Source organism: Tersicoccus sp. Bi-70, from assembly GCF_001968825.1.
Lineage (GTDB): Bacteria > Actinomycetota > Actinomycetes > Actinomycetales > Micrococcaceae > Tersicoccus.
This window is the reverse complement of sequence record NZ_MIEU01000002.1, coordinates 171803-229098: the sequence shown is the minus strand read 5'-3', so window position 1 is coordinate 229098 and position 57296 is coordinate 171803. Positions and strand designations below refer to the sequence as shown.

51 protein-coding genes, 2 tRNA genes and 1 pseudogene (2 of these 54 running past the window's edge) are annotated in these 57296 nt (G+C 72.3%); 16 read left to right on the top strand and 38 right to left on the bottom strand.

Annotated elements, in window-relative coordinates:
• Both BGP79_RS01210 and BGP79_RS01205 read left to right on the top strand, forming a co-directional pair.
• On the top strand, positions 1-1322 hold the 3' portion of the coding sequence (locus BGP79_RS01210; RefSeq protein WP_076693261.1) for an alpha/beta fold hydrolase. The gene continues 1378 nt to the left of window position 1, outside the view; the window shows 1322 of its 2700 coding nt (coding positions 1379-2700); its start codon lies beyond the left edge, outside the window; it ends in the stop codon at positions 1320-1322.
• A gap of 41 nt (positions 1323-1363) precedes the next feature.
• Positions 1364-2338, top strand: a complete 975-nt coding sequence (locus BGP79_RS01205) for an NAD(P)-dependent oxidoreductase (RefSeq protein ID WP_233121002.1) — start codon at positions 1364-1366, stop codon at positions 2336-2338.
• Positions 2339-2373: 35 nt separating this feature from the next.
• On the opposite strand, the gene BGP79_RS01200 is transcribed toward BGP79_RS01205, so the two are convergent.
• Complete coding sequence (locus tag BGP79_RS01200; RefSeq protein WP_076692852.1) at positions 2374-2667, bottom strand: hypothetical protein; 294 nt, start codon at positions 2665-2667, stop codon at positions 2374-2376.
• A 46-nt stretch (positions 2668-2713) separates the two neighbouring features.
• On the opposite strand from BGP79_RS01200, the gene BGP79_RS01195 reads away from it, so the two are divergent.
• The gene (locus BGP79_RS01195; RefSeq protein WP_158067101.1) at positions 2714-2926 is read left to right on the top strand and encodes a hypothetical protein; all 213 of its coding nucleotides are present in this window, start codon (positions 2714-2716) and stop codon (positions 2924-2926) included.
• A 94-nt stretch (positions 2927-3020) separates the two neighbouring features.
• Here BGP79_RS01195 and BGP79_RS01190 read toward each other — a convergent pair whose 3' ends face one another.
• The 6 genes from BGP79_RS01190 to coaD all read right to left on the bottom strand — a co-directional run bounded on the left by BGP79_RS01190 (position 3021) and on the right by coaD (position 8154).
• The gene (locus tag BGP79_RS01190; RefSeq protein ID WP_076692850.1) at positions 3021-4649 is read right to left on the bottom strand and encodes an alpha/beta hydrolase domain-containing protein; all 1629 of its coding nucleotides are present in this window, start codon (positions 4647-4649) and stop codon (positions 3021-3023) included.
• A 206-nt stretch (positions 4650-4855) separates the two neighbouring features.
• Entirely contained in the window at positions 4856-5872 is a 1017-nt protein-coding gene (mutM, locus tag BGP79_RS01185; RefSeq protein ID WP_076692849.1) for a bifunctional DNA-formamidopyrimidine glycosylase/DNA-(apurinic or apyrimidinic site) lyase, read from the bottom strand.
• 16 nt (positions 5873-5888) lie between these two features.
• Positions 5889-6743 (bottom strand): ribonuclease III, encoded by an 855-nt coding sequence (gene rnc / locus BGP79_RS01180; RefSeq protein WP_083701445.1) that lies wholly within the window; start codon positions 6741-6743, stop codon positions 5889-5891.
• A 55-nt stretch (positions 6744-6798) separates the two neighbouring features.
• On the bottom strand, positions 6799-7002 hold the full coding sequence (rpmF, locus tag BGP79_RS01175; RefSeq protein WP_076692848.1) for a 50S ribosomal protein L32: 204 nt from the start codon (positions 7000-7002) through the stop codon (positions 6799-6801).
• A 15-nt stretch (positions 7003-7017) separates the two neighbouring features.
• Complete coding sequence (locus tag BGP79_RS01170) at positions 7018-7557, bottom strand: DUF177 domain-containing protein (RefSeq protein ID WP_076693260.1); 540 nt, start codon at positions 7555-7557, stop codon at positions 7018-7020.
• Between the two features lie 111 nt (positions 7558-7668).
• On the bottom strand, positions 7669-8154 hold the full coding sequence (gene coaD / locus BGP79_RS01165) for a pantetheine-phosphate adenylyltransferase (protein WP_076693259.1): 486 nt from the start codon (positions 8152-8154) through the stop codon (positions 7669-7671).
• A 163-nt stretch (positions 8155-8317) separates the two neighbouring features.
• On the opposite strand from coaD, the gene BGP79_RS01160 reads away from it, so the two are divergent.
• Complete coding sequence (locus tag BGP79_RS01160; protein WP_076692847.1) at positions 8318-9559, top strand: aminotransferase class I/II-fold pyridoxal phosphate-dependent enzyme; 1242 nt, start codon at positions 8318-8320, stop codon at positions 9557-9559.
• A 58-nt stretch (positions 9560-9617) separates the two neighbouring features.
• On the opposite strand, the gene rsmD is transcribed toward BGP79_RS01160, so the two are convergent.
• From rsmD to BGP79_RS01135, 5 genes are all read right to left on the bottom strand, one after another.
• Positions 9618-10181, bottom strand: coding sequence for a 16S rRNA (guanine(966)-N(2))-methyltransferase RsmD (rsmD, locus tag BGP79_RS01155; RefSeq protein WP_076692846.1), 564 nt, complete (start codon positions 10179-10181; stop codon positions 9618-9620).
• A gap of 108 nt (positions 10182-10289) precedes the next feature.
• Positions 10290-12536, bottom strand: a complete 2247-nt coding sequence (locus tag BGP79_RS01150) for an ATP-dependent DNA helicase RecG (protein WP_076693258.1) — start codon at positions 12534-12536, stop codon at positions 10290-10292.
• Between the two features lie 44 nt (positions 12537-12580).
• A complete protein-coding gene (locus tag BGP79_RS01145; RefSeq protein ID WP_233121000.1) occupies positions 12581-13648 on the bottom strand; it encodes a DAK2 domain-containing protein in 1068 nt (355 codons plus the stop codon).
• Entirely contained in the window at positions 13638-14735 is a 1098-nt protein-coding gene (thiL, locus tag BGP79_RS01140; RefSeq protein WP_083701443.1) for a thiamine-phosphate kinase, read from the bottom strand. The genes BGP79_RS01145 and thiL overlap by 11 nt, the downstream gene beginning before the upstream one ends.
• A gap of 112 nt (positions 14736-14847) precedes the next feature.
• Positions 14848-15918: an LCP family protein gene (locus BGP79_RS01135; protein WP_083701442.1), complete on the bottom strand. Its 1071-nt coding sequence runs from the start codon at positions 15916-15918 to the stop codon at positions 14848-14850.
• A 228-nt stretch (positions 15919-16146) separates the two neighbouring features.
• Here BGP79_RS01135 and BGP79_RS01130 point away from each other — a divergent pair, with 228 nt between their 5' ends.
• Positions 16147-16647, top strand: coding sequence for a DUF3515 domain-containing protein (locus tag BGP79_RS01130; RefSeq protein WP_076692845.1), 501 nt, complete (start codon positions 16147-16149; stop codon positions 16645-16647).
• A gap of 33 nt (positions 16648-16680) precedes the next feature.
• Here the strand turns inward: BGP79_RS01130 and BGP79_RS01125 are convergent, their stop codons facing one another.
• The 6 genes from BGP79_RS01125 to leuC form a co-directional block, all read right to left on the bottom strand.
• Positions 16681-17835, bottom strand: coding sequence for a D-alanine--D-alanine ligase family protein (locus BGP79_RS01125; RefSeq protein WP_076692844.1), 1155 nt, complete (start codon positions 17833-17835; stop codon positions 16681-16683).
• Positions 17832-18884 (bottom strand): NAD(P)H-dependent glycerol-3-phosphate dehydrogenase, encoded by a 1053-nt coding sequence (locus BGP79_RS01120; protein WP_076692843.1) that lies wholly within the window; start codon positions 18882-18884, stop codon positions 17832-17834. Before BGP79_RS01120 ends, BGP79_RS01125 begins: the two co-directional genes overlap by 4 nt.
• The gene (locus BGP79_RS01115; protein WP_233120999.1) at positions 18881-19708 is read right to left on the bottom strand and encodes a 1-acyl-sn-glycerol-3-phosphate acyltransferase; all 828 of its coding nucleotides are present in this window, start codon (positions 19706-19708) and stop codon (positions 18881-18883) included. The genes BGP79_RS01120 and BGP79_RS01115 overlap by 4 nt, the downstream gene beginning before the upstream one ends.
• A 39-nt stretch (positions 19709-19747) precedes the next feature.
• Entirely contained in the window at positions 19748-21076 is a 1329-nt protein-coding gene (murA, locus tag BGP79_RS01110) for a UDP-N-acetylglucosamine 1-carboxyvinyltransferase (RefSeq protein WP_076692842.1), read from the bottom strand.
• Positions 21077-21326: 250 nt separating this feature from the next.
• A complete protein-coding gene (gene leuD, locus BGP79_RS01105) occupies positions 21327-21926 on the bottom strand; it encodes a 3-isopropylmalate dehydratase small subunit (RefSeq protein WP_076692841.1) in 600 nt (199 codons plus the stop codon).
• A 12-nt stretch (positions 21927-21938) separates the two neighbouring features.
• Positions 21939-23387, bottom strand: coding sequence for a 3-isopropylmalate dehydratase large subunit (leuC, locus tag BGP79_RS01100; RefSeq protein ID WP_076692840.1), 1449 nt, complete (start codon positions 23385-23387; stop codon positions 21939-21941).
• An 81-nt stretch (positions 23388-23468) separates the two neighbouring features.
• On the opposite strand from leuC, the pseudogene BGP79_RS01095 reads away from it, so the two are divergent.
• A pseudogene (locus tag BGP79_RS01095) lies at positions 23469-24173 on the top strand (IclR family transcriptional regulator); the annotation flags it as partial.
• A 128-nt stretch (positions 24174-24301) separates the two neighbouring features.
• Positions 24302-24829: a DUF1697 domain-containing protein gene (locus BGP79_RS01090; protein WP_076692839.1), complete on the top strand. Its 528-nt coding sequence runs from the start codon at positions 24302-24304 to the stop codon at positions 24827-24829.
• 48 nt (positions 24830-24877) lie between these two features.
• Here the strand turns inward: BGP79_RS01090 and BGP79_RS01085 are convergent, their stop codons facing one another.
• The gene (locus tag BGP79_RS01085; RefSeq protein ID WP_076692838.1) at positions 24878-25867 is read right to left on the bottom strand and encodes a LacI family DNA-binding transcriptional regulator; all 990 of its coding nucleotides are present in this window, start codon (positions 25865-25867) and stop codon (positions 24878-24880) included.
• A gap of 132 nt (positions 25868-25999) precedes the next feature.
• Between BGP79_RS01085 and BGP79_RS01080 the strand changes: the two genes are divergently transcribed.
• From BGP79_RS01080 to BGP79_RS01045, 8 genes are all read left to right on the top strand, one after another.
• Complete coding sequence (locus tag BGP79_RS01080; RefSeq protein WP_076692837.1) at positions 26000-27511, top strand: sugar ABC transporter ATP-binding protein; 1512 nt, start codon at positions 26000-26002, stop codon at positions 27509-27511.
• Positions 27508-28539, top strand: coding sequence for an ABC transporter permease (locus tag BGP79_RS01075; RefSeq protein WP_076692836.1), 1032 nt, complete (start codon positions 27508-27510; stop codon positions 28537-28539). Before BGP79_RS01080 ends, BGP79_RS01075 begins: the two co-directional genes overlap by 4 nt.
• Positions 28536-29579: an ABC transporter permease gene (locus BGP79_RS01070; RefSeq protein ID WP_076692835.1), complete on the top strand. Its 1044-nt coding sequence runs from the start codon at positions 28536-28538 to the stop codon at positions 29577-29579. The genes BGP79_RS01075 and BGP79_RS01070 overlap by 4 nt, the downstream gene beginning before the upstream one ends.
• Before the next feature lie 55 nt (positions 29580-29634).
• The gene (rhaS, locus tag BGP79_RS01065; protein WP_076692834.1) at positions 29635-30690 is read left to right on the top strand and encodes a rhamnose ABC transporter substrate-binding protein; all 1056 of its coding nucleotides are present in this window, start codon (positions 29635-29637) and stop codon (positions 30688-30690) included.
• 99 nt (positions 30691-30789) lie between these two features.
• A complete protein-coding gene (locus tag BGP79_RS01060) occupies positions 30790-31164 on the top strand; it encodes an L-rhamnose mutarotase (RefSeq protein ID WP_076692833.1) in 375 nt (124 codons plus the stop codon).
• A complete protein-coding gene (rhaI, locus tag BGP79_RS01055) occupies positions 31161-32327 on the top strand; it encodes an L-rhamnose isomerase (RefSeq protein ID WP_076692832.1) in 1167 nt (388 codons plus the stop codon). Before BGP79_RS01060 ends, rhaI begins: the two co-directional genes overlap by 4 nt.
• A 57-nt stretch (positions 32328-32384) precedes the next feature.
• Positions 32385-34421, top strand: coding sequence for a bifunctional rhamnulose-1-phosphate aldolase/short-chain dehydrogenase (locus tag BGP79_RS01050; protein WP_076692831.1), 2037 nt, complete (start codon positions 32385-32387; stop codon positions 34419-34421).
• Between the two features lie 31 nt (positions 34422-34452).
• On the top strand, positions 34453-35868 hold the full coding sequence (locus BGP79_RS01045; RefSeq protein WP_076692830.1) for a rhamnulokinase family protein: 1416 nt from the start codon (positions 34453-34455) through the stop codon (positions 35866-35868).
• Positions 35869-35945: 77 nt separating this feature from the next.
• Here BGP79_RS01045 and BGP79_RS01040 read toward each other — a convergent pair whose 3' ends face one another.
• The 7 genes from BGP79_RS01040 to BGP79_RS01010 all read right to left on the bottom strand — a co-directional run bounded on the left by BGP79_RS01040 (position 35946) and on the right by BGP79_RS01010 (position 43396).
• A complete protein-coding gene (locus BGP79_RS01040; RefSeq protein WP_076692829.1) occupies positions 35946-37562 on the bottom strand; it encodes a GTPase in 1617 nt (538 codons plus the stop codon).
• Positions 37559-39295, bottom strand: a complete 1737-nt coding sequence (locus BGP79_RS01035) for a dynamin family protein (protein WP_076693253.1) — start codon at positions 39293-39295, stop codon at positions 37559-37561. The genes BGP79_RS01040 and BGP79_RS01035 overlap by 4 nt, the downstream gene beginning before the upstream one ends.
• A gap of 193 nt (positions 39296-39488) precedes the next feature.
• A tRNA-Glu gene (locus BGP79_RS01030) sits at positions 39489-39561 on the bottom strand.
• 41 nt (positions 39562-39602) lie between these two features.
• Positions 39603-39674: transfer RNA gene (locus BGP79_RS01025), tRNA-Gln, on the bottom strand.
• A gap of 108 nt (positions 39675-39782) precedes the next feature.
• On the bottom strand, positions 39783-40565 hold the full coding sequence (locus BGP79_RS01020; RefSeq protein WP_076692828.1) for an HAD family hydrolase: 783 nt from the start codon (positions 40563-40565) through the stop codon (positions 39783-39785).
• On the bottom strand, positions 40562-42211 hold the full coding sequence (gene gltX / locus BGP79_RS01015) for a glutamate--tRNA ligase (protein WP_083701441.1): 1650 nt from the start codon (positions 42209-42211) through the stop codon (positions 40562-40564). The genes BGP79_RS01020 and gltX overlap by 4 nt, the downstream gene beginning before the upstream one ends.
• An 87-nt stretch (positions 42212-42298) precedes the next feature.
• Entirely contained in the window at positions 42299-43396 is a 1098-nt protein-coding gene (locus BGP79_RS01010) for an ArgP/LysG family DNA-binding transcriptional regulator (protein ID WP_076692827.1), read from the bottom strand.
• A 69-nt stretch (positions 43397-43465) separates the two neighbouring features.
• Here BGP79_RS01010 and BGP79_RS01005 point away from each other — a divergent pair, with 69 nt between their 5' ends.
• Positions 43466-44083: a LysE/ArgO family amino acid transporter gene (locus BGP79_RS01005; RefSeq protein ID WP_076692826.1), complete on the top strand. Its 618-nt coding sequence runs from the start codon at positions 43466-43468 to the stop codon at positions 44081-44083.
• A gap of 28 nt (positions 44084-44111) precedes the next feature.
• Here the strand turns inward: BGP79_RS01005 and BGP79_RS01000 are convergent, their stop codons facing one another.
• The 12 genes from BGP79_RS01000 to ilvD all read right to left on the bottom strand — a co-directional run.
• Positions 44112-44891, bottom strand: a complete 780-nt coding sequence (locus tag BGP79_RS01000; RefSeq protein ID WP_076692825.1) for a fumarylacetoacetate hydrolase family protein — start codon at positions 44889-44891, stop codon at positions 44112-44114.
• A gap of 81 nt (positions 44892-44972) precedes the next feature.
• Positions 44973-45410, bottom strand: coding sequence for a phospholipase A2 (locus BGP79_RS00995; RefSeq protein WP_076692824.1), 438 nt, complete (start codon positions 45408-45410; stop codon positions 44973-44975).
• 256 nt (positions 45411-45666) lie between these two features.
• A complete protein-coding gene (locus BGP79_RS00990) occupies positions 45667-46755 on the bottom strand; it encodes a branched-chain amino acid aminotransferase (RefSeq protein WP_076692823.1) in 1089 nt (362 codons plus the stop codon).
• Positions 46756-46804: 49 nt separating this feature from the next.
• On the bottom strand, positions 46805-47869 hold the full coding sequence (locus tag BGP79_RS00985; protein WP_076692822.1) for a 3-isopropylmalate dehydrogenase: 1065 nt from the start codon (positions 47867-47869) through the stop codon (positions 46805-46807).
• A 43-nt stretch (positions 47870-47912) separates the two neighbouring features.
• Positions 47913-48539 (bottom strand): signal peptidase I, encoded by a 627-nt coding sequence (locus BGP79_RS00980; protein WP_158067099.1) that lies wholly within the window; start codon positions 48537-48539, stop codon positions 47913-47915.
• A gap of 11 nt (positions 48540-48550) precedes the next feature.
• Positions 48551-49210 carry an alternate-type signal peptide domain-containing protein gene (locus BGP79_RS00975; RefSeq protein ID WP_076692820.1) on the bottom strand — a complete coding sequence of 220 codons (660 nt, stop codon included), beginning with the start codon at positions 49208-49210 and terminating at the stop codon, positions 48551-48553.
• Positions 49211-49522: 312 nt separating this feature from the next.
• Positions 49523-51070: a methionine--tRNA ligase gene (gene metG / locus BGP79_RS00970; protein ID WP_076692819.1), complete on the bottom strand. Its 1548-nt coding sequence runs from the start codon at positions 51068-51070 to the stop codon at positions 49523-49525.
• Between the two features lie 86 nt (positions 51071-51156).
• Positions 51157-52767: a phosphoglycerate dehydrogenase gene (gene serA / locus BGP79_RS00965; RefSeq protein WP_076692818.1), complete on the bottom strand. Its 1611-nt coding sequence runs from the start codon at positions 52765-52767 to the stop codon at positions 51157-51159.
• Positions 52768-52926: 159 nt separating this feature from the next.
• Positions 52927-53952 carry a ketol-acid reductoisomerase gene (gene ilvC, locus BGP79_RS00960; protein ID WP_076692817.1) on the bottom strand — a complete coding sequence of 342 codons (1026 nt, stop codon included), beginning with the start codon at positions 53950-53952 and terminating at the stop codon, positions 52927-52929.
• A 155-nt stretch (positions 53953-54107) separates the two neighbouring features.
• Positions 54108-54620: an acetolactate synthase small subunit gene (gene ilvN, locus BGP79_RS00955; RefSeq protein WP_076692816.1), complete on the bottom strand. Its 513-nt coding sequence runs from the start codon at positions 54618-54620 to the stop codon at positions 54108-54110.
• On the bottom strand, positions 54620-56569 hold the full coding sequence (locus BGP79_RS00950) for an acetolactate synthase large subunit (RefSeq protein ID WP_076692815.1): 1950 nt from the start codon (positions 56567-56569) through the stop codon (positions 54620-54622). Before BGP79_RS00950 ends, ilvN begins: the two co-directional genes overlap by 1 nt.
• A gap of 277 nt (positions 56570-56846) precedes the next feature.
• Positions 56847-57296: the 3' end of a dihydroxy-acid dehydratase gene (ilvD, locus tag BGP79_RS00945; RefSeq protein ID WP_076692814.1), read on the bottom strand. It continues 1254 nt past the right edge of the window; the window shows 450 of its 1704 coding nt (coding positions 1255-1704); the start codon falls outside the window, past its right edge; it ends in the stop codon at positions 56847-56849.

The following is a 57296-nucleotide window of genomic DNA, read 5'->3' as shown; positions in this document are numbered from 1 at the left end:
TGCGCACCCCCGACCCCGTCACCCGCCGGGTGCTCGGCGTCGACCACAGCCTCGCCGAGGTGCTCGCCGCCGGGGACACGGCCGGCTCGCTCCTGCAGCACGAGCCGCAGGCGGACGATCTCGCCGCGATCCTCTTCACCTCCGGTTCCACCGGCCCGGCCAAGGGTGTCGCCTACACGCACCGGCAGCTCTCCGCGATGTGCCGGGCCGTCTCGACCACGTACGGGCTCGCGCCGGGCACCGCCCTGGTCGCCGCGTTCGCCCCGTTCGCCCTGCTCGGGCCGGCGCTGGGTGCGACGTCGGTGAGCCCGGCCATGGACGTCACCGCTCCCGCGACGCTGACCGCGACCGCCCTCGCCGATGCCGCCGCAGCGATCGAGGCGACCACGGTGTTCGCCTCCCCCGCCGCCCTGGTCAACGTGCTCGCCACGGCCGGCGGGCTGGACGCCCGCCATCGCGACGCCCTGGACCGGATCGACCTCCTGCTCTCCGCCGGGGCCCCCATCGGCGAACCGCTGTTGGCCGCCGTCTCCACGCTCGTCCCGCAGGCCCGGCTGCACACCCCCTACGGGATGACCGAGGCACTGCCCATCACCGACATCGACCTGCCCGGCATCCGGGCGGCGGCGGCCGACGCCCAGCCCGTCCACCGGGCCGGTTCCGGGCATGGTCCCGGGGCTGCTCCGGCCGTGGCCGGGGCGGGCAACGGCGTCTGTGTGGGCGCCCCGGTGCCCGGGGCGCACGTGGCGATCAGCGCCTTCGACGAGGCCGGCTCCGCCGTGGGCGACCCGTCCGGGGTGCCCGGCGTCTCCGGCGAGATCCTCGTCGCCGCCCCGCACGTGAAGGACCACTACGACCGGCTCCACCGGACCGAGACCGCGGCCTTCGACCGCGGCTGGCACCGCACGGGCGACGTCGGCCACCTCGACGCCGCCGGCCGGTTGTGGGTCGAAGGCCGGCTGCAGCACGTGCTGCGCACCAGCAGCGGCCCGGTCACCCCGGTCGAGGCCGAGCAGCGGATGGCCGCCGTCGACGGCGTCGCTCGCACGGCCCTGGTCGGCGTCGGCCCGGTCGGGGCGCAGGTTGCCGTCGCCGTCGTCGAGACCGTGCCGGGTGCCCGCAGCGACGGGCCCGCTCCCCGGCACACCGCGGATGCGCTGCGCTCGGTGCTGCGCTCCGTCATGCCCGAGCTCGATCTCGCGGCGGTGCTGCAGGTGCGCCGGCTGCCCACCGACATCCGCCACAACTCCAAGGTCGACCGGTCGGCGCTCGCCCGCTGGGCGTCCGGCGTCCTGGCCGGCGAGCGGGTGTCCGCGCCGTGACGCCGGGGCCCCAGGGATCGGATACCGCCAGGTCCCGCCGGGTGCTCGTCACGGGGGCGAGCGGCCTGCTCGGCTCCGCCGTGGCCCAGCTGCTCGTCACCCAGGGCCACACGGTGCGCACCTTCCAGCGCCGGCCCGCACCCGTCGCCGGTGCGACGGACGTCCTCGGTTCCCTGACGGATCCGGACGCTCTCGCCCGTGCCGTCAACGGTGTCGACGCGGTGATCCACCTCGCGGCGAAGGTGTCCTTCACCGGTGACCCGAGCGAGTTCGTCGCGGTCAACGTCGACGGGACGGCGGCGCTGCTGGCGGCGGCCCGGGCGGCGAACGTGGGCGACGTCGTCTTCGTCTCCTCCCCCTCGGTCGCCCACCATGGGTCCTCCATCGTCGGGGCCGGTGCCGAGCCGGCCGACCCGGCGCGGGCCCGCGGCGACTACGCCCGGACCAAGGCGGCCGCCGAACTGCTCGCTCTGGCCGCGGACACACCGGAATTCCGGGTCACCGCCATCCGCCCGCACATCGTGTGGGGTCCGGGCGACACCCAACTGGTCGAACGCGTGATCGACCGCGCCCGGCGCGGCCGGTTACCGCTGCTCGACGCCGGTGCCGCCCTGATCGACACCACCTACCTCGACAACGCGGCCGCCGCGATCGTGGCGGGACTGCACCGGATGGAGCACGTCCACGGCCAGGCGCTCGTCGTCACCAACGGGCAACCGCGCACGGTCGGGGAACTGATCGGCGGCATCTGCCGGGCCGCCGGTGTCCCCGAACCCTCATGGCACGTGCCCGGCCGTCTGGCTCGGGTAGCCGGCGGCGTCGTCGAGGCCGCGTGGCGGTTCCGGCGCTTCCCGGAAGACAGCCGGGACGAGCCGCCGATGACTCGATTCCTCGCGGAGCAGCTCTCCACCGCGCACTGGTTCGACCAGCGGCACACCCGTGAGGTGCTCGACTGGACGCCGGCGGTCACGATCGACGACGGTCTCGCCCGCCTCGCGGCGCACTACGGCGGCTAGGGAACCGCCTCCCTCCGGTTCCTCGGCCAGCGCGCCTACTCCGTCGGCGGCGCGAGTCGATACCGGCCCACGAGCACGAATCTCCCTTCGTCGGCGCGGCTGGATCCGTCCACCGGCCGGTACACCTCGCTGACGGTCGCCGTCGTCCGGCCGTGCCGGACCACCCACGCGTGGACCTCGGCCAGGTCGTCCGTCTCGACGTCATGGCTGTCGGTCCGCAGGAGCTGGCCGTCCGTCGGGTCGAGCCACGAATCGAGCACCCGCAGCGGCCGCACGCGCTCGTCGACCTGCAGCATGTCCCGCTCGTCGACCCGGACGGCTCTGAGCATGGCGGTCATCCTTCCGTCGCGGGCCACCGCAGCCTATGGTGTGCTCATGCTGGAACTGTCCCACCCTCGTCTGCGTCGGGCCGGCCGGCGAGCGGTCGCGTTCGTCGTGCCGTACGCCGTGACGATGTCGCTGATCCCGCGCCTGGGACTGGAGTGGGCCGTGCTGGTCGGCCTTCTCGTCTTCGGCGTCGTGACGAGCGTCCTGCACGTCACCGCTCGACCGGAAGCACCCTCGGGCGCATTCTCCCGACTCGGCTGATTGACTCAGGCCGTGGCAACGGCAACGGGCCCCGGTTCCGTGGGAATCGGGGCCCGTACCCTGTCGGTCGACCCAGTCGCTCACCAGCGGTCGGTCACGGCACTTCAGCCGTCGAGGCCTCCCGCACGAGCCGGTCACCGTCGTAGCGGGTGATGAACCGCTGCTTGACCAGCGCCCGCGTGTCCTTCGCGACCGCCCTGACGTACACCGTGTGCGTCGGGTAGATCTGCTGCAGCAGCGCCTGGCTGAACGGAACCTCGTGGCCGGCGATCGCACAGAAGGACGGCCCGGTCGAACTGCCGTACCAGGTGGACGTCGGCACATCGAGGTAGGGCGAACGCAGACCACCGACCACGTTGCCGAACCGGTCCAGCACCGGAGCCCCGTTCTGCACCACGATCGGCGAGCCGTGCGGCGGAGCGATCCCCCGCCGGACCCAGTCGTCGAGGTTCCGCAGGAAGGCGTCGAAGAAAATCGAGCTCGGGAACCGGCTGCGCGGGCCCTCGTTGCAGTTCGACGGCGGCACCGCGCGTCCGCCCTTCTCGATGTCCGCAGGAGCGGCGGCGAAGTCCAGTTCGGTCTGCGTCGCGTGCCCGGCCCCAGCCATCTCGTACTGCCGGTAGGCGTCACTGGGAACGTCGCTGTCCGGCCGTCGCGCCGTGATGCCCCGCAGGTAGTCCGACTGCGACATCACGTGAATGATCGGCACCCCGACGTTGGAGAACTGGCGGCGCGGGTCGCCCAGCGCCGGGAGCGCCTCGCACTGGTTGATCGGGTAGATGCCGGCGAAGGCGCCGCCCGCGACGGCGACGATGTACGCGTCGTAGATCGACCGCCCGGTCTCTGCCTTGACCCGGGGGGCCACCGCGTTGATGTAGTCGTACATGTACCCGCCGGTCTGCGAGTACCCGAAGCCGTAGAGCTTGAGCGCGTGGTGCGCCTTCGCGCCGCCGTAGTGCACCGGGCTGGCCGACGTCCGCAGCAACTGGCCGACCTGGCTGTAGATGTCCCAGGCCAGGCCGTTCTCGGTGGTCCGCGAGCTGTCCGCGGGCACCGTGGCGCAGTTGCGCGGGTCGTCCAGCGGCAGCGGGTTGTTCATGCTCAGCGGTGCGTAGCGCACCGGGTTGAACGTCTTGAGGGTCTGCATCGAGACGGGCTTGACCGTCACCCCCACCCACACGTCGCCGTTGCGGATCAGCTGCTCGTGCATCAGCCCCCAGCCGAGGTTGAGGTCGAACAGGTTCGACGGGTTGAGCGGTTCGACGACGACGTTGCCGCTGAACGCGCTGGCCCGGGCGGGACGGCGGACGAGGATGCGCGTCGTGTACGGGGCGTTGGCGGTCCGCACCACGGCCGGGCCCGGCGCAGGCCACGTGTAGACGTTGGCCAGCCCGCTGACGAAGTACTCCTCCTCGACGTAGCCGATGGCGGCCAGATTCTCGGGAACCCTCGTGTGGTTCGCCGCCCCGAACGGGTACGACGTCGAGGTGACCCGGATCGGGCCCGTGATCCGCGTGGACGTCAGAGGCGCGCCGCTCGGTCCGGTCAGCCTCGGCGTCACCGTCGCGGGCACGCCCGCTCCGGGGATCGCCGCCGGACCGGAGTCCGCGGTGGCCGAGTCATCGGCCGCGACGGTGGCGGACCCGAACGCCGAGGGGTCGAGAGACTGCCCGACGGCCGGCGTCATGACCAGGGAGAACGCGGCGATCACCGCGGTCACCACGGCCCACGTCCGCCAGACGGCCCTCCGACGTGGGTGTCCCGCTCGGAACTGCTCGTCGCGAACCTTCATGATTCCTCCGCACCTCGGCCCTGCAGGAGATCACCGGCGCTCGGACGGAGCGGGGGTACGCCAAGGCTAGGAGCCGCTCACAGGAACGGTCAAGGAATTGGTCAGGCGCTCGGCTGGGGCGTCGACCGGATCGTCGACTACCAGCGGGCGTTGCGGGGCCGCGGCTGGCACACCGGGCACGTGAACGATCCGCGGTTCATTAACGAGTCGCGCCGGATCACGCTGTGCCGGCCGTTCGCGGAGCAGCGCGGGCACAGCCGCCCGGTCTGCCCGTAGACGGCCAGCGACCGGTCGAAGTACCCGGACTGGCCGTTGACGTTGACGTAGAGCGCGTCGAAGCTCGTGCCGCCCGCCTCCAGCGCGGTGCCCATCACCTCGCGACAGGCGGCAAGCACCCGCTCGACCTCGCTCCGTCGCAGGGTCTCGGTGGGACGCGCGTAGTGCAGCCGGGCGCGCCACAGCGACTCGTCGGCGTAGATGTTGCCGATGCCGGAGATCAGGGACTGGTCCAGGAGGGCGCGTTTGATGCCGGTGCGCCGGCGCCGGAGCCGCGCGGTGAAGGCGGCGGCGTCGAAGGCGGGGTCCAGCGGGTCGCGCGCGATGTGCGCGGCACTGGACGGGATCAGCGGTGCGTCGCTGCCGGCGCCGCCGGGTGCGCCGTCCTCCGTGCCGACGAGCCGGTCCACGTGCATGCCGCCGAAGATCCGCTGGTCGACGAAGCGGAGCTGCTGCTCGGGCTCGTCTGGCGCGGGTGCGTCGACGACGGAGCTCGCATCCACGGCCTCGACGTCAGCGGGAGTGGAAAGCTCCGGCGCCAGATGCAGCCGGATGCGCAGGTGGTTCTCGTCCGGCTTCCCGGCGGGCTGGATGAGCACCTGCCCGCTCATGCCCAGGTGCACGACCAGGGCGGACGGCGCTGCCCCGTCGTCGGGAGCGAGGGGGCCGGCGTCGGTGAGCGGGAGCCAGAGGAACTTGCCGCGACGGACGGCGGCGGCGAGCCGGCGGCCGGTGAGGGCGGTGGTGAAGGCGTCGGGCCCGCCGAGCTGGCGGCGGACCGAGCGGGGGTCGACGACGTCGACCGCGGTGACGGTCCGGCCTACCGCCCACGGGGCGAGGCCGCGCCGGACGACCTCGACCTCGGGCAGTTCTGGCACGGTCGGTATCCGGGTGTCAGCGGGTCGGGTCGGCGGGAGTGTCGGCCGGGACGTCGACGGGCGGATCCGCGGACTCGACGGCGACCGCAGCCGTCGTCGCCGGCGTCGAGCCGTTCGGAGATGTGGACCCGTTCGAGCCGACGGCGGGATCGGTGACCTGCCCGTTGCCGGTCTCGGTGCCGAGGACGGCGGTCCGCTCGGCGGCGATCCGCCAACCGGCGGCAGCGGCCTCCTGCTCCGCTTCCTTCTTGGAGTGCCCGCGGCCGACACCGTAGACCTCACCGGCGATCGTCAGGGTCGCGGTGAACCGGCGGGCGTGGTCCGGGCCCTCTCCGACGACGCCGTAGTCCACCGGGCTGAGCTGGCGCAGTGCCGCGTACTCCTGGATGCTCGTCTTCCAGTCGGTGCTGGCCATCAACGCCTCGGCGTCGGTCAGCAGGGGCCCGACCAGCCGCATCACCAGGTCACGTGCCGCCTCGATGCCGAGATCCACGTAGGTGGCCCCGAAGATCGCCTCCATGGTGTCGGCGAGGATCGAGGCCTTGTCCCGGCCGTTCGTCATCTTCTCGCCCTGGCCCAGGTGGATGTGGTCGCCCACGTCCAGGCCGCGGGCGACGTTCGCGAGGGCCCGGGTGCTGACCACGGCGGAGCGGAGCTTCGCGAGCTCGCCCTCGGAGAGGTCCGGGTTCTCACGGAACAGGAAATCGGTGACGGCGAAGCCGAGGATGGAGTCGCCGAGGAACTCGAGGCGCTCGTTCGTCGGGATGCCGCCGTGCTCGTACGCGTACGAGCGGTGCGTCAGGGCAAGCGAAAGCAGTTCGGCGTCGATCGTGACGCCGAACTGCTCCTGAAGCCAGTCGAGATCGCTCATCGGACGGGCCCCGCCGGCTCCGCCCGAGGCGGAGCCGGTCGTGACCGTGGAGGTCTCAGACGTCAGCGACCTTGCGGCCCTTGTACTCCCGGAAGAGCGGGGTGCCGGCGGAGTCCGTCACGACCTTGGCGGTGTGCGGCAGGCTCCAGGACACTCGACCGTTCTCGACGGTCTTGACCAGGGTGGGAACCTCGGCCTTCCACTGGGCACGGCGGGAACGCGTATTCGAGCGGGAGGTCTTCCGCTTGGGAACAGCCACGATTGACTCTTTTCTTCAGTTGCTCTTGCGTTGGTCTGTCTGACCCGGGTCGGTCGCGAGGGACTGCAGGGCGTCCCAACGCGGATCGCGCGTCTCGTGCCGGTGGCCCGGGTGGTCCTCCAGCCGCACGCCGCACTGCGGGCACAGGCCCTGACAGTCGGGCCTGCACACCGGCTGGAACGGCAGCTCGGTCACGAAGGCATCGCGCAGCAGCGGCATCAGATCGACACTCTCGTGCTCGATCCGCGGCAGGGGATCGCCGTCCTCGTCCGTTGCCGGATCGGGGTCGGCGAAGAACAGCTCCTGCGCGTCCACCGTGAGGTCGTACGCGATGGGGTCCAGACACCGGACGCACTCACCGACCGCGCGGGCCGTGGCCGTACCGGACACCAGGACTCCCTCGTGCACCGCCTCCAACCGCAGGTCCAGCTCGATGTCCGAGCCTGCGGGGATGCCGATCGCCGGGGTTCCGAAGTCCTCCGGAGCCTCGACCCGTTCCTCGAGAGCGCGCATCGCCCCGGGACTGCGCTGCAGTTCCCGGACACTGACGACCAGGGCATCGAGTGCCTGGTGCTGATGTGGGCGGCTGATGGTGAACTCCTGAAGAACAGATGACCGACTGACCATTCTAGCCCGCCGGGACCCGATACCTCAAAAGCTGCCCGGTCAGGCGCGTCCGGGCGGCGGCGCCGTCATCCGGCGGTACACCGAACGCGGCACGAATCCGGAGATGTCGCCGCCCAGGGAACCCACTTCCTTGAGCAGGGAGGACGAGAGGTGCGCGTATCCGGGATCCGCGGCGAGGAAGACCGTCTCGACGCCGGTCAGATGCCGATTCATCGTGGCCATCGGCACCTCGAACGCCAGGTCGGCCGACGTGCGCACACCTTTGACGATGGCGTCCGCGCCGTGCCGCCGGCAGAAGTCGGCGAGCAGGCCCTCCCCCATCGCCTCGATGGTGATGCCCCGCAGCGCGGAGAGCGTCTCGCGTGCCATCTGCAGCCGCTCGTCGATGCTGAACCGGTAGGTCTTCGCCGGATTGGTGGAGACCGCCACGATGATCTCGTCGAACAGATTGCTCGCCCGGGCAATGATCTCCAGGTGCCCGTTGTGCAGAGGGTCGAAGGATCCAGGACAGACGGCGCGGCGCATACCCCGCATCGTACCGACGGGTCGCCGGTGCGGCGTGCCGGGCTCGTCACGGTGCCGCAGGTTCGCCGAGGCCAGGGCCCGGATCGCGGCCGTGGTCGCCGGGTGACGGGTCCGCGTGCCGGACCGGATGGATCGGCGGCAGTCGAGGTAACAGACTGGACCCATGACGACGACGAACACCGGCACGCCGGCCGCCCCCTGGCAGCGCGCGGCCCACGGGGCGAACCTGCTGGACGCCGGCGGCACCCTGGCCGGCACCATCTTCGAGGAGATGACCGTGCTGGCGGGGGTGCACGACGCGGTCAACCTCGGCCAGGGCTTCCCCGACGAGGACGGCCCGGCCGAGATCCTCGAGGCCGCCCGCAGCGCCATCGCCGGCGGCGCCAACCAGTACGCCCCCGGCCGGGGGGTGCCGGTGCTGCGGGAGGCGATCGCCGCCCACCAGGCGCGGTTCTACGGGCTGACCGTGGATCCGGCCGAGGAGGTCCTCGTGACGACCGGTGCCACCGAGGCGATCGCCGCGACCCTGCTCGCCCTCACCGGCCCGGGCGACGAGGTGCTCACGTTCGAGCCGTTCTACGACTCCTACGGCGCCATGATCGAGCTGACGGGCGCGCGGCACGTCACGGTGCCGCTGCGCGAACCGGACTTCCTGCCGGACGAGGACGAGCTCGCCGCCGCGGTGACGGATCGGACGCGGGTCATCCTGCTGAACAACCCGCACAACCCGACCGGCACCGTGTTCGGGGCGGCGCTGCTGGCCCGCATCGTCGAGGAGGCGGCCCGGCACGACGCGATCATCGTCACCGACGAGGTGTACGAGCACCTGATCTTCGACCGGGTGACGCACGTGCCGGTCGCGACGCTGCCGGGCGCGGCCGAGCGGACGCTGACCATCTCCTCGGCCGGCAAGACCTTCTCCGTGACCGGGTGGAAGGTGGGCTGGCTGACCGGCCCGGCGGACCTGGTCGCGGCGGTCCGCACCGTCAAGCAGTTCCTGACCTACTCCTCCGGCAGTCCGCTGCAGGGTGCGGTGGCGCTCGGGCTGGGACTGGGCGACGACGTCTACGCCGGGCTGGCCGCCTCCCTGCAGCGCAAGCGGGACCTGCTGGTCGACGGCCTGCGCGGCGCCGGCTTCGAGGTCACCGTGCCCGCCGGCACCTACTTCGTGGTCGCGGACGCCACGCCGCTGCTCGGGGGTGACGTCACGGACGGCGCGCAGCTGTGCCGCCGGTTGCCCGCCACGGCCGGCGTCGCCGCCATCCCGCTGACGGCGTTCTGCCATCCCGGCAGCAGCGCGGCCGCGACGGCGTCCCGGCTGATCCGGTTCGCGTTCTGCAAGCGGGAGGACGTCCTCGCCGAGGCGGTGCGACGGCTGACGGCCTTCGGGTCGGCCGGCGCCTGACCCTGCCCGCACCGGGGCGTGGCATCGGTGTCACACGGGCACCGGACGGCCGCGCGGCTCAGACGGGTTCGGCGTACCAGAGTCGGGTCTCGCCGTACTTCCGGTCGCGCACCCGGACGAGTCCCTCGGGCCAGGTGGGCTCCGGGGAACGGGTGGAGCGTTCGACGACGACCAGCGCCTCGGCCGCCAGCGCGGGGCGCAGCAGCGCCAGCACCCCCGCCAGCTCCGGCTCGGGCATCGGGTAGGGCGGGTCCAGGAAGACCAGGTCCCAGCCGTGCGGATCCGGCTCGGCGAGGAAGGACGCGACCTTCTCCTGGCGCACCCGCACGGCGGCAGGACCGAGCTCGGCCTGCAGGAGCCGGCCGTTGCGGCGGCACACGTCGGCGGCCCGGCGGGCGGACTCGACCAGGGTCGCGCGGCGGGCGCCCCGGCTGAGCGCCTCCAGGCCCAGGGCGCCCGAGCCCGCGAAGAGGTCCAGGACCAGGGCGCCGCGGATCGCGTCGGCGGACTCGAGTCCGGAGAACAGCGACTCCTTGACCCGATCGGTCGTCGGACGGGTGTGGTCCCCGGGCACCGAGGTCAGGCTGCGCCCCCCGGCGATCCCGGCGATGATGCGGCTCATGCGGCGACCGGCCCGGTGGTGCCGGCGGTCGGGGCAGGGGCGGCCGGCACAGGCACGGAGGCCTCAGCCGCGTCGGTCTCAGCCACGTCGTTCTCAGCCACGTCGTTCTCAGCCACGGTCCAGCCACTCCTCGGCCTCGGGATCGAGGTAGTCGTCGATCGCACCGGCGAGCACGGGGTGGCCCGCGAGCTGGGGATCCTCCTCGATGATCTCCTGCGCGTCCTGCCGGGCGGCCACGATGATCTTCTCGTCCTCGATCACGCGCAGCAGCTTGAGCGTGGACCGGCCGCCGGACTGCCGGGCGCCCAGGATGTCGCCCTCGCGCCGCAGTTTGAGATCCTCGGCGGCGAGGGCGAAGCCGTCCGTCGTGCTCGCCACGGCGTCGAGCCGCACCCGCGAGGGGTGGCCGGCCTCGAGGGCGGTGACCAGCAGGCAGGTGCCGGGCAACCCGCCACGGCCGACACGGCCGCGCAGCTGGTGCAGCTGGGAGATGCCGAAGCGGTCGGCGTCGAGGATCACCATCAGCGTCGCCCGCGGCACGTCGACGCCGACCTCGATCACGGTCGTCGAGACGAGCACGTCCAGCTCGCCGCGGTGAAAAGCGTTCATGGTCGCGGACTTCTCCGCCGGGTCGAGCCGGCCGTGCAGGGCGCCGATCCGCACCCCGTCCAGGGTGGCCGTCTGCGCGAGGGCCGCCATCGTCTCCTCGACCGAGGCCAGGGGCGGCGCCTTCTGCGGCGTGTTCCCGATGCCGTCGGCGGCCTCGTCGAACTCGACGCCGTCGCTGTCGTCGAACGTGCTGGACGCGGCCTCGCCCCCGTCGATCTTGGGGCAGACGACGTAGACCTGCCGGCCCGCGTCGACCTCCTCGCGGGCGCGCTGCCAGACCCGCTCGCGCCACACGGGATGCTCGACGAGCGGCACGATGTGCGTGTCGATCGGGGCGCGCCCGGCCGGCAGCCCGTCGAGGGTGAGGACGCCCAGGTCCCCGAACACGGTCATCGCGACGGTGCGCGGGATCGGGGTGGCGGTCATGACCAGCAGGTGGGGCGGCACCCCGGCGCGGGTGCGCAGGGTGTCGCGCTGCTCGACCCCGAAGCGGTGCTGCTCGTCGACGACGACGAGCCCGAGCTCGGCGAACTGGACGGTCTCCGAGAGCAGGGCGTGCGTGCCGATGACGATGCCGGCCTCTCCGGACGCGGCCGCGAGCAGCGCCGTGCGCCGGGCGGCGGTGGACATGCTGCCGGTCAGCAGGACGACCCGGGTGGCGTGCTCGGCGCCGCCGAGCATCCCGGCCGCCGCGAGCGGGCCGAGCGTCGCAGTGATCGACTGGTGATGCTGCGCGGCGAGCACCTCGGTGGGGGCGAGCAGGGCGGCCTGTCCGCCCGCGTCGACGACCTGGAGCATGGCGCGCAGGGCGACCAGCGTCTTGCCGGATCCGACCTCGCCCTGCAGCAGCACGTTCATCGGCCGGTCCGCCGACAGCGCCTCGTCCAGGGTCTCCCCCACGGTGCGCTGACCCTCGGTCAGGGTGAACGGCAGGGCCGCGTCGAAGTCGGCGAGCAGACCGGCCGACCGGCGGGGCCGGCCGACGGCGACCTGCGCGTGCTGTTCGGCGCGGCGCCGGGCCAGCGCGGTCTGCAGGATCAGCGCCTCCTGGTAGCGGAAGCGGTGCCGGGCGCGATACGCGTCGGCGAGCTCGGCCGGCGCGTGGATGTCCCGGTAGGCGGTGACCAGGTCGCCGAGCCGCTCGCGGGCGGCGAACGCGGCCGGGACGACGTCGGGCAGCCGGACGGCGTCCTCGGGATCGCCCGTGATGCCCAGCTCGGCGAGCACGGTGGCCACGCGCTGGGCGATCCACCAGCTGGTCAACGTGGACGTCGCCGGATACACCGGCACCGGTCGGCTCGCGATGTCCTCACCGGTCGTGTCGTCGTCGAGGAGCAGGTAGTTCGGGTTGGTCAGGGTGGGCTTGCCCCGGTAGAGGCTCACCTTGCCGCTGAACAGGGCGGTCACGCCGGCCTGGAGGTCGCGGTAGGCCTGGTAGCCGTGGAAGAACGAGAGGGTGAGGGTCCCCGGCCGGTGGACGTCCCGGTCGGTGATGACGACCTCGACGATGGAGCCGCGGCGGTTGCGCATCGATCGCTGGGAGCTCGAGAGCACCTCGGCGATCAACGTCACGTCCTCGTCGATCGGCAGACCCGCGATGCTCTGCAGCTCGCCGCGCTCGAGGTAGCGACGCGGGAAGTGGTGCAGCAGCGAGCCGACCGTGCGCAGCCCGAGGCCCTTCTCGAGTTTGGCGGCGTTGGCCTTGCCGAGGACCTTCTCGAGCCGGTGCGCCCGGGGGTCGAGGATCCTCGGCGACGAGGCGGAGCGCCGGCGCTGCGGCGCCGGCCCGCTCACTGGTGTCGCTCCGGCGTCTCCTCCGCGCGCAGCGAGGTGATGACCAGGTTCTCCGGCGCCCCGCTGCCGCTGATCACCGCGAGGGCCCGGTCGTGGGCGTCGTGGGGCACGTGCGCATGCAACCGCCACCGATAGGCCCCGCCAGACCCAGCCCCATCGGACCCAGCCCCGCCGGACCCAGCCCCGCCGGACCCAGCCCCGCCGCCGTCACCGATCGGGGCGATGGCCGTGAGGATCACCGAGTCGCCGAGTTCGTCCAGCGCGATGCGCAGGCTCGCGGCGTCGAGCGGGCTGAGGGCGAGCGTGCACATGATCTCGACGCCGTCCATCGCCTCGGGGTGCTCGCCGTGGTCGAGCCCGTCCAGGTGCTCGAGGGGAGCGATGGCCACCGGGTCCCCGGTCACCGCCCATCGCAGGCACTGCAGGATCAGCAGCAGCCCGACGGCGCCGGCGTCGACGACGCGGGCGCGGGCGAGCACGTCGTTCTGCTCCTCGGTGGCCTCGACCGCAGCGGCCGCAGCGGCGAGCACGCCGTCGAGGACCGTGACGAGACCGTGGTGGCTCTCGTCGCCGTCGCGCTCGGCGGCCTGCACGGCGCACGCCTGCGACGCGGCCTCGATGACCGAGAGCATCGTGCCGGACACAGGGTCGCTGAGGGCGGACCAGCAGCGCACGCTCGCCCGGTCCAGGGCGGCGGCGAGGGCGGGCGGCGTCAGACGGGCGTGGCCGCCGAGCGGCTCCGCCATCGCGCTGAGCATGACCGCCAGGATGGTGCCGGAGTTGCCGCGCGCGTGTTCCAGGGCGTGCGCACCGGCCGCACCGAGGAAGGCCCCGAGGTCCACGGACCCCTTGGGCTCCTCGCCGTGGTGCACGGGCTGCGGGGGTGCGGGCAGCCCGGCGACGGCGGCGGCGACCGTCTGGACCAGGTTCGATCCCGTGTCCGAGTCCGGCACCGGGAAGACGTTGATGGCGTTCAGGTCACCGCAGTGGTCCTTCAGCACGGCCTCGGCGTGGGTCAGCCAGCGGTGGATGACCCCCGCGGAGGACCCGGACCTAGGCTGCAAAGTGATCCCATCCTGTTCTCGGCGACGGACGGCCGTCGACCAGCAGTTCCGCGGGGCCGTCCGCGACCGAGCCTATCGCAGTGAAACCGGCGGGAACGGTCCCCGGAGGGAAGGCGGCGAGCAGGCCGAAGTCCTCTCCTCCGGCCAGGCACCAGGCCAGCGGATCGACGTCGAGCAGGGCCGCGACCGGGGCCAGCCGGTCCGCGAACGGGGCCAGCCGGTCCGTGTCCAGATCGATCCTCACGCCGCTCGCCCGGGCGAGACGTGCGGCGTCCCGCACGAGGCCGTCCGAGAGGTCCATCGCCGCGTGCGCCCCCGCACGCGCGGCGACCGCCCCGGCTCCCAGCGGCGGCCGGGGCCGCAGCTGGGCCAGGATCAGCTCCTCGGACAGCCCGACGACGTCCGGAGCGGTGCCGGCCGAACGGCCGGGATGCTCCAGCAGGGCCAGACCCGCCGCTGCCTCCCCGACCCGGCCGATCACGGCAAGCTCGTCGCCGGGGCGCGCACCGGAGCGCAGCAGCGGACCGGCGTCGTCGAGCCGGCCGAGCGCGGTGATGGTGAGCACCACCTCCCGGGCACCGGAGAGGTCCCCGCCGGCCACGGAGCACCCGTCCGCGCCCAGCGTGCGGATCGCGTCCGCGATGCCGTCGGCGAGCGAGAGCACCCAGTCCACCGAGGTCTCGGGCGGCATCGCCAGACTGACCAGCAGGCCGACCGGGTGGGCGGCCATGGCGTTGAGGTCGGAGAGGTTCTGGGCGACGCCCTTGAAGCCGACGTCGTGGCCGGCGGTGACGCGGCCGTTCGGCCAGACCGCCCGGTAGTCGCGGTCCTGCACGAGGGTGTCGACGGTGGCGACCACGCGGGGGTCGCCGATCCGCAGCACCGCGGCGTCGTCGCCGTTGCCGACCTCGCCGTCGGAACCGTCCTCGGTGGTGGGCCGCGGCAGCCGGGGCAGGAACGCCGCCAGCAGCGCGGACTCACCCAGGCCACCCACCAGGGCGGCCCCATCGCGAGAGGGATCCACGGTGCGCGTCGCCGCGGCTTCCGTGGGCCGGTCGAGCGGTCCGTCCGCGTCCGGGGAGGTCATGATCCGACCCTAGCGGGGCCCACCGACGGTTCCGCGCCGGGACGGCAGGGGACGACCAGTGCGCGGCCGGGGCCGGCCGGACGGGCCGGGAGCCGCGGCGACGCAGGGCCGGTCAGCGCTGCTGGCCGTCCGGGTGGTCGGCGATGTACTGGGCCATCGTGTCGTTGCGGAGCGCCTTGCCGACGTCCGCCACGGCCTTCTCGTCGACCACGATGATCGACTGCCCGTCGCTGGAGAACGAGGTGCCGGAGTTCGGGAGGGTGAACATGTGCACGTCGTTCCCGCGGACGCTGCGCAGCTTCCAGCCCAGCCCCATGACGTCGCCGGAGGTGAAGGACCGGTCGACCCCGAGATAGGGGGCGAACTCGGAGACGGCGTGCGAGACCATGCCCGGATTGGCCAGGACGGACGGCGAGAGCATCTTGTTCATCAGGGACTTCAAGTAGGTCTGCTGGTCCTTGACGCGCTGGTAGTCGCCGTCGGCGAAGGCGTGCCGTTCCCGCACGAACGCGAGGGCGTGGGCGCCGTCGAGCACCTGCTGCCCGGCCTTGAAGGTCAGCCCGTCGATCGCCTTGAAGTCCTGCGGCACGTTGACGCTGACGCCGCCGATCGCGTCGGTCAGCTTCTCGAAGCCGGCGAAGTCGAGGGCGGCGACGTTGTCGATCCGGGTGCCGAGCATGCCCTCGAGCGTCTTGACGAGCAGCGGGATGCCGCCGATCGCCATGGCGGAGTTGATCTTGCCCTGCCCGGAACCGGGGATGTCCACCCAGGAGTCCCGCATGATCGACATCCCGTACATGCCCTTGCCGTCCGAGGGGACGTGGATCAGCATGATGGTGTCGGCGCGCTGGTCGCTGCCGGCCGCGTTGTTCAGGTCGGCGAGGCTCCCGCGGGTGTCGCTGCCGAGCAGGAGGATGTTCTTCACTCCCCCGCCGGCCGCCTCGGGCCGGTCGCCGTCGGGGAACACCTTCTCCAGCTTGACGGTCTTGTCGTCGAACGTGTGGGCGATGCCGCCGACGTAGGTGCCGACGACGATCGCCACGATGGCGATGACGGCGACCACCGCGATCAGGATCGTGCGGATCAGGCGCCGGCGGCGGAGCTTGCTCCGGGCGGCGACCCGCTGCTCCGAGGCCGCGAGCGGCCCCAGGGGGCGGGTGTCCTCGGTGCCCGGCTCGTCCATCTGTCCTCCTGCATCCGGGCACAGCCCGTTCACGCGTCGTCAAAGGTCCTGACGATCCTAAGGGCCGCGGCTGACCGGATGCTGCAGGACGGCGGTGATGTTGCCCGCGTGCCGGTGCCCTCCGTCACCGGTCCGAGCGGTGAGCCTCATTCCCGGCCGTCGGAGATGCGCGTGCACCGTCCGGGTGCCCGGTCACGGCCGCGCGGCGTTCCTCGATAGGCTCGGACGGTGCCGATCCGCCCTGTTCTCTCCCGCACCACCACGGCGGCGGCCCTCGCGGCCATCGGCCTGGGCCTGACGCTGTCCGGCTGCGCTCCCGCGGTCGACGTCGCCCCCGCCGCGCAGTCCAACGACCCGAGGTGCGCCCCGGTGATGATCGCCCTGCCCCACGACCTCGCGGGCCTGACGAAGCGCACCACGACGAGTCAGTCGACCGCCGCCTGGGGCGAGCCGTCCGCGGCCGTCCTGCGCTGCGGGGTGAAGCCGCCGGGGCCGACCACCGAACGCTGCGTGAGCGTCAACGGGGTCGACTGGATAGCCGTCCAGGAGAAGTCGACGTGGCGGCTGACCACCTACGGGCGCACGCCGGCGGTCGAGCTGCTGCTGGACACCAGCCGGGCGGCGTCCAGCACGGTCCTCGTCGAACTGGCGAGCCCGGTGGCGAGCCTGCCGCGCTCCCACCAGTGCCTCGACGTGCGGGACGCGCAGCTGCCGAGCCAGCAGGGCTGACGCCGGACCGGAGGGCCTACGCCCCCGGACCGCTCAGCGCAGCCCGGTGCTCCGGGACAGCGCGAGCTCGAGGAGCCGGTCGATCAGCTCCGGATAGTCGATGCCGGTGGCGGCCCACATCTGCGGGTACATCGAGATCGGGGTGAACCCGGGCATCGTGTTGATCTCGTTGATGATCAGGTCTCCCTCGGGCGTGTAGAAGAAGTCGACGCGGGACAGGCCCTCGCCGGCCACCGCCTCGAAGGTCTCGACCGCGAGCTGACGGATCCGGGCCGTGGCCTCGGCGGGCAGGTCCGCGGGGCAGCTCAGCGCGGCGGCCGCGACGTCGACGTACTTGGCCTCGAAGTCGTAGAAGGTGTGCTGGCCGTCGGCGACGACGATCTCCCCCGGCAGGCTGGCCATCGGCCGCTCGGGCGAGGGCCGGTCCAGCACCGCGCACTCGATCTCGCGGCCGACGATCCCGGCCTCGACGACGACCTTCGGATCGTGCTCCCGCGCGGTCTCGATGGCGGCCTCGAGGGCCGCGGGGTCGGTGACCCGGGTGATGCCCATGCTCGAACCGGCGCGGGCGGGCTTGACGAACACGGGCAGCCCGAGGCGGCCCACCCGGTCCAGGCAGGCGGCGCGGTCCGCGGTCCACTGCCGGGCGGTGATCGACTCGTACGGGCCCACCGGCAGGCCGGCGTGCTCGAAGACGACCTTCATGAAGTCCTTGTCCATGCCGACCGCGCTGGCGAGCACGCCAGCACCGACGTACGGCACGCCGAGCAGCTCGAGCATGCCCTGGATGGTGCCGTCCTCGCCGAAGGGCCCGTGCAGGAGCGGGAAGACGACGTCGACCGCACCGAGGCTGCGCGGCGGCTCCCCGGGCGCGGTCACGAGCAGCTCGTGCGACCCGGCGCCGGGCGCGGTCACCACCGTCGCGTGCGCATCCTCGATGGCCGGCAGCGCCCCGCCGTCGAGGCTGAAGGCCTGCACCCGCGCGTCGTCCATCTGGACCCACTGACCGGATCGGCTGATCCCGATCGGCACGACGTCGTACCGGTCGCGGTCGATGGCCCGCAAGACGCCCGCCGCGGTGACGCAGCTGACGGCGTGCTCGCTGGATCGGCCGCCGAACAGGACGGCGACGCGGATCCGTCCGTCCTGTCCGCGCGTGGCGGTCCCGGGCTGGGCGGAATCGGTCACTGTTCTCCTTCGGATCTGAGGTCGCGGCCGAGCAGGCGCGGAGCGAGGTCGTCCACCGCGATCTCCCCGTCCAGGACGGCGACGACGTTCTCGGTGATGGGCATGCGCACGCCGAGGCTGCGCCCGAGGTCGAGCACGGGACGCGCCGACTTCACGCCCTCGGCGGTCTGCCGCATCGTCGCGGTGACCTGGTCGGCGCTCAGCCCGGTGGCCAGCAGCCGCCCGGCGGTGTGGTTGCGGCTCAGCGACGAGGAGCAGGTGGCCACCAGGTCGCCGAGGCCGGCGAGCCCGGCCATCGTCTCGACCCGGCCGCCGAGGGCGAGCGCGAGCCGGGTGGTCTCCGCGAGGCCGCGGGTGATGACGGACGCCTTGGCGTTGTCCCCCATCTGCCGGCCCTCGCAGATGCCGACGGCGAGCGCGATGACGTTCTTGACGATGCCGCCGAACTCGACGCCGACGACGTCGGTGTTGGTGTAGGGCCGGAAGTAGGGCGGGGAGGCGGCGGCGGCCACGCGGGCCGCGACGGCCTCGTCGGCGCAGGCCACCACGGACGCGGTGGGCGACTCGCGGGCGATCTCCATCGCCAGGTTCGGCCCGGAGAGCACGGCGACCCGCTCCGGGGGCAGCCCGAGCCCGTCGGCGATCACCTCGCTCATCCGCGCGTTGGTGTGCAGCTCGAGCCCCTTCATCAGGGACACGACGACGGCGTGGGGGGCGAGCAGCTCCCGGATGCGCGGCAGCTGGGCGCGCAGCGACTGCGCGGGCACCGCGAGCACGACCAGGTCGGCGCCGTGCAGGACGCCGGGCAGGTCGGTGGAGGCCGTCAGCGTGGTGGGCAGCGCGATGCCGGGCAGGTAGGCGTCGTTGCGGTGGCGGACGGCGATGTCCTCGACGACGGCGGCCCGGCGCCCCCAGACCCGCACCTCCGTCGCCGGACGACCGGCCTCACCCGGGGTGGTGGCCGCCGAGTCGGCGAGGATCTTGGCGAAGGTGGTGCCCCAGCTGCCGGCCCCGACGACGGCGATCCGCGTGAACGGATCCGGGCTCACCGGTCGTCCCCGTGGCCGCCGGCGGCGTCCCCGTCCGTGGCGGTTCCCGGGCTCGCGTCGGTCCCGGTCGCGCCGTCGAAGTGGCGCCCCGTGGCCTGCTGCCCGTGGTGGTCCGGGTTCCACCGGGTGGCCGGCGCCTGCTCGCCGCGCAGCTTCTCGAGTTCGGCGGTGATGGCGGCCATGATGGCCTCGGTGGCCCCGGCCAGCGCGGCGCGGTCGAGCGGGCGTCCCCGGAAGGCGGAGAGGTCGACCGGCTCGCCGACGACCACCGTCACCCGCTTGCGCGGGAACGGGTACAGGCGCTTGGCGTAGCGCGGGAAGAGCTCCTGGGCGCCCCAGTGCACGATCGGCACGACGGGCGCGCCGGTCTGCAGCGCGAGCCGCGCCGCCCCCGTGCGGCCGCGCATGGGCCACAGGTCGGGGTCGCGGGTGAGCGTGCCCTCGGGGTAGACGATGATCGCCCCGCCCTCGTCGATCACCTTCCGGCTGGCCGCGAGCGAGCCGCTCGCCGTCGTCGCGCCCCGCGAGACCGGCACCTGACCGCTCCACCGCAGCACGGGCGCCAGACCGGGCACGCGGAACAGCGAGTCCTTGGCCAGGAAGTGCGGCAGCACCCGGTTGCTGTAGAGGAAGTGCCCGACGATGAGCGGGTCGATCTCCGTGACGTGGTTGGGGACGGCGATGAACCCCGTGTCCCGGGGCAGCCGCTCGGTCCCCCGCCAGGTGTGGGTGATCAAGGCGTTCAGCGCCGGGATCGCCGCCGCGGCCAGGCCGCGGAACGTCCAGATCTGCCGGGTGTCCACCGGAGTGGTCTGGGGCGTCACGTCATCCTCCCGTGCCGCGTCTGCGCTGCAGCGGGCGGGTCAGTGATCGGTCGTGGACAGGGCGAAGTCGGCGCCGAGCGCCTCCAGCTTGTGCGTGAACCGCTCGTACCCGCGGTTGATCAGCTCGATGCCGGTCACCTTGGAGGTCCCGGTCGCCGCCAGGGCGGCGATCAGGTGGCTGAACCCGCCGCGCAGGTCCGGCACGTCGATGTCGGCGCCCTTGAGCTGCGTCGGCCCGGAGATGACGGCGGAGTGGAGGAAGTTGCGCTGGCCGAAGCGGCACGGGACGCTGCCGAGGCACTCGCGGTGCAGCTGGACGTTCGCGCCCATCCGCACCAGCGCGTCGGTGAACCCGAACCGGTTCTCGTACACCGTCTCGTGCACGATGGACACGCCGTCGGCCTGCGTGAGGGCGACGACGAGGGGCTGCTGCCAGTCGGTCATGAAGCCCGGGTGCACGTCCGTCTCGAGCACGAGCGGGCTGAGCTTGCCGCCCGGGTGGTAGAACCGGATGCCGGCGTCGTCGATGTCGAACGCTCCGCCGATCTTCCGGAACACGTTCAGGTAGGTCATCATGTCCTGCTGGTTCGCACCCTCGACGTAGATGTCGCCGCGGGTGACGAGCGCCGCCGACGCCCAGGACGCGGACTCGATCCGGTCCGGCAGGGCGCGGTGCTGGTAGCCGCTCAGGCTCTTGACGCCCTCGATGCGGATGGTGCGGTCCGTCAGGACGCTGATGATGGCGCCCATCTTCTGCAGCACGGCGATCAGGTCGAGGATCTCCGGCTCGGTCGCGGCGTTGCGCAGCTCGGTGATGCCCTCCGCGCGGGTCGCCGAGAGCAGCACCTGCTCGGTGGCGCCGACCGACGGGAACGGCAACTCGATCTTGGCGCCCTGGAGGCCGCGCGGGGCGGTGATGTGGATGCCCGCGTCGCCCTTCTCCACGATCGCCCCGAACTTGCGCAGCACGCTCAGGTGGAAGTCGATGGGCCGGTCCCCGATGCGGCAGCCGCCGAGGTCCGGGATGAACGCCTCGCCGATGCTGTGGATCAGCGGCCCGACGAGAAGGATCGGGATGCGGGAGTCGCCGGCATGGGCGTCGATGTCGGCCCGGTTCGCCTGCGTGGCGTGCGTCGGGTCGAGGGTGAGGTCACCGTTGACCGGGTCCTTCGTCACCGCCACCCCGTGCAGCTTCAGAAGGTTCGTCACGACGGTGACGTCCTTGATCTCCGGGACGTTGCGGAGGACCGACGGCTCGTTGCCGAGCAGGGCCGCCACCATGGCCTTGGGAACCAGGTTCTTCGCGCCGCGGACGGTCACCCGACCGGCCAGGGGCACACCACCCTGGATCGTCAACACACTTGCCATGGATTCAAGACCTCGTTCATCGATCTGCGTACGTGCCGTTGGAGGGAGTACCCCCGTCTGCCTGACGTCAAGCATAAGAGCATGACGGGCGCACCCCGGTGCAACACGGACGAGGGCGCGGATCATCCCGCCCTGCTCCGTGGCGCTCACCACGGGACCGGGCGGGCCGGGAACGGGATCCGTGCTGGTCAGCGCCGGACGACGTTCGTGGCCCCGGGTGGGGTCACGGTACGGGCCACGCTCGCGTGGGTCAGGTGCGCACCGGCAGCGTCGTCGGCTTGTACGCCGGGCGCTGCGCCTCGAAGGCGGCGATGTCGTCCTCGTGGGTGAGGGTCAGCCCGATGTCGTCGAATCCCTCCATCAGGCGCCAGCGCGTGTAGGCGTCGATCTCGAACGGTGCGGAGATCGCGCCGCAGGTGACGACCTGGTTGACCAGATCGACCTCGACCTCGGTGCCGGGCGCGTTCTCGAGCTCCTTGAGGATCAGCTCGATGTCGTCCTGGGCGAGTTGCGCGGTGACCAGGCCCTGCTTGCCGGCGTTACCGCGGAAGATGTCGGCGAACCGGGAGGAGAGCACGGCCGCGAAGCCGTAGTCCTTCAGCGCCCACACGGCGTGCTCCCGGCTGGAGCCGGTGCCGAAGTCGGGGCCCGCCACCAGCACGCTGCCGTGGGTGAAGGGCTCGCGGTTGAGGATGAAGTCCTCGTTCTTGCGCCAGCTGGCGAAGAGGCCGTCCTCGAATCCGGTGCGCGTGATCCGCTTGAGGAAGACGGCGGGGATGATCTGGTCGGTGTCGACGTTGGACCGGCGCAGGGGCACGCCGATGCCGCGGTGGCTGCTGAACTTCTCCATGGGTGTCTCCTCTCAGACCGAGACGGGCCGGGGCGTGGGCGAGGACGGCGTGCCGACCGGATCGAGATCCAGCGGCGAGGACAGGGTGCCGCGCACGGCGGTCGCGGCGGCGACCACCGGGGACACCAGGTGGGTGCGGCCGCCCTTGCCCTGCCGGCCCTCGAAGTTGCGGTTGGACGTGGACGCGCAGCGCTCCCCCGGGGCCAGCTGGTCCGGGTTCATGCCCAGGCACATCGAGCAGCCGGCGAACCGCCAGTCGGCGCCGAAGTCCGTGAACACCTGATCCAGGCCCTCGGCCTCGGCCTCGAGGCGGACCCGGGCGGAGCCGGGGACCACCATCATCCGCACGTCCGGGTCCTTGATGCGGCCCCGGATGACGTCGGCGGCGGCCCGCAGGTCCTCGATCCGGCTGTTGGTGCACGAGCCGAGGAAGACGGTGTCGACGCGGATGTCCTTCATCGGGGTGCCCGCGGCCAGATCCATGTACTCGAGGGCGCGGCGGGCACCGGCCTTCGTGTCCTCGTCGGCGAAGCTGTCCGGGTCCGGCACCGACTCCGAGAGGGAGACGCCCTGCCCGGGGTTGGTGCCCCAGGTGACGAACGGCTCGAGGGTGTTCGCGTCGAGGAAGACCTCGACGTCGAAGACGGCGTCGTCGTCGGTGCGCAGCTGCGACCAGGCGGCGACGGCGTCGTCCCAGTCCGCGCCCGTGGGGGCGTGGGGGCGTCCGGCGACGTAGTCGAACGTCGTCTGATCCGGTGCCACCATGCCGGCGCGGGCGCCGGCCTCGATCGACATGTTGCAGATCGTCATCCGGGCCTCCATGGAGAGCGCGCGGATGGCCGACCCGCGGTACTCCAGGACGTAGCCCTGGCCCCCGCCGGTGCCGATCTTCGCGATCACGGCCAGGATGATGTCCTTGGCGCTGACGCCCTCGCCGAGTTCGCCCTCGACGGTGATCGCCATGGTCTTGAACGGCTTGAGCGGCAGGGTCTGGGTGGCCATGACGTGTTCCACCTCGGACGTGCCGATGCCGAAGGCGAGCGCCCCGAAGGCGCCGTGCGTGGAGGTGTGCGAGTCGCCGCAGACCACCGTCTGGCCCGGCTGGGTGAGGCCGAGCTGGGGGCCGACGACGTGCACGATGCCCTGCTCGGCGTCGCCGAGCGAGTGCAGCCGCACGCCGAACTCCGCGCAGTTGGTGCGCAGGGTCTCGATCTGGGTGCGGCTGGTGGGGTCGGCGATCGGCTTGTCGATCGCGAGCGTCGGCGTGTTGTGGTCCTCGGTGGCGATGGTCAGGTCCGGCCGCCGCAGCGGGCGCCCGGCCAGCCGGAGGCCCTCGAACGCCTGCGGGGACGTCACCTCGTGGAGCATGTGGAGGTCGATGTAGAGCAGGTCCGGCTGCCCGTCCTCGCCTCGCCGGACGACGTGGTCGTCCCACACCTTCTCCGCCAGTGTCCTGCCCACGACCCTCACTCCTTCGTCGTCGTGTCCGGTCGTCTCCCGACCGGGCTTGCGTCTCGAATAATGAGACGGCAATATCAGTACATGGACAACTCTAGTGGAGTCGGCGTCATCGACAAAGCGGTTTTCGTGCTCGATGCGCTCGAGGCGGGCCCGACGACGCTCGCGCAGCTGGTCACGGCGACCGGACTCGCGCGACCCACGGTGCACCGCCTCGCCCTCGCCCTCGTGCACCATCGGCTGGTCGGCCGGGACGTGCAGGGGCGGTTCGTGCTCGGCTCCCGGCTCGTCGAGCTGGCCGCGGCCGCCGGGGAGGACCGGCTCACCGCCGCGGCCGGTCCGGTGCTGATCGGCCTGCGCGACGCGACCGGTGAGAGCGCGCAGCTCTACCGCCGGCAGGGCGACTGGCGCGTGTGCGTCGCGTCCGCGGAGCGACCGATCGGCCTGCGCGACACCATCCCCGTCGGCACCCAGCTCTCGATGCGGGCCGGCTCGGCCGCGCAGGTGCTGCTCGCGTGGGAGGACCACGACCGGCTGCTCGAGGGCCTGCAGGGCGCCCGCTTCACCCCCACGGTGCTCGCCGGCGTCCGACGCCGCGGCTGGGCGCAGAGCCTGGCCGAGCGCGAGCCCGGCGTCGGCTCCGTGTCCGCACCCGTGCGGGCCCCCTCGGGCCGCGTGATCGCCGCGGTGTCCATCTCCGGCCCGATCGAGCGCCTCACCCGGCAGCCCGGCCGCCTGCACGCCGACGTCGTGATGCGTTCGGCCCGGCAGCTGACCGATGCGCTGCGCTCGGCCACGGAGAACGGTGGGGTCGAGGGCAGCGGGGTCGAGGGCAGCGGGGTCGAGGGTGACGCCGTGTCCGCGGACCGGCTCTCGGCCGACGGGCTCTCGGCGGCGACCCCCCGGCGGGGCCGGGCGTGAACCGTCTCGCCGTCTTCCTGCGCGGCGTCAACGTCGGCGGCGTCTCGATCACGTCGGCGAAGCTCAAGGCCGTGCTGGACGAGGAGCCGCTGACCGGCGTGCGAACGCTGCTGGCCTCGGGCAACGTCCTGCTGACGACGAGGCTGAGTGCGGCGGAGGCCAAGGTCCTCGTCGAGCAGCGGCTGCGGGAGGCCTTCGGCTACGACGCGTGGGTGGTCGTCCTGACCCGGGACGCGGTCGAGAAGATCGCGGCGGACTGCCCCTTCCCGGCCGACTCGAAGGATCAGCACGCCTACCTGACCCTGGCCTCGGATCCGACGGCCCTCGACGAGCTCGTCGCCGCTGGGATCGCCGCGGGCGCGGACGCGCCGGTGCGCCTCGACCGGCACGCGATCGCCTGGACGGCCCCGGTGGGCGGCACGCTGGCATCCCCGCTGACGAAGGTCTCGGCGACGAAGCGGTTCAAAGAGACGACCACGACGCGGAACCTGCGCACGCTGCTCAAGGTCGTCGCCGCGGACTGAGGCGCGGCGGGCTCGCGTGCCGCGACCCGCCGGCGGCGAGAGCACGACTCAGCCCGACGACGCCCGCACCACGAGCTCGGGCTGCAGCACGATCTGCCGCGGCTCCTTGCCGTCGAGCTGTTCGAGCAGCAGTTCGAGGGCCAGCGCGCCCATCCGCTCCCGCGGCTGCCGTATCGAGGTGATGGGCACCGCCGCGGCGGCCGCGAAGTCGATGTCGTCGTAGCCGACGATGGCCAGGTCCTCCGGCACCCGGATGCCGCCGTTCAGGGCCACGCCCTGCAGCACGCCGAGCGCGATCAGGTCGTTGCCCGCCACCACCGCGTCCGGCCGGGATTCGAGCGCCAGGATCTGCCGGCCGGCGGCCACGCCCTGCGCCATGGTCAGTCCCGTCACGGGCAGCACGTCCACGCGCGCGTCGTCCACGCCCGCGACCGCCGCACGGGCGCCCTCGAGGCGGTCCCGCACCTGCGGGAGATCGAGGGGGCCGCCGACGAAGAGGATGCGCCGCCGCCCGCGGGCGAGCAGGTGCTCGACGGCGTCCCTCCCCCCGCGCACGTCGTCGACGGACACGCTCGACCAGCCCGGCGTCGAGGCGAGCCGGTCCACGAACACCGACGGGATGCCCCGGTTGCGCAGCCCCTGCAGCAGCGGGAGCACCTCCTCGACCGGGGAGATGAGGATGCCGCGCACGCGCTGTTCCTCGAAGAGCTCCAGGTGGGCGGCCTCCCGGTCCGCCCGCTCGTCGCTGTTGGCGAGCAGCACCGAGAGTCCCTCGGCGGCGGCACGCTCCTCGACGCCGCGCGCGACATCGGTGAAGAACGGGTTGCGCACGTCCAGGACGACGAGGCCGATGCTGTGGGACCGTCCCACGCGCAGCTGGCGGGCGGCGTCGTTGCGCACGAAGCCGAGGTCGTCGATGGCCGCCTGGACGCGCTCGGCGGTGGCCGGAGCCACCTTGCCCGGGCTGTTCAGCACGTTCGAGACGGTACCGACGGAGACGCCGGCGCGCTCGGCCACGTCCCGCACGCTCGCCGCCATCGCCTCGCCCTCCCGCCTCCCCGACGCCGGATCGGCTATGAATTCACGCCCGGTGCTTGACGTGGGCGTGTGACCTTTCTTACAGTACCGGACAACGACTGAAACGATTCAATCCCGTCGAGAGGCCGATCAATGTCGACCGGTACGTCAGGCACCGCCCCCGCCCTCGAGCTGTCCCACGTGGCCAAGGCCTTCGGTCCCGTGGTCGCGCTCTCCGACGGCACCCTCGCCGTCCACCCCGGCAGCATCCACGCCCTGATCGGCGAGAACGGTGCCGGCAAGTCCACGCTGGTCAAGATCGTCGCCGGCGTCTACCAGCGCGACGCCGGGGACCTGCGGGTGGGCGGGCAGACCGTCGACTTCCGCTCGACCGCCGAGTCCAAGGCGGCCGGCGTCGCCGTCATCTACCAGGAGCCCACGCTCTTCCCGGACCTCTCCGTCGCCGAGAACGTCTTCATGGGTCGGCAGCCGCGCACCCGCACCGGCGCCGTGGACCGCCGCGCGATGCGGGAGCAGTCGACCGCGCTGTTCGACCGGCTCGGGGTGCGCCTGGACCCGGAGCGTCCGGCGCTCGGCCTCTCGATCGCGGACCAGCAGCTGATCGAGATCGCCAAGGCCATCTCCTTGGACGCGCGGGTGCTCATCATGGACGAGCCCACCGCGGCCCTGTCCGGCGTCGAGGTCGACCGGCTCTTCGCCGTCGCCCGCAGCCTGCGCGACGAGGGCCGCGCGCTCGTGTTCATCTCCCACCGGTTCGACGAGATCTTCGCCCTGTGCGACACCATCACCGTGATGCGCGACGGCGCGTACGTCTCGACCGACCGGACCGCGGACGTCACGCCCGCCGCGATCGTCACCCGGATGGTCGGCCGCGACGTCGACACCCTGTTCCCCAAGACCGACGGCACCGTCGGCGAGACCATCCTCGAGGTCGCCGGGCTGACCCGCCGCGGCGTCTTCGAGGACGTCTCCTTCACCGTCCGCGCGGGTGAGATCGTCGGTTTCGCCGGGCTCGTGGGCGCCGGCCGCACCGAGGTGCTGCGGGCCGTGTTCGGGGTCGACGACTACGACGCCGGGACCGTCACCTTCCTCGGCCGCACCCTGCCGAAGGGCAACCCGCGGGCGGCGATCCGGGCCGGGATGGGCCTGGTCCCCGAGGACCGCCGCAAGCAGGGGCTGATCGTGGACATGTCCATCGCCCGCAACCTGACCCTGGTGATCCGGCGGCGGCTCGCCCGCGCCGGCCTGCTCGGCCGCGACGCCGAGTACGCGAGCGCGACGGACTGGGCCACCCGGCTGCAGGTCAAGGCCGCCGGCCTGGACAGCGAGGCCGGCACCCTCTCGGGCGGCAACCAGCAGAAGGTCGTCCTCGCCAAGTGGCTCGCCACCGGCCCCCGCCTGCTCATCGTCGACGAGCCGACCCGCGGCATCGACGTCGGCACCAAGGCCGAGGTGCACCGGCTGCTCGACGGGCTCGCGCACGAGGGCTACGGCATCGTCATGATCTCCAGCGAACTGCCCGAGGTGCTCGGCATGAGCGACCGCGTCTACGTGATGCGCGAGGGCCGGCTGACCACCGAACTGTCCCGCGCGGACGCCACCAGCGAGGCCGTCATGACCGCGGCGACCAGGACCGCCGCATGAACGGGCGGCTCGGCGCCCTGCTCCGGCGCCGCGAGTCCGGAGTGCTGCTCGCCGTCGTCATCGTCATCGCGATCACGACGGCGATCAACCCGTCCTTCCTCTTCTCCGACAGCGGATACGCCAACCTGCTGCTCACCCCGTCGATCCTCGCGGTGCTGGCCATCGCGCAGACGTTCGTCATCATCACCCGCAACATCGACCTCTCGGTCAGCGCGACGCTCGGGCTGACGGCGTTCGCCACCGGCACGATGTTCTCGTCCTGGACCGGGGTGCCCGCGGTCGTCGTGGTCGTCCTCGCGATCGCCCTCGGCGGTGCGCTCGGCCTGCTCAACGGCGTGCTGATCAGCGTCGCGAAGGTGCCGGCCCTGGTGATCACGCTGGGCACCCTCTACGCCTACCGCGGCATCCAGGTGATCTGGCAGGGCTCCTCCCTGATCACCCCGGACGAGATGCCGGACGGCTTCACCAACCTCGGCGTCGGATCGGTGCTCGGCGTGCCGGTCCTCGCGATCGTCGCCCTGCTGGTGCTGCTCGTCGCAGGATATGTCCTCGGCTTCCGCCGCGCGGGCCGCGAGTTCTACGCGATCGGCTCGGACGAGCAGGCCGCCCGGCTGTACGGCCTGCCGGTAGGACGCCGCGTCCTGAGCGCCTTCGTGATCTCCGGGCTCCTCTCGGGCCTGGCCGGCGTCATGTACGCCGCCCGGTACGCGACCGTCTCCTCCTCGGCCGGCACCGGGCTCGAACTGCAGGCCGTCGCGGCGGCCGTCATCGGCGGCGTCGCGATCTTCGGCGGCAGCGGCACCCCGCTCGGGGCCGTGCTCGGCGCAGTGCTGCTGACCACCATCAGCAGCACGCTGCCGACCATCGGCGTCCCCGACTTCTGGCAGCAGGCGGTGGTCGGCGCCCTGATCATCCTCGCCATCGTCCTCGACCGGGTGCTCGCCGCCCGGACCGCCCGGCGCCTGACCTCCGAACAGAGCGCCGCCCGGCTCAGTCCCGTCCCCGCGACGAAAGCAGCGATCCGATGAGCACGACGCTCGACGCCCCGCGCACCATCCCGACCGGGCCGACCCGCGCCACCCGCCTGCGCCGGGCGCTGCTCGGGCGGGACGCCGCGATCGTCGTGCTGCTGATCGTCGTCTACCTGATCGGCTACACGACCGTCCCGTACTTCGCCGGCTCGACGACCATCGCGTTCCTGCTCCTGGACGTGCTGCCCATCCTGCTGATCGCCCTGCCGATGACGCTGATCATCATCACCGGGGAGATCGACCTGTCCGTCGCCAGCACCCTCGGCCTGTCCAGCGTGCTCGTCGGCGTCCTGTTCCAGGCCGGCTGGCCGATCCCGGCGGCGGCCGCCGTCGCGATCCTGGTCGGCATCGTGGCCGGCGCACTGAACGGCTTCCTCATCACCACGGTCGGGCTGCCCTCCCTCGCGGTCACGGTCGGCACCCTCGCCCTCTACCGGGGCATCGCGGTGGGCCTGCTCGGCACCAACGCCATCACCGGCTTCCCCCCGGAATGGCAGGCCGTCGTCACCACCCGGCTCGGCGGGGACAGCTCCCCGTTCCCGGCGATCCTGCTGCTCTTCGTGGTCCTCGCCGCGGTCTTCATCGTCGTGCTGCACCTCACGCCGGTCGGTCGCGCCATCTACGCGGCCGGGCTGAACGACGAGGCCGCCGCGTTCTCCGGCGTCGACACCGGCCGGCTCACCTTCTGGCTGTACGTCGCCTCGGGCCTGCTCTCCGCCGTCGCCGGCGTGCTGTGGACCCTGCAGTACAACTCGGCCCGCGGGGACAACGCGCTGGGCCTGGAGCTGTCCGTGGTCGCCGCGGTGCTCGTCGGCGGCGTCTCGATCTTCGGCGGCCGGGGCGCCCTGCCCGGCGTGATCGCCGCCGTCCTGACCATCGGCGTGCTGCGCAGCGTCCTCCGCCTGGCCAACGTCACGGACGACGTCATCAACGTCCTCACCGGCGCCCTGCTGATCGCCTCCGTCCTGCTCCCCCGCGCGGTCACCGCCGTCGGTGTCCTCCGGCACCGCGCCGCACGTCGGCCCGCCCGCACCTGACCCACCCGTTCACCTCCACCCAGTCAGCGCACACCAACCAGCGAAGGAACGCATCATGAAGCTCACCGCCCCCAGCCCGCGGATCACGGCCCTGGCCGGCGCCGCCGTCGCCCTCGCCCTGGTGGCGACCGGCTGCGCCGCCCCGACGCCCGGAGGCAGCTCCAGCGGCGGCAGTGGCAGCGCCGCGGGCAAGAACTACGCCATCGCCTTCCTGCCCAAGAACCTGGGCAACCCGTACTTCGACGCCTCGGACAAGGCCGGCCAGCAGGCCGTCGAGGGCTTCGGCGGCACCTACAAGGAGGTCGGGCCCCAGCAGGCGAGCGCGGACGGCCAGGTCAGCTACATCAACACCCTGACCCAGCAGAAGACGGGCGCCATCGTCCTCTCCGCCAACGACGTCAACGCCCTCTGCAGCGCCATCGGCCAGGCCAAGTCCGCCGGCGTCAAGGTCGTCACCTTCGACTCCGACACCAAGCCCGGGTGCCGCGACGTCTACGTCTCCGCCTCCAGCACCGAGCTGATCGGGCAGAAGCAGATGGACATCATGGCCAAGCAGATCGGCAGCTCCGGCAAGGTCGCCATCCTCTCCGCCTCCGCCAACGCGACCAACCAGAACGCCTGGAACGAGGCGATGAAGAAATACACCGCGAGCAAGTACCCGAACATCCAGATCGTCGCCACGGTGTACGGCAACGACGACGACCAGACCTCGTACGACAAGACGCAGGCGCTGCTCTCCCAGTACCCGGATCTGAAGGGCATCATCTCTCCGACCACCGTCGGCATCGCCGCGGCGGCCCGCTACCTCGACTCGAAGAAGTCCTCCGTCAAGCTCACCGGTCTCGGCGACCCGCAGCAGATGGTCAAGTACGTCAAGGACGGGACCGTGCCGGAGTTCGCCCTGTGGAATCCGCAGGACCTCGGAAAGCTCGGCGCGTTCGCGGCGAAGGCCCTGATCGACGGCACGATCACCGGCAAGGAGGGCGACAAGCTGACGGCCGAGGGGCTGAGCAACAAGACGACCGAGTTCACGGTCGGGGCGGACGGCGTCATCACGCTCGGCCCGCCGTTCGTCTTCGACAAGTCGAACATCGACCAGTTCAAGTTCTAGGTCGTCCCCGACGGCCCGGGCGGCCCCCGTGCGGGGCCGTCCGAGCCGCCCGACCGCACGTCCGTTCCGTCCCGTCCCGTCCCGTCCCCAGGAGGTCCCGTGGCACGCGTGTGCTTCCAGCTGCAGGTCAGACCGGATCGGATCGACGCGTACGTCGAGCGGCACCGGGCGGTGTGGCCGTCCATGCTCCGCGCCATCGAGGCCGCGGGACGGCGGAACTACTCCCTGTTCCTGCGGCCGGACGGCCTGCTGATCGGCTACTACGAGACGGACGACGACGAGGCGTCCGCCCGCGCGCTCGCCGCGAACCCCGACACCGCCGCCTGGGAGGCGGAGGCCGCCGGCTTCTTCGTCGCCCTGGACGGCTCCCGGCCGGACCAGGCCGCCCCCCACCTGACCGAGGTGTTCCACCTCGAGGACCAGCTCACGCGCCTCGCCCCCGGCGAGCGCCCGAACGAGAGACCTGCCCCATGACGTCCTTCTCCGAGATCACCGACGCGCTCGCCCAGCAGGCGATCGAGCTCCCGTCCTGGGCCTTCGGCAACTCCGGCACCCGGTTCCGCGTCTTCCCTCAGCCCGGGGTCCCGCGCGACCCGTTCGAGAAGGTCGCCGACGCCGCCCAGGTGCACCGGCTCACCGGGCTCGCGCCGGCCGTCGCCCTCCACATCCCGTGGGACGAGGTCGACGACTTCGCCGCCCTCCGCCGGCACGCGGAGGACCTCGGCGTCGCGCTCGGCACGATCAACTCCAACACCTTCCAGGACGAGGCGTACAAGCTCGGCAGCCTCGCCCACCGCGACCCGGCCGTGCGCCGGCAGGCGATCGACCACCACCGGCGGTGCCTCGACATCATGCGCGAGACCGGCTCCCGGGACCTGAAGATCTGGCTCGCCGACGGCACCAACTACCCCGGCCAGGACGACATGCGCACGCGGCAGGACCACCTCGCCGACTCGCTCGCCGAGATCTACGCCGCGGTGGACACGGACCAGCGCCTGGTGCTCGAGTACAAGATCTTCGAGCCGGCGTTCTACCACACCGACGTTCCGGACTGGGGTACCGCGTACGCCCAGGTCAGCGCCCTGGGAGACCGGGCCGTCGTGTGCCTGGACACGGGCCACCACGCGCCCGGGACGAACATCGAGTTCATCGTCATGCAGCTGCTGCGGCTCGGCAAGCTCGGCTCCTTCGATTTCAACTCCCGGTTCTACGCCGACGACGACCTGATCGTCGGCGCCGCGGACCCGTTCCAGCTGTTCCGCATCCTCGCCGAGGTGATCCGCGGCGGCGGGTACGGGGTGGACAGCGGCGTCGCCTTCATGCTCGACCAGTGCCACAACATCGAGCGGAAGATCCCCGGCCAGATCCGCAGCGTGCTCAACGTCCAGGAGATGACCGCGCGCGCCCTGTTGATCGACCACGAGGCCCTGGACGCCGCGCAGCGCGAGGGCGACGTGCTCGCCGCGCACGCCGTCTACATGGACGCCTTCTCGACCGATGTCCGGCCCGATCTCGCCCGCTGGCGCGAGTCCCGCGGCCTGCCGGCCGACCCGATGCGCGCCTATGCCGAGAGCGACTACCAGGCCCGCATCGACGCCGAGCGCGTCGGCGGGTCCCAGGCGGGGTGGGGCGCCTGACGCCCGTCCCGGACATCCGGCGCACCCCCACCAACGACGACGAGGACTGACGAGACGATGACCAACCCGACCGCCGCGGCCCTGATCGCCCGCTCGAACCGACTGGGCGCGGACCCGACGACCACCAACTACGCCGGCGGCAACACCTCCGCCAAGGGCACCGAGACGGACCCGGTGACCGGGGAGCCGGTCGACCTGCTCTGGGTCAAGGGCTCCGGCGGCGACCTCGGCACCCTGACCGAGGCCGGCCTCGCGGTGCTGCGCCTGGACCGCGTCCGGGCCCTGGCGAACGTCTACCCGGGCGTCGAGCGTGAGGACGAGATGGTCGCCGCCCTCGACCACACGCTCTTCGGCACCGGCGGCGCCGCCCCCTCCATCGACACCGCGATGCACGGCCTCGTGGACGCGCCGCACGTCGACCACCTCCACCCCGACGCCGGCATCGCCGTCGCGACCGCCGCCGACGGCGAGTCCCTCACCGGCCAGATCTTCGGCGACCGGGTGGTGTGGGTGCCGTGGCGCCGGCCAGGCTTCCAGCTCGGCCTCGACATCGCCGCCATCAAGGAGGCCCACCCCGAGGCGATCGGCACGATCCTCGGCGGCCACGGGATCACCGCGTGGGGCGCGACGAGCGACGAGGCCGAGGCCAACTCCCGGTGGATCATCGACACCGCCCAGGCGTTCATCGACGAGCACGGCCGGCCCGACCCGTTCGGCGCTCCTCTGCCCGGCCACGAGCCGCTGCCCGAGGCCGAACGCCGCGCCCGCGCCGTCGCCCTCGCCCCCGTCATCCGCGGCCTGGCCTCCCACGACCGGCCGATGGTCGGCCACCTGAGCGACACCGACGACGTCCTGGACTTCCTCGCCCGCGCCGAACACCCGCGGCTGGCCGCCCTCGGCACCTCCTGCCCCGATCACTTCCTCCGCACCAAGGTCAAGCCGCTGGTCCTCGACCTACCGGCGACGGCGGCCGTCCAGGAGCAGGTGGCCCGGCTGCGCGAACTGCACGAGGCCTACCGCGCCGACTACCGCGCCTACTACGAGCGGCACGCGACCGCCGACTCCCCGCCCATGCGCGGCGCGGACCCGGCGATCGTGCTGGTGCCCGGGGTCGGGATGTTCAGCTTCGGCGCCACCAAGCAGACCGCCCGCGTGGCCGGGGAGTTCTACCTCAACGCGATCCGGGTGATGCGCGGCGCGGAGGCCCTGTCCACCTACTCCCCCATCGACGAGGCGGAGAAGTTCCGGATCGAGTACTGGGCCCTCGAGGAGGCCAAGCTGGCGCGGCTGCCGAGGCCGAAGTCGCACGCCACCCGGATCGCCCTCGTGACCGGTGCGGCCAGCGGCATCGGCAAGGCGATCGCGACCCGGCTGGCCGCCGAGGGCGCGTGCGTGGTGATCGCGGACCTGGACGAGGAGAAGGCACGCGCCACCGCCGCCGAGCTCGGCGGCACCGACACCGCGATCGGCATCGCCGCGAACGTCACCGACGAGGCCGCGGTGCAGGCGGCGATCGACGCCACCGTGCTCGCCTTCGGCGGCCTGGACCTCGTCGTCAACAACGCCGGTCTCTCCCTGTCCAAGCCGCTGCTGGAGACGACGGCCGCGGACTGGGACCTGCAGCACGACGTGATGGCCAAGGGGTCCTTCCTCGTCTCGCGCGCGGCGGCCCGGGTGCTCATCGATCAGGGCCTGGGCGGGGACGTCGTCTACATCTCCAGCAAGAACTCCGTCTTCGCCGGGCCGAACAACATCGCGTATTCCGCCACGAAGGCCGATCAGGCGCACCAGGTGCGCCTGCTCGCCGTGGAACTCGGCGAGCACGGCGTCAAGGTCAACGGCATCAACCCCGACGGCGTCGTCCGTGGCTCGGGCATCTTCGCCTCGGGCTGGGGCGCCAACCGGGCGAAGACGTACGGCATCGCCGAGGAGGACCTCGGGGCGTTCTATGCCCAGCGGACCATCCTCAAGCGCGAGGTGCTGCCGGAGAACGTGGCCAACGCCGTCGCGGTCCTGACCGGTCCCGACCTCTCGCACACCACCGGCCTGCACGTGCCCGTCGACGCCGGCGTCGCGGCCGCCTTCCTGCGGTGACCGCACCGTCGACCCGTCCGGGGGCGCGGCCATGAGCACCGTCGCGGCGATCGACCTCGGCGCCACGAGCGGCCGCGTCGTGACGGGCACCGTGCACCGGGGCGAACTGCACCTGCGGGAGGTGGCCCGGTTCCCGAACACCCCGGTGCGGCTGCCGGACGGGCTGCACTGGGACGTCCTCGGCCTGTTCTCCGCAGCGATGACGGGACTGGGCCGTGCCTCCCGCGAGGAGCCGGAGCTGCGGGGCGTCGCCGTCGACTCCTGGGCCGTCGACCACGGCCTGCTGCGCGGTGACCGGCTGCTCGGCAACCCCTACCACTACCGGGACGAGCGGAACGAGGCGGCCGTCGCGGCCGTGCACGCCGTCGTCGGGCCCGAGGAGCTGTACCGGCGCAACGGCCTCCAGCACCTGCCGTTCACCTCGGTGTTCCAGCTCGCGGCCGCCGCGGCGTCGGGTGACCTGACGCTGGCCGACCGGGTGCTGCTCGTCCCGGACCTGATCGGCTGGTGGGCCACCGGGCAGCAGCTCGCCGAGCGCACCAACGCCTCCACGACCGGGTTGCTGCGGCTCGACGGAGCGGGCTGGGACGAGGAGCTGCTGGACCGTCTCGGCCTGGAACGCGGCCTCTTCCCCGACGTCGTCGACCCGGGCACCCCGATCGGCCCCATCACGGCCGCCGTCCGGGAGGAGTTCGGCATCGCCGAGGGCCTCGGATTCACGACGGTCGGCTCGCACGACACGGCCTCGGCCGTCGTCGGGGTGCCCATGACGGACGAGGACGCCGCCTACATCTCATGCGGCACGTGGTCGCTCGTCGGCACGGAGCTGCCCGCCCCCCTCGTCGCCGACGAGGCCCGCCGCGCCGGCTTCACCAACGAGGGCGGCGTGGACGGGCGCACCCGGTTCCTCACCAACGTGATGGGGCTGTGGCTGCTCTCCGAGTCGATCCGCGCGTGGGCCCGAGGCGGCCAGGAGCACGACCTGCCCACGCTGCTGGAGCAGGCCGGCGCGGTGACCGGGCCGGTGCCCGTGTTCGACGTCGACGACCCGCGGCTGCTGCCGCCCGGAGACATGCCCGCCAGGATCGCCGGCCTGCTCACGGAGCGCGGCTCCCCCGCGCCCGCCTCCGCCCCGGCCCTGGTGCGGAGCATCCTGGAGAGCCTCGCGCGCGCCTATGCGGCCGCGGTCGAGGACATCGAGCGGCTCACCGGTCGTCCGGTGCGCACCGTGCACCTCGTGGGCGGCGGGGCGCAGAACGCGCTGCTGTGCCGGCTCACCGCCGAGGCGACGGGGCGTCCCGTCGTCGCCGGCCCGGTCGAGGCGACCGCGATCGGCAACCTGCTGGTCCAGGCGCGCACCCACGGGCTGGTCTCCGGCGACCTCGAGGCGCTGCGCGCCGTCGTCGCCCGGTCCACCGCGCCGCGGAGGTACGAGCCGGACCGGTGACGAGCGGCGCGGTTCCCCGAGGCGATGGGTGCGGTCGGGCTCGGGCCGGTCAAGCTGGGACGGTCAGGCTGGGACGGTCAGGCCCGCGCTCGGTCCACCGCGGCGGCGAAGTCCGTCCACCGGCCCCGGAACTGCTCCGCGGGGGCGACGATCAGCCGCTGGGCGACATCGTCGACGGCGGCGCGAAGCCGCCGTCGGCTCCGCCGGGTGCGGGCGGCGGCCGCGGCCCCGTTGACGACGCTGAGCAGGGCGCCGAGCAGCACCCCGACCAGGATGCCCACCAGGATCAGCAGCGTGGGCACCGGCCAGCCCTCCACCCGGGGCGTCGGCGGCACCGGTAGCTGGAACCACGCCAGGGCGGCGAGCCACAGCAACCACAGGGCGCCGACCAGGGCCGCGGCCAGCGCAAGCCACTGGACGACCGAGACGACCGGCCACCACCACGCCGTGCGGCCGGCGCCCAGGTCCGTGCCGGCGATGGCGCGGTCCAGGGCGTCCGGCAGCTGTTCCTGACGTCGTCGCACGTCCGCGCGCAGTTCCCGTTGCCAGGTGGACGGCATGCCCGCCCCGGCAGCCTGCAGATAGTCGCGCACGGCCGCGTCGATGACGGCGTCCTGTGCGGCGTTGGCCCGGGGCAGGGACGTCCGGTTGACGGCCGGGTCGGCGGCCCGCCGGTGCAGGTTGAGGCGGCGCAGCGGGTCCGGCCCGAGGGAGCCGATCCACCGGGTCACCGGCCAACCGGTGCGCCGGCCGGCCTGCTTGCGCCACGAGCGGCCCGACGCCCGGGCCACCGTCTCGACGTTGGCGGCGACGCTCAGATCGCGCGCGAGCCGGGCGCGCTGGTTCTTCTCGCTGCTCCGGGTCGCGGCACTCCCCGCGGCGCCCTCGAAGCCCTCCGCGCCGTCACGGGCGAGGGTGTGGGCGGCGCGGACGACATCGGCCTCGAGTCGAGCGACGGCCGCCGTCCGGGCGGCTGCGACGCCGTGGATCCGGGCCTGAAGCGCGTCCACCCCGGCACCGGTCGCCGCGGACGTCGCGAACACCTCCATCCGGGCCAGCCCGTCCCGGTCCAGCAGGTCGCGCAGCGATCCGAGCACCGCGGGCAGCTCGTGCGCGGAGACACGGTCGGCCTGGTTGAGGACGGCGAGCATCACCGGCCCGTGGGAGGCGAGCGGCTGCAGGAAGCCCTGATGCACCGCCAGATCGGCGTACTTCTGCGGGTCGAGCACCCACACGAGCACGTCCACCATCGACGCGAGGCGCTCGACCACGTCGCGGTGTTCGCGGTGCGTGGAGTCGAAGTCGGGCAGGTCGAGCAGGATGAGGCCGCCGTCGCCGAGGTCCTCACGCAGCACGTGCCGGTCCTGCACGCCCAGCCAGTCGAGCAGGGCATCGCTGTCCTGTTCGCCCCACACCGCGGCGAGCGGCTGCGACGTCGTCGGCCGGGTCGCGGCCGCGCGGGCGATCGGCGCCCCGGCCACCGCGTTGAACAGGGAGGACTTGCCACTGCCGGTGGCCCCGAAGAAGCCGACGACGGTGTGCGCGGCGGAGAGGGAACGGCGGGTCTTCGCCCGGGCGAGCACGTCGTCGACGGCGGCGAGATCCCCGTCCGGCAGCACGCCGTCGGCGAGGCGGCGAGCCTGTTCCAGGGCGTCGATGCGCTCGGCGAAGGCCGGCGGCCGGGTGCGGCTCACGCGGCGTCCGCCAGCCGGCGCAGGCGCACGGCGAGCTCGGCCATGGACGGCGCGGTCACGGCATCGGCGTCGGCGTCGGCGTCGGCATCACGGTCGCGGTCGACACCGGCACGGTCCTCCGCGTGCGCCGTCGCGCCGTCGTCGGGCAGCCGGTCGAGGAAGCGGCGTGAGTCCCGCGCGAACAGCGCGGCGACGCGCTCCTGCAGGTTCGTCCGGGCCAGCGCGGTCAGTTCGAGGACGGCGTCCTGGCCGAACAGGGTCTCCAGCGCCTTCTGGCCGACGACGGCGGAACCCCCGGCGATGCCGACCTCCAGGCCCGTCAGCCCGGCGGTGGAGGCGAAGACGACGACCATGAGCGCGACCGCCACGCCGTTGATGCCCCAGGAGAGGGCGCGCGCCTTCCGTCGCTTGCCGGCGCCCTGGTCGCTGACCAGGTCGAGCAGGTCGCCCTGCCACTGCCGGATCTGCTGGGCCACCTCGTCGGAGAAGCCGGCGGGCAGCCGAGACAGGTCCCCGCCCTCGGTCAGGGAGCGCCCGGCGGCGTCGGACCGCCACAGGTCGAACGACGCCTCGGCGGCGCGGGCCGCCTGGGCGACGATGACGGCGTGCAGGCCGGTCTCGATCGCGTTCTCGACCTGCGCCACGGGCGCGGGCTCGCCCCGCAGGAAGGCGCCGACCCGGTCGCGCACGCGGTTGAGGTTGGTCTCGATGCTGCGGAAGAACTCGCCGGTGCCGACGAAGTCCTGCCAGCGGGCCAGCACCTCACCGCGCAGCAGGCTGCCGTCGCGGGTGCTGTCCATCGCCAGGTCGGCGGCGCGGGCGTACGCACCGCGGACGTCGTCCGCGAGGCGGGCGGCGGCCACGCGCTGGTCCTGCTGCGCCTCGGCGAGGGTGTCCATCCGGGTCGCGAGCGCCCGCACGGCGCCGCCGAGCGTCCGCCGGGAGATGGCGGCCCGGCTCTGCGCGTCCCGAGAGATCTCGGTGAGCCACCCGCGGATGGGTGCCACCGCCGCGGCCGGGAGCATCGCCGCCTCGTCGAGCCTCGTCTCGGGCACGACGAAGAGGGCCGACTCGCCGAGGCCCTGCTCGGTGAGCATCCGGCGCAGGTCGGCGGCCACCTCGTCCTCGACGCCGGCGGGGACCCGGTCGAGGACGACGGCCACGGTGATGTCCCGGCCGGCGGCGTCGAGCAGGAGGTCCCACGGCACGGCGTCGGCGTAGCGGTTCGCCGTCGTGACGAAGAGCCAGAGGTCGGCGGCGGAGAGCAGCTGACCGGCGAGCCGCCGGTTCTCGTCCGAGACGGAGTCGATGTCCGGGGCGTCCAGCAGGGCGATGCCGGCGGGGATCGCCGGGTCGCCGACGAGGACGAGCGAATTGCTCGCGTCGCCCTGTCCCCCGCGGACGCGGGCGAGGGAGCCGAGCACGCGCCGGCCGGTGAACCAGTGCTCGTCGGACGGGTGGTGCAGCAGGATCGGCTGGCGGGTGGTCGGCCGGATCGCGCCGGCCCGGGTGACCGGGTGACCGGCGATGCCGTTGACGAGGGTGGACTTGCCGGCGCCGGTCGAGCCGCCCACGACGGCGAGCAGCGGGGCGTGCAGGGAGGCGAACCTGGGGATGATGTAGTCGTCGAGCTGGGTGACCGCGTCGGCGGCAGCGGCGCGGGTGCGCGGCACGTCCGGCAGGTCCAGCGGCAGGGTGAGGCCGGCGACGGCGTCGCGCGTGGTCCGCAGCAGCGCGACCGGGTCCCCGTCGTCCGGGACGCGATCGTGGCCGGGCGACTCCGGCCGGGCCGGGGCACGCCGGACGGTCTCGTCCTGGATGCCGGGCCGCCGGGTGGGCCGCGGTGGGGTCGGGGAGCTCACGGGTTCATCCTGCCCGAAAAAGATGAAGGCCGGTTCCGAGTGACTCGGAACCGGCCTTCGGCCGTGACCCCAGCGGGATTCGAACCCGCGTTACCGCCGTGAGAGGGCGGCGTACTAGGCCTCTATACGATGGGGCCTCAGATGCCGGGAGATGGTGGTCGCACCAACATTCCCTGCGCTGGGATGCCAGGACTCGAACCTAGAATGACGGTACCAGAAACCGTAGTGTTGCCGATTACACCACATCCCATTGCCGCCGGATCGATCCGATCGGTCCCTTCCGGGCCCTTTCGTTTCGTTCGGGCAACGACATGAAATACTACCGTAGGCCTGCCCGATCGAGCAAAACGAGAGCGGCTCAGCGAGCGATGAGCTGCATCACGTCGGTCAGCGACCCCACCACGGCGCCCGTGAAGCCGACCTCGCCCGAACCGGTTCCCTGGCCCACGGCAGCGCGGCCACCGGCGCGCGAGCGGTCCAGCCATACGCCGACCAGGCCCGCATCGCTGGCCCCGACGGCGTCGACCGCGGGGTTGTCCCCCACGTACAGCGTCCGCTCCGGCGCGGAGCCGAGCTGCCGGGCACCCTCGACGTAGATCGCCGGGTCCGGTTTGGCCACCCCGAGCGTGTCCGTGCCGATCAGGACGCTGATCCGCTCCAGGCCGGCCCGGTCGAGCTTCGCCCGCTGGTAGTCGGCGACGTTGTTGCTGAGCGCGCCGTAGGGGATGCCCACGTCGTCGAGGGCATCGAGCAGCGGCACGACATCGTCGAAGGCGGTGAAGTGGGTGGGCAGGATCGCCGTGTACACCGCGTCCCAGCCGTCCAGGTCCGCGATCGGCTCGAGGCCGAGGCGCTCGTGCGCGGCCCGCACCCGGTACTGGCGCTGGGTCGCGAAGTCGAGCTCCCCGGCCAGGTAGCGGTCGTAGAAGCCGTCCGGGTCCCGCGAGAAGTCGAGGGAGTACTGCTCCTCCAGCTCCGCGGGCACGGCGAGCCCGGTCTGCCGGGCGACGGCGCGCAGGGTCGCGTCCATCGCCCGGTGCAGGTCCACCATCGTGTCGTCGATGTCGAGCAGGACGCCCTCGACGGGGAACGGGCCCGCCGCCGTCGCCGGCGTCGCGTGATCGGTGTCGGCGTGGCTCACGACGTGGCGGCGTCCGCGGCGTCCGCCCGGAAGGCGCGCAGCCGGGCGAGCGAGGAGTCCCTGCCGAGGATCTCGAGGGACTCGAACAGCGGCGGGGAGATCCGGTGCCCGGAGGCGGCGGTGCGGACGGGCCCGAACGCGTGCCGGGGCTTCAGCCCCAGCTCGTCGACGAGCGCCGTGCGCAGCGCGGTCTGGATCGTCTCGGCGTCGAACGGCTCGAGCGGCTCCAGCGCGGCGATCGCCGCGTCGAGGGCCTCGGCGAGATTGGCCGGCATGCCCTTCCGCGCGTCGTCGTCGACCGTGATGTCCGCATCGGCGGCGAAGAGGAAGCCGATCATCGCCGGCGCCTCGCCGAGCAGGGTGATGCGCTCCTGGATCAGCGGCGCGGCGGCGGCGAGGATCTGCTGCTCCCGGTCGGTCAGGGTCTCCCCCACGACGCCGGCGGCCTGCAGGTACGGGACGAGCCGGTCGCGGAAGTCGTCGGCGTCGAGCAGGCGCACGTGCGATCCGTTGATCGCCTCGGCCTTCTTCACGTCGAAGCGAGCCGGGTTGGGCAGCACGTCGTGGACGTCGAACGCGGCGACGAACTGATCGACGCCGAACACGTCCTCGTCCGCCGAGAGGGACCAGCCCAGCAGCGCCAGGTAGTTGAGCAGGCCCTCCGGGATGAACCCGCGGTCCCGGTGCAGGAAGAGGTTGGACTCGGGGTCCCGCTTGGAGAGCTTCTTGTTCTTCTCCCCCATCACATAGGGCAGGTGGCCGAACAGCGGCATGTACGAGGCGACCCCGATGTCGATCAGCGCCCGGTAGAGCGCGATCTGCCGCGGCGTGGAGGAGAGCAGGTCCTCGCCGCGCAGCACGTGGGTGATGCCCATCAGCGCGTCGTCCAGCGGGTTGACCAGCGTGTAGAGGGGCTTGCCGTTGGCGCGGGCGACGACGAAGTCCGGCACGGAGCCGGCGCGGAAGGTGATCTCCCCGCGGACCAGGTCGGTGAAGGTGATGTCGTCCTCCGGCATCCGCAGCCGCAGCACGGGCTCGCGGCCCTCGGCGCGGAAGGCGGCGCGCTGCTCGTCGGTGAGGTCGCGGTCGTGGTTGTCGTACCCGAGCTTGATGTCGCGGCCGGCGTCGCGGTGCCGCGCCTCGATCTCCTCCGGCGTCGAGAACGACTCGTAGAGGTGCCCGGCCTCGGTCAGCTGCGCGAGCACGGCGGTGTAGATGTCGCCGCGCTGGGACTGGCGGTACGGGCCGTGCGGGCCGCCGACCTCGACGCCCTCGTCCCAGTCCAGGCCGAGCCAGCGCAGTGCCTCGAGCAGCTGGTGGTAGCTCTCCTCGCTGTCCCGGGCGGCGTCGGTGTCCTCGATCCGGAAGACGAGCGTGCCGCCGGTGTGCCGGGCGTAGGCCCAGTTGAACAGCGCGGTACGGATCAGCCCGACGTGGGGCGTTCCGGTCGGCGACGGGCAGAACCGGACGCGGACCGGGGTGTCGTCGGTGACGGCGGGCAGGCCGGCCGAAGAGGCGTTGGGAGCGGTCGACGCGCCGGCGGTGACGTCGGCGGGCGCGTGGATCACGGTCGCGGGGTCGTTCGCAGCGTCGTTCGCGGGGTCGGCAGGAGTGGCGGCAGGGGGCACGGAGGCATCGTTGGACATGGTGGGGCCAGTCTATCGGTGGCGCCGGTGGCGGCGACGGCGGTCAGGGCAGCAGCCGAGCGTCAGGGCAGTGGGCATCAGCCGGCGTCAGGGCAGCGGCAGCAGCCGAGTAGCGGCGGCACGGTGCACCGCGTCGGTGAGAGCAGCGAGCACCGGCGTGTCCAGACTCCACCGCAACCAGAACAGGGGGACGTCGAGGTGGCCGGGATCGGTGTCGAGCACGGTCAGCCCCCGGCCCCTCCCTCGCGAACCCTCCTCCCCCGTGCCCTCCGTCACTGCGACCCCGCCCACTCGGTCCGTCGGCACCAGTCCCCAGCCGAGGCCGAGCCGGATGGCATCGGCGTACTCCCGGGAGCTCGGGACGAAGCTACGCGGGCCGGCGTCGACGAGCACGCCTGCGGGCTGCTCGCCGGTTTCCCGGTCGAGCTGCGCGTCGGCTCCGCCGCCGGGCCGCGCGTCGGCTGCCCGGTCGACCTGCGTCTCGGCTCCCTGCGCGGGCTCCCCGCCACCGACCAGGGCCACGAACCGGCGCTGCAGGCTGTCGTCGCGATCGAAGTCGACGACGGGAGCGGCGCGCAGCCGCGCGGGCGTCACGCCGCCGGCGAACCAGCGGTCGACGACGTGCGGGGCCGCGACCGGGACGTAGCGCAGCGCCCCGAGCGGGGTCACCGAGCAGCCCTGCAGGCGCACGGGCGTCGCGGCGACGGCGGCCATCACCCGGCCGTCGCGGAGCAGGTCGGCAGAGCGGAGCTCGTCCTCGCGGTGCAGCTCGACGGCGACGTCGCCCCACCGCTGCAGCGCCTCGAGAGCCGGCATGAACCAGGTGGCGAGGGAGTCGCTGTTCACCGCGACGGACACCGTCGCGCGACGCCGTGGCGCACCGAGTCCGGCCGATTCCCCGGCGTCCGCGGTACCGCCCGGATTCACGGCGGTGCCGAGATTGGCGGCGAGGTCGTGCTGGAGGTGCAGCACCTGACGTGCCGTCCGCAGCACGGCCCGGCCCGGATCGGTGGGCTGCACGGGCCGGCTGCGTCGCACCACGACCTGGCCCAGAGCCTCCTCGAGCGCCCGGATCCGCTGGCTGACGGCCGACGGCGTCAGGTGCAGGACCGTCGCGGCGCCGTCGAAGCTGCCCTCGTCGACGACGGCGACGAGGGCAGCGAGCTGATCCGTCGACACGTTCATGAAGCGATTCTAATGTTCGAGCAGAATCCTTCATTGGTTTTCAGATCGGCGGCTGGCTAGCGTGGCGGGGTGCCCTTCGCTCTCGCCACCGCCCTCGCCGGACTCGGCACCGGACTCGGTCTGATCATCGCCATCGGCGCCCAGAACACCTTCGTGCTGCGCCAGGGCATCCGCCACGAACACGTCGCGGTGCTGGTGGGACTGTGCCTGGTCTCCGACGTCGTGCTGATCGCCGCCGGGGTGGCCGGCCTCGGGGCCCTCGTCACCGCGGTGCCGGCGGTCCTGACGGTGGTGCGGATCGTCGGGGCGGCGTTCCTGCTCGCCTATGCCGTGCTGGCAGCGCGGCGCGCCCTGCATCCCGGACGGCTCACCGCCGAGGCCGGCGGCGGCTCCCTGTCGCGGCGGCGCGTGCTGCTCACCGGCGCGGCGCTGACCTGGCTCAATCCGCACGTCTATCTGGACACCGTGCTGCTGGTCGGCTCACTGGCCGCCGTGCACGGGGACACCGGGCGCTGGTGGTTCGGTGCCGGCGCCATGGTGGCGAGCGCCCTGTGGTTCGTCGCGCTCGGCTGGGGCGCGGGTCTGCTGGCCGGCTGGTTCCGCCGCCCGGCGACGTGGCGCATCCTCGACGGGGCCATCGCCGTCGTCATGGCCGCCCTGGGTCTGCGGCTGCTGCTCGGCGGCTGACGGTCGGGCCCAACGACGCAGCCGGACGTCAGCGGCGCAGGAACAGGTTGCTCAGGGCGCCGATGCCTTCGATCTCCACCTCGAAGCGCTGGTTCTCCCGGATGGTGCCGACGCCGGCGGGGGTGCCGGTGAGGATGACGTCGCCCGGCAGCAGCGTGAAGGCCTGGGAGGCGTGGACGACGAGGTCGGTGACGCCGAAGATCATGTCGGCGGTGCTGCCGTCCTGGACGACATCGCCGTCGAGTGCGCCGGTGATCCGCAGGTTCTCGGGATCCAGGTCGGTCTCGATCCAGGGGCCGAGCGGGCAGGACGTGTCGAAGCCCTTGGCCCGCGCCCACTGGTTGTCGGTGCGCTGGATGTCGCGGGCCGTGACGTCGTTGCCGCAGGTGTAGCCGAAGATCACGTCCTTGACCCGGTCCGGCGTCACGTCCTTGCAGATCTTGCCGATCACGACGGCGAGCTCGGCCTCGTAGGAGATCTCGTCGGAGAACTCGGGCATCAGCACCGGATCGGTCGGCCCGATCACCGCCGTGTTGGGCTTGAAGAAGAGTAGCGGCGACGGCGGCAGCTCGTTGCCCAGCTCGGCCGCGTGGTCCGCGTAGTTGCGCCCGACGCCGACCACCTTGCTGCGCGGGATGATCGGCGCGAGCAGGCGCACGTCCTCGAGCGGGTGTCGCACCCCGGTGGGGACCAGCTGCTGGTAGAAGGGGTCGCCCTTGATCGCGAAGACCTCCTCCGCGCCCGGCTCGCCGTGCACGACGCCGAAGGAGGGTTCCGAATCACTGGTGGCAAACCGGGCTATGCGCATGCCTCCACCCTAGGACAGGGGCACGGGTCGTCCGCGCGCCGGGGCGGGTCGACCGGCGCAGGCCGGTCCTCCTCCCGCGGATCAGGCGCGCGAGCCCTTCCCCGAGTACGCGTACACGCCGAACTCGCGGACGGCCTCGTAGTACGTCCAGGCGACCCCGTAACAGGTGTAGCGCAGCGGGTTCCAGGCCGAGTAGGCGGTGGAGCAGGCGGTGCGCAACCGCGTGAGGAACGCCTGGTCGCAGGCCAGCCGACTGGTGGTCGAGGTGGCGCTGTAGCACGCGTCGTGCCGGGCGCAGGCGTAGCGGAAGTCGGCCTTGCCCCAGCTGTCGGGCACCCACGCCGTGCTCCGGGTGCCGCAGTAGTCGGTGGTCGCCGCCGTCGTCGTGGCCAGCGCCGTGACCTGGGTTGCTGCCGTGGCCTGGCGGCCCGGTGCCGCCTGGGCGGACGTCGCCGTCATCCCCAGCAGGACGGCCAGGACGGCCAGGGTTCCCAGCACCCGCAGGATCGTCGTTCGCATGACACGCCCCTTCGCCCGGGGACGGCAGGCAGCGGTGAAGACTCAGGCCGTCCAGCGTCAGGTTAGGACGCCGCGGGGAGCCCGTCCAGAGGCCGGGACGATGGTCGCGTGATGGTCACCGGCGGGTCAGCAGGTTCTCCGGCAGGTCGGCCGCCCGAAGCGGCAATGACAGCCTGGACGTGGACACGGCGACGGTGGCGGCGCCGCAACCGCGACGCCGTCACCGGGCCGGACGAATCTGTTCAGACGGGACCGGTCAGACGAGGCGGGTCAGCCAGCCGTGAGGATCCTCGACCGTGCCGGTCTGGATGCCGAGCAGTTCCTCGCGGATGCTCATCGTCACGCCGCCGACCTCCGACGCCGGGGAGGAGACGGAGCCCTTCTCGGTCTTCAGCTCGCCGATCGGGGTGATGACGGCGGCGGTGCCGCACGCGAACACCTCGGTGATCTGGCCGGACTCGACGCCGTCGCGCCACTCGTCGATCATGATCTTCCGCTCCTGCACCTCCAGGCCGCGGTCCCGGCCCAGCTGCAGCACCGAGTCGCGGGTGACGCCCTCGAGGATGGAGCCCGACAGCGCGGGGGTGACGAGGCGGCCGTCGGCGTAGACGAAGAACACGTTCATGCCGCCGAGCTCCTCGACGGCACCCTCGTCGAGGAACAGCACCTGCTTGCAGCCGTGCGCCTCGGCCTCGAGCTGCGGCAGCAGGGACGCGGCGTAGTTGCCTCCGCACTTCGCGGAGCCGGTCCCACCGCGGCCGGCCCGCGCGTACTGCTCGGACAGCCAGATCGACACGGGGGCGACCTCGCCGCCGAAGTAGTTGCCCGCCGGCGAGGCGATCACCCGGTAGCTGACCTCACGGGAGGGGCGGACGCCGAGGAAGTTCTCGGTGGCGAACATGAAGGGCCGCAGGTAGAGGCTCTCGCCGTCGCCGTCCGGCACCCAGGCGCGGTCGACGTCGACCAGCTGCTTGAGCGACTCGAGGAACAGCTCCTCGGGCAGCTGCGGGAGAGCCAGGCGGTGCGCGGAGCGCTTGAGCCGGGCGGCGTTCTTCTCGGGCCGGAACGTCCAGATGGACCCGTCCGCGTGCCGGTAGGCCTTCAGCCCCTCGAAGATCTCCTGGGCGTAGTGCAGCACGGAGCAGGCGGGATCCATGGGGATCGGGCCGTACGGCTCGATCCGGGCGTCGTGCCACGCGCCGTCGTGGTAGTCGATGACGGCGGTGTGGTCCGTGAACCAGTCCCCGAAGCCCGGGTTCTGCAGGATCTTCTCCCGCTCCGCCTCGCTGCGGGGGTTCTCGTTCAGGGTCCGTGAGAAGGTCAAGCCCTCGGCCACCGTCGTCATCTCGTCCTCACCGTTCGTCGATCGTGCGGCCAGGTGCGCCGCTGCCTTCCTATTGTGCTCGCGTCGCGACCGCACCAGCAATCGCATCGCCGACCGCCACCGTGCTGCGCCGTTCCGCGCCACGGGCCGACAGATCGGCGGCCACCGCGGCTCGGACGCGCGCTCCGGCGTCGGCCTGGCCGAGCGTCTCGAGCATGATGGCGACGGAGAGGATGGCCGCGGTCGGGTCGGCGACGCCCTGCCCGGCGATGTCCGGGGCGGAGCCGTGGACGGGCTCGAACATGCTCGGCGCGGTGCGGTCCGGGTTGATGTTGCCGGACGCGGCCAGCCCGATGCCGCCCGCGACGGCGCCCGCGAGATCGGTGATGATGTCGCCGAACAGGTTGTCGGTGACGATGACGTCGAAGCGCGACGGGTCCGTGACCATGAAGATCGTGGCCGCGTCGATGTGCAGGTAGTCGACGGCCACCTGCGGGTAGTCCGCGGCGACCTCCTCGACGACCCGCTTCCACAACCGTCCCGCATGCACGAGCACGTTGGTCTTGTGGATCCAGGTGAGCTTCTTCCGCGGGCGGGCGGCGGCCTGCTCGAACGCGTAGCGCACGACGCGGCGCACGCCGAAGGCGGTGTTGACGGACACCTCCGTGGCGATCTCCGCCTCGGTGCCGGCACGCAGGGTACCGCCGTTGCCGACGTAGGGGCCCTCGGTGCCCTCGCGCACGACGACGAAGTCGACCTCGCCGGGATCCCCGAGCGGGCTGGCGACGCCGGCGGGCAGCAGGGAAGGCCGCAGGTTCACGTAGTGGTCGAGGCTGAAGCGGAGCTTGAGCAGCAGGTCCCGCTCGATCAGGCCGGACGGGACGCGACTGTCCCCCGGGGCCGCGCCGACCGCGCCGAACAGGATGGCGTCGAAGCCGCGCAGCCGCTCGAGGGTGGCGTCGTCGAGCACCTCGCCGGTCTCCAGCCAGTGAGCCGCGCCGAGGGCGAAGTCGGTCTTCTCGACGGACACGCCGGTGCCGGCCAGTGCCGCGTCGAGCACCTTCAGGCCCTCGGCCACCACCTCCGGACCGATCCCGTCGCCGCCGATGACTGCCAGCCGGATGCTCTCACTCATGTCTCCAGCGTAGTGCGCCGTCTTGCATCGTGAGAAAGCAATCTCAAGATGTGACCGGCGCGGCCGTTGCCGCACGTGGACGCCGGGGCCGCCACACCCGGAAGAGGTGCCAGGCCGCGTACCCTCCGAGTGCCGCCGCACCGAGATGCACACCCGTCTGCTTCTGCCCCGGGTCGAGCGCGGTCGCGACCCACCCGGCGCCGGGCACGTGGTACTCGACCACGCCGCGCAGCTGCGCCGGCCCGACCGGATCGGCGTCGGCACTGCCGTTCGCATCGCCGCGGGTGGTCAGGGACGGCGCCCCGGTCGCGTCCATCCCGACGGCGACGATCCGGTGGGTGACGAGCGCGGCGTCGTCGCGCGGCGCGAAGGTGACGACGTCCCCGACGGCGAGCCGGGCCATGTCGGGGATGGACCGGACAGGCCGCACCACCACCTGACTGCCCGTCGGGATGGTCGGTGACATCGACCCGGACAGGACGGTGAGCGGGACCCATCCCAGCATCCGCGGCACGACGACGAGGCCGAGCAGCGCCGCCGCGACGACGAGGGCGGCGAGGGCGACCAGGACGCCGCGGACGGGCGCGAACGCGGACGCGGACGCGACGGAAACACCGCCGGACCCGGCCCGGCGTGAGAATCGGAGCCGCCCCGCCGGCCCGCCGCTCACGTCCGGCGCGCTCACTTCTGCGTCAGGATCACACGGATGGTGCTCAGGTCCGCACTGACGTCCTCGCCCGCCGTGGTGCCGCTGCCCCAGTCGGTGCCGTTGGTGTGCGTCTTCGCCCAGGCGACGGTGAAGGTCACCGTCGCGGTGCGCCCGTTGTCGTTGGCGACGGTGCCCTTCTGCCCGACCACGGTGTACCCGTCGGAGCCGTCCGTGTCGGTCAGGCCGGCGATCGTCGTCGTCACGGCGAGGCCGTCCCCGCTCTGTGCGTAGGCCGCGAAGTCGGTGTGCGAGTAGTCGACGGCGAGGACGCCCCGCAGGTTGTCGCCGATCGCGTCGACCTCGGTCGTGGCGGTCAGCGTCACGGTGTCCCCCGGCACCATCCGGTAGGTCGCCGGATCGATCACGGCGTTGTTCTGGTCCCGCCACTGCGCGTTCCCGACGGGGGTCATCGCGAGGTGGCCCGAGGCGATGGTGCTGTGCGTGAGCGGCTGCTCCTCGTACCAGCGGGAGAACGTGCCGCCCCCGGCGGTGAGCAGGCCGACCGCGAGTGCTCCGGCGGCGATCGCCTTGACGGCGTGGTGACGCCGCCCCGACGGCGTCGGTGCGGGCGCGGATGCGACGGCGGGTTCAGGAACGGCGGACGGAGACGTGGGTGTGACGGATGCAGACATGACGGGCCCCCCAAGGCGGATGATCGAGACGGATCAGTCGACCACCGACACCCAGCGGTGGATCACGGAGCTCCGTCTCGATCCGGTCGCCGGCGCGGTCGCACCCTCGCGATCCGCTCGGCCATCCCCCCAGAACGGCCTCGCACGGCACCCCCCGGCGCCGCACGACTCCTGCAGTCCCCACGCTGCATGCAGTTGCATCAACTGATGCGTCAAGTAGAGCACAGCGTCATCGCGCACGCCAGCGTTCGCGCAGGTCGACGCGTAAATGACTCCCTGGCCGTGATCCTGGCACCCGGATGGGCGCCGTCGTCAGGCGGCCGGCTCCTCGTGGCGCGGGAACACTCCCACCGGTGCCGGCAGCGAGGTGCCCGGCGTCAACGGCGTGGCCAGGGCGGCGAAGTCCCGGCCGTCCTCGGCCACGCCGAGCAGGTCGAGCAGCCGCCCGCAGGACTCCGGCATCACCGGCTGGGCCAGGGTGGCGACGGTGCGCACCACCTGCAGGGTCACGTACAGCACGGTGGCCATGCGCGCCGGGTCGGTCTTGCGCAGCACCCAGGGAGCCTGATCGGCGAAGTAGGCGTTCGTGTCGCCGAGCACCCGCCACGTCTCCTCGAGTGCGCCGTGGAAGTCCTGCACGCCGTAGGCCTCGCGGCTGACCCGTAGCAGGTCCGCGGCGCGCGCGAGCAACTCCTCGTCGTCGGCGGTGAACGCGCCCGGTTCGGGCACCGCGCCGTCGCAGTTCTTGGCGACCATGGACAGGGACCGCTGGGCGAGGTTGCCGAGGTTGTTGGCCAGATCGGCGTTCTTCCGGCCGACGACGGCGTCGTGGTTGTAGGAACCGTCGGCGCCGAAGGGGATCTCGCGCAGCAGGAAGAAGCGAACGGCGTCGAGACCGTACTGGGCGACCCAGTCGCGCGGGGCGACGACGTTGCCCAGGGACTTGGACATCTTCTCGCCGTTGTTGTGCAGGAAACCGTGGATCATCACGCGCTTGGGCAGCGGCAGGTCCGCACTCATCAGGAACGCGGGCCAGAAGATGCAGTGGAACCGGGAGATGTCCTTGCCGATCATGTGCAGGTCGGCAGGCCAGTAGGTCCGGTACTGCTCCGAGTCCGTGTTCGGGAAGCCGGCACCGGTGAGGTAGTTGGTCAGGGCGTCGACCCACACGTACATCACGTGGTCCGGGTCGCCGGGCACCGGGACGCCCCAGTCGAAGCTGGTGCGGGAGATGGAGAGGTCCTCGAGGCCGCCCTCGACGAAGCGGATCACCTCGTTGAACCGCGAGCGCGGGGCCGCGAACTCCGGCTGGTCGCGGTACAGGGCCAGCAGCTTCTCCTGGTAGGCGGAGAGCCGGAAGAAGTAGCTGGCCTCCTCGGTCCAGGTCACCTCGGTGCCGGTCTCGGTGGCGCGGCGGACGCCGTCCTCCCCGACCGAGGTCTCGTCCTCACCGAAGAACCGCTCGTCGCGCACCGAGTACCAGCCGGCGTAGGCGTCGAGGTAGATGTCGCCCGCCGCCTCCATCCGGCGCCAGATCTCCTGCGCGGAGGCGTAGTGGTCCGCGTCGGTGGTGCGGATGAACCGGTCGTAGCTGATGCCGAGCTCGTCGTCCATCGCCTTGAACGCCGCGGCGTTGCGGGTCGCCAGCTCCCGGGCGGTCAGGCCGAGCTTCTGCGCGGTCTGCTCCATCTTCAGGCCGTGCTCATCGGTGCCGGTGAGGAAGTAGACGTCGTACCCGTCCAACCGGGCGAAGCGTGCCATCGCGTCGGTGGCGATGTACTCGTACGCGTGCCCGATGTGCGGTTCCCCGTTGGGATAGGCGATGGCAGTGGTCAGGTAGTAGGCAGGGCGGGACGTCACCGAGTCAGTCTAGGTGAACGCCGCCGGCCGTCACGATCGGTGACGGCCGGCGGCGGAGGGGTGCAGCGCGAGAGGAGCGAGGCCGCTCAGGACTCCGTGAGGTCCACCTGGCGGATGGCCTCCGCGCCGATCCGCTCCTTGATCTCCTCCAGCTGCTGCGCGGTGACGGTGGAGTCCACGGAGAGCACCGAGAGGGCCTGGCCGCCCTCGGACTTGCGGGCCACCTGCATGCCGGCGATGTTCACGTCGCGGTCGCCCAGCACCGAGCCCATCACGGCGATGACGCCGGGCCGGTCCCGGTAGATCACGACGATCAGGTGGTCGTCCAGCGGCATCTCGAGCTCGTACCCGTTGATGCCGGTGAGCTTCTGGTTCTGCTTCGGTCCGGTCAGCGTGCCGGAGACCTCGACCTGGCGGCCGTCCGAGAGGGCGCCACGGACGGTCAGCTGGTTCCGGTACTCCGGGGACTCCGCCGTCGTGGTCAGCTTCATCGCGACGCCGCGCTGCTCGGCGAGGACAGGTGCGTTGACGTAGGAGACGTGCTCGGAGACGACGTCCTGGAACACGCCCTTGAGGGCGGCCAGCTCGAGCGACTTCACGTCGTGCTCGGCGATCTCCCCGGCCACCTCGAGCTCGATCTGGGTGACGGAGCCGGCGCCGAGGGCGGTGACGATCCGGCCGAGCTTCTCGACCAGCGGGATGCCGGGGCGCACGTCCGGGTGGATGACTCCGCCGGCGACGTTGACGGCGTCGGGAACCAGCTCCCCGGCGAGGGCGAGCCGCACGGAGCGGGCGACGGACACGCCGGCCTTCTCCTGTGCCTCGTCGGTCGAGGCGCCCAGGTGCGGGGTGACGACGACGTTCTCGTGCGCCATGAACGGCAGGTCCGTCGCCGGCTCGGAGGTGAAGACGTCGATCGCTGCACCGGCGATGGTGCCCGCGGTGACCGCCTCGTCCAGCGCCGCCTCGTCGACGAGACCGCCGCGGGCCACGTTGATCACGAACGCGGTGTCCTTCATCTTCCCGAACGCCTCGGCGCCCAGCATGCCGAGCGTCTCCGGGGTCTTCGGCATGTGGATGGTGACGAAGTCCGCCTCGGCGAGCAGCGTGTCCAGGTCCACCAGCCGCACGCCCATCTGGGCGGCGCGGGCGGAGGTGACGTAGGGGTCGAAGGCGATGACCTCGGTGCCGAACGCCTTGACCCGCTCGGCGACCAGGCCGCCGATCCGCCCCAGGCCGATGATGCCGATGGTCTTCTCGAACAATTCGACGCCGGTGTACTTCGAGCGCTTCCACTCGCCGCCCTTGAGCGACGCGTTGGCCTGCGGGATGTTCCGGGCCAGGGAGAGGATGTGCCCGACGGTCAGCTCCGCGGCGGAGATGATGTTCGACGTCGGGGCGTTGACGACCATGACGCCGGCACGGGTGGCGGCGGCGACGTCGACGTTGTCCAGGCCGACGCCGGCACGCGCGATCACCTTCAGCTTCGACGCCGCAGCGATCGCCTCGGCGTCCACCTGCGTGGCGGAGCGGATCAGGACAGCGTCGACGTCGGCGATCGCGGGCAGCAGTTCGGCGCGGTCGGCACCGTTGGCGCGGCGGATCTCGAAGTCGGGGCCGAGGGCCTCGATCGTGGCCGGGGAGAGCTCCTCGGCGATGAGGACGACGGGACGAGCGGGGGCGGGGGCGGTGGTCACGCGATTCCTTCGGACGGGGACAGGGACGGGCGGACGGACGGAGGCCCGTTCCAGCCTAGGACGGGCACCGAACGCCGAGAGGCCAGTCCCGCAGTGTTACCGAGGGCAACGACTGTGAGACTGGCCTCACCGGCGATCGGACAGAGGCTCAGCGCCGCGTCAGCGGGAGACCTGACCCTCGGTGTAGTCGTCGTTCGACTTGATCCACGAGAAGAGCTGGCGCAGCTCGCGGCCGGTGGCCTCGATCGGGTGCGCCTCGCCCTTGGCCCGCAGCTCCTTGAACTCGGGGCCGCCCTTGTCCTGGTCCTCGATGAACCGCTTGGCGAAGGTGCCGTCCTGGATGTCGGAGAGGACGGCCTTCATGTTGTCCTTCACGTGCGGGTCGATGACGCGCGGGCCGGAGACGTAGTCGCCGTACTCGGCGGTGTCCGAGACGGACCAGCGCTGCTTGGCGATGCCGCCCTCGATCATCAGGTCGACGATGAGCTTGAGCTCGTGGAGCACCTCGAAGTAGGCGATCTCCGGCTTGTAGCCGGCCTCGGTGAGAGTCTCGAAGCCGTACTGCACCAGCTGGGAGACACCGCCGCAGAGCACGGCCTGCTCGCCGAAGAGATCGGTCTCGGTCTCCTCGGTGAAGGTGGTCTTGATGACGCCGGCGCGCGAGCCGCCGATGGCCTTCGCGTACGAGAGGGCCAGCGCCTCGGCGTTGCCGGAGGCGTCCTTCTCGACGGCGATGAGCGCGGGAACGCCGCGGCCGGCCTCGAACTCGCGGCGCACGGTGTGGCCGGGGCCCTTCGGGGCGACCATGGCGACGTCGACGCCCTCGGGGGCGCTGATGTAGCCGAAGCGGATGTTGAATCCGTGCGCGAAGAACAGGGCGTCACCGGTGGTCAGGTGCGGCTGGATGGACTCGGCGTACACCGTGCGCTGGACCTGGTCCGGCGTCAGGATCATGATCAGGTCGGCTTCCTCGACCGCGTCGGCGACCGAGAGCACCCGCAGGCCCTCCGCCTCGGCCTTAGCACGGGACTTCGACCCTTCGGCGAGGCCGATCCGCACGTCCACCCCCGAGTCGCGCAGGTTGAGGGCGTGGGCGTGGCCCTGGCTTCCGTAGCCGATGACGGCGACGTGCCGGCCCTGGATGATCGACAGGTCGGCGTCGTCGTCGTAGTAGATCTCTGCCATGGGGATTCAGTCTCTCCTTGGGTGTGTTGTGAAAAGGGTCGAGCGGACCGTCAGACGCTCCTCAGCGCGCGGTGCAGCTGGCGAGCCGGCGTCGTCACGCTACGCGCTCCTCAGGGCTCTGTGCTGTTGCGCCCTTCGGTCGCGCTCCGCTGGCGCTACGCGCTCCTCAGGGCTCTGTCGCTCATCGAGCGGGGGCCGCGACCGATCGCCAGCGTGCCGGACTGGACGATCTCTCGCACCCCGAAGGGTTCGAGCACCGCCAGCAGCGCGTTGAGCTTCTCGGCCGTCCCGGTCGCCTCGATCACCACCGAGTCGGGGGCGACGTCGACGATCGAGGCGCGGAACAGATCGGTCGCCTGGGTGACCTGCAGGCGCGTGGCGGCGTCGGCCCGCACCTTGATCAGGACGTGGTCGCGCTGCACCGAGGTCTCCGGCAGCAGTTCGACGATCTTCAGGACGTTGATCAGCTTGTTGAGCTGCTTCGTCACCTGTTCGAGGAGCTCGGCATCGGCGTCGACCACGACGGTCACCCGGGACACCCCGGGGACCTCGGTCGGGCCGACGGCGAGCGAGTTGATGTTGAACGCGCGGCGGGCGAACAGGCCTGCGACGCGCGTGAGCACGCCGGGCTTGTCCTCGACCAGCACGGACAGGGTGTGGCGTGTCATCAGTCGGTCTCCTCCCACTGCGGCGTCAGGTCCTGCGCCACCTGGATCAGGTCGTTGCTCACGCCGGAGGGCACCATCGGCCACACCATCGAGTCGGGGCTGACGACGAAGTCGATCACCACCGGGCGGTCGTTGATCGCGAGCGCCTGCTCGATCGTGGCGTCGATGTCCTCCGCGCGCTCGCACCGCAGCGCGGCGCAGCCGTAGGCCTCGGCGAGCTTGACGAAGTCCGGGACGCGCACGGTGTCGTGGCCCGTGTTCAGGTCCGTGTTCGAATAGCGGCCCTCGTAGAAGAGCGTCTGCCACTGGCGGACCATGCCGAGCGAGGAGTTGTTGATCACCGCGACCTTGATCGGGATGTCGTTGATCCGGCAGGTGGCCAGTTCCTGGTTGGTCATCTGGAAGCAGCCGTCGCCGTCGATGGCCCACACCACCCGATCCGGGTTGCCGACCTTTGCGCCCATGGCGGCGGGCACGGAGTAGCCCATCGTGCCGGCGCCCCCGGAGTTGAGCCAGGCGTGGGGACGCTCGTACTTGATGAACTGGGCGGACCACATCTGGTGCTGGCCCACGCCCGCCACGTACACGCCCTCCGGCCCGGTCAGCTCGCCGATCCGGGCGATCACCTTCTGCGGGGCGGTCAGCCCGTCGGTCGGCTCGGTGTACCCGAGGGGGTAGGTCTCCCGCAGCCGGCGCAGGGTGGTCAGCCACGCCGTCAGGTCGGGACGCTCGGTGTGCTCGAACTCGGCGGTCAGCGCGTCCGTCAGGTCGGGGATGATCTCCTTGACGGACCCGACGATCGGCACGTCCGCGGTGCGGTTCTTGGAGATCTCGGCCGGGTCGATGTCGGCGTGGATCACCTTGGCACCCGGAGCGAAGCTCGAGAGCTGCCCGGTGACGCGGTCGTCGAACCGGGCCCCGAGCGTGATCAGCAGGTCCGCCTGCTGCAGCGCGGCGACCGCGGAGACGGCACCGTGCATGCCCGGCATGCCGAAGTGCAGGTCGTGGGAGTCGGGGAACACGCCGCGGGCCTGCAGCGTCGTCACCACGGGCGCGCCGAGGTACTCGGCGAGCTGGCGCAGCTCCTCGGAGGCGTGGCCCTTCACGACGCCGCCGCCCACGTAGAACACGGGCCGGGACGACGCGGCGATCAGGCGGGCGGCCTCGCGCAGCTGCTTGGCGTGGCCCCGCACCACCGGGCGGTAGCCGGCGGCCTCGACCTTCGGGGGCCAGCTGAACGTCATCAAGCCCTGCTGGGCGTCCTTGGAGATGTCCACCAGGACGGGCCCGGGCCGCCCGGTGCCGGCGATGTAGAACGCCTCCGCCAGCACCCGCGGGATGTCCTCGGGGTCGGTGACCAGCCAGGAGTGCTTGGTGATCGGCATGGTGATGCCGACGATGTCCGCCTCCTGGAAGGCGTCCGTGCCGATCACGGCGCTGGAGACCTGGCCGGTGATGGCGACGATGGGCACCGAGTCCAGGTGCGCGTCGGCGATCGGGGTGACGAGGTTGGTCGCCCCGGGCCCGGACGTCGCGATGCACACGCCGACGCGGCCGGTGACCATCGCGTAGCCCTGCGCGGCATGGCCGGCGCCCTGCTCGTGGCGGACGAGGATGTGGTTGATCCTCGTCGAGTCCATCAGCGGGTCATAGGTCGGGAGGATGGCTCCGCCCGGCAGGCCGAAGACGTCGGTGACGCCGAGCTCCTCCAGGGCACGCACGATCGCCTGCGACCCGGTCATCTGCACCGGTTCGACGACGCGATTGGGGCCCTGAACCGAACTCTGCACGGAGGAGACGGACGGAGCGACGGTGCTCTCCGTGACGGCGGGCCGGGCGGCGGTGGTGCCACCGGCGACCGTGGCGGCCGGAGCGGTTTCCCGGGCGGGTGCACCTGCCCGGGACGTGTGTGCCATCAGCGCCGGGCTGACGGTCTGTCCCTTGCTCATCGGTTGGTCCTTCGGTCTCGCTCGTGATGGTCGCCCGCGGTGCCGTTCCCCCGTGCCGGCGGAACGATCACCGCAATAAAAAAACCCCTCAGCCTTGCGGCAACGGGGTTGGGCGTGGGGTTGCAGAAGCTTCCGAGAGGCTCCTACGCGCCACGCCGGTCGAGTACGACAAGAATCTGCTTCTGCATGCTCCCAGTGTCGTCCCCGCACGCTGACGGTGTCAACACGCGGACGGCCCGTCTCAACATGTGAGACGGGCCGTCCGCCAGTCGGTGGGTCAGCCGACCCAGGCGCCCTCGGAAGCGGAGTGGACGAGCTTGGCGTACTTGCCCAGCACGCCCGTCGTGAACCGGGGCTTGCGCGGCTCGAAGCCGACCGCCCGCGCGTCCAGCTCGGCCTGGTCGACGATCACGTCGAGGGTCTTGCCGGCCACGTCGAGCCGGATCCGGTCCCCGTCGCGCACGTGGGCGATCGGGCCGCCGTCCACGGCCTCGGGCGCCACGTGACCGACGCACAGGCCGGTGGTGCCGCCGGAGAACCGGCCGTCGGTCAGCAGCAGGACGTCCTTGCCGAGACCCGCGCCCTTGATGGCTCCGGTGATGGCGAGCATCTCGCGCATGCCGGGACCGCCCTTGGGGCCCTCGTAACGGATGACGACGACATCGCCGGCCGCGATGGTGCCGTCCTCCAGGGCGTCCATGGCCGCGCGCTCCCCGTCGAACACGCG

Bases quoted from the DNA above. Each gene is read 5' to 3' on its own strand.
- BGP79_RS01000 (WP_076692825.1), bottom strand. From the start codon at position 44,891: ATGCGCATAGCCCGGTTTGCCACCAGTGATTCGGAACCCTCCTTCGGC.
- BGP79_RS00995 (WP_076692824.1), bottom strand. From the start codon at position 45,410: ATGCGAACGACGATCCTGCGGGTGCTGGGAACCCTGGCCGTCCTGGCC.
- BGP79_RS00950 (WP_076692815.1), bottom strand. From the start codon at position 56,569: ATGAGCAAGGGACAGACCGTCAGCCCGGCGCTGATGGCACACACGTCC.
- BGP79_RS00990 (WP_076692823.1), bottom strand. From the start codon at position 46,755: ATGACGACGGTGGCCGAGGGCTTGACCTTCTCACGGACCCTGAACGAG.
- rhaI (WP_076692832.1), top strand. From the start codon at position 31,161: ATGACGTCCTTCTCCGAGATCACCGACGCGCTCGCCCAGCAGGCGATC.
- rnc (WP_083701445.1), bottom strand. From the start codon at position 6,743: ATGAGCGATCTCGACTGGCTTCAGGAGCAGTTCGGCGTCACGATCGAC.
- murA (WP_076692842.1), bottom strand. From the start codon at position 21,076: ATGGCAAGTGTGTTGACGATCCAGGGTGGTGTGCCCCTGGCCGGTCGG.
- BGP79_RS01075 (WP_076692836.1), top strand. From the start codon at position 27,508: ATGAACGGGCGGCTCGGCGCCCTGCTCCGGCGCCGCGAGTCCGGAGTG.
- BGP79_RS01160 (WP_076692847.1), top strand. From the start codon at position 8,318: ATGACGACGACGAACACCGGCACGCCGGCCGCCCCCTGGCAGCGCGCG.
- ilvN (WP_076692816.1), bottom strand. From the start codon at position 54,620: ATGACACGCCACACCCTGTCCGTGCTGGTCGAGGACAAGCCCGGCGTG.
- rhaS (WP_076692834.1), top strand. From the start codon at position 29,635: ATGAAGCTCACCGCCCCCAGCCCGCGGATCACGGCCCTGGCCGGCGCC.
- BGP79_RS01010 (WP_076692827.1), bottom strand. From the start codon at position 43,396: ATGAACGTGTCGACGGATCAGCTCGCTGCCCTCGTCGCCGTCGTCGAC.
- leuD (WP_076692841.1), bottom strand. From the start codon at position 21,926: ATGGAGAAGTTCAGCAGCCACCGCGGCATCGGCGTGCCCCTGCGCCGG.
- BGP79_RS01135 (WP_083701442.1), bottom strand. From the start codon at position 15,918: ATGGACGAGCCGGGCACCGAGGACACCCGCCCCCTGGGGCCGCTCGCG.
- BGP79_RS01045 (WP_076692830.1), top strand. From the start codon at position 34,453: ATGAGCACCGTCGCGGCGATCGACCTCGGCGCCACGAGCGGCCGCGTC.
- gltX (WP_083701441.1), bottom strand. From the start codon at position 42,211: ATGTCCAACGATGCCTCCGTGCCCCCTGCCGCCACTCCTGCCGACCCC.
- BGP79_RS01080 (WP_076692837.1), top strand. From the start codon at position 26,000: ATGTCGACCGGTACGTCAGGCACCGCCCCCGCCCTCGAGCTGTCCCAC.
- BGP79_RS01200 (WP_076692852.1), bottom strand. From the start codon at position 2,667: ATGCTCAGAGCCGTCCGGGTCGACGAGCGGGACATGCTGCAGGTCGAC.
- BGP79_RS01085 (WP_076692838.1), bottom strand. From the start codon at position 25,867: ATGGCGGCGAGCGTGCGGGACGTGGCCGAGCGCGCCGGCGTCTCCGTC.
- BGP79_RS01070 (WP_076692835.1), top strand. From the start codon at position 28,536: ATGAGCACGACGCTCGACGCCCCGCGCACCATCCCGACCGGGCCGACC.
- BGP79_RS01050 (WP_076692831.1), top strand. From the start codon at position 32,385: ATGACCAACCCGACCGCCGCGGCCCTGATCGCCCGCTCGAACCGACTG.
- thiL (WP_083701443.1), bottom strand. From the start codon at position 14,735: ATGACCTCCCCGGACGCGGACGGACCGCTCGACCGGCCCACGGAAGCC.
- ilvC (WP_076692817.1), bottom strand. From the start codon at position 53,952: ATGGCAGAGATCTACTACGACGACGACGCCGACCTGTCGATCATCCAG.
- coaD (WP_076693259.1), bottom strand. From the start codon at position 8,154: ATGCGCCGCGCCGTCTGTCCTGGATCCTTCGACCCTCTGCACAACGGG.
- rsmD (WP_076692846.1), bottom strand. From the start codon at position 10,181: ATGAGCCGCATCATCGCCGGGATCGCCGGGGGGCGCAGCCTGACCTCG.
- BGP79_RS00985 (WP_076692822.1), bottom strand. From the start codon at position 47,869: ATGAGTGAGAGCATCCGGCTGGCAGTCATCGGCGGCGACGGGATCGGT.
- BGP79_RS00975 (WP_076692820.1), bottom strand. From the start codon at position 49,210: ATGTCTGCATCCGTCACACCCACGTCTCCGTCCGCCGTTCCTGAACCC.
- BGP79_RS01195 (WP_158067101.1), top strand. From the start codon at position 2,714: ATGCTGGAACTGTCCCACCCTCGTCTGCGTCGGGCCGGCCGGCGAGCG.